The sequence below is a fragment of the Kineosporia mesophila genome (assembly GCF_021129235.1).
GTDB lineage: Bacteria > Actinomycetota > Actinomycetes > Actinomycetales > Kineosporiaceae > Kineosporia > Kineosporia mesophila.
Map to the genome: position 1 here is coordinate 1 of NZ_JAJOMA010000029.1, position 56,095 is coordinate 56,095.

Sequence of the window (56,095 nt, forward strand, 5' to 3'; positions counted from 1 at the left end):
CCACCACCCCTTCAGCCACCACCCCTTCGGCGACGGTGCTGTCGCGACCTGATGGAAGCCTCCAGGACACGGTCGTAGGAATCAGCACGCTCACGATGTGTACACCTGGTACATCAGGTACCGGGTGTACCAGGTGTACACATTGCTCGGGGGCCCTGGGTAGATCGCGGGAGGAAGATGACCAACACCCGTCCGGCAAGCCGACGCCCAACCCGTAAGCCCGACGCCCGTCAGGCCGGCCCACACCCGTCAGGTCGACCCCACCCGGCATGTTGGAATGCACCCACCAGGTCGAGCCGCACCCACCAGGTCAGCACGCACCACCAGGTCAGCACGCACCCGCCCGCCAGGTCGACCCCACACCCGCCAGGTCAGCCGATCTTGTCCAGCTCGGCCAGGTCGTCGGCGGTGAGCGAGAGCCCGGCGCCGGCGATGTTCTCGCGCAGGTGGGTCACCGACTTGGTGCCGGGGATGAGCAGGATGTTCGGCGAGCGCTGCAGCAGCCAGGCCAGGGCGACGGACATCGGGGTGGCGTTCAGGCGGGTGGCCACGGCCGAGAGGGCTTCGGACTGCAGGGGGCTGAAGCCGCCGAGCGGGAAGAAGGGCACGTAGGCGATGTTCTCGGCGGCGAGGCGGTCGATCAGTTCGTCGTCCTGGCGGTAGGCGAGGTTGTACATGTTCTGCACGCAGACGATGGGGGCGATCGACTGGGCTTGCGCCACCTGCTCGGGCTGAGCGTTACTGATGCCGAGGTGCCGGATCAGGCCCTGCTGCTGGAGTTCGACGAGGGTCTCGAAGGGTTCGGCGATGGAGCCGGGCAGGGGTCCTTCGGCGTTGCCGAGCCGGAGGTTGACGAGGTCGAGGGTCTCCAGGCCGAGCCGGTCGAGGTTGTCGTGCACGGCCTTGCGCAGCTGGTCGGGCCGGCGGGCCGGGGGCCAGCCGCCCTTCTCGTCGCGGTCGGCGCCGATCTTGGTGACGATGTGCAGGGAGTCGGCGTAGGGGTACAGGGCCTCGCGGATCAGGCCGTTGGTGACGTGCGGCCCGTAGGCATCGGCGGTGTCGATGTGGGTGATGCCCGCCGCGACGACCTCCCGCAGAACGGCGAGCGCGCCGTCGTGGTCGGCCGGCGGTCCCATCACCCAGGGGCCGGTGAGCTGCATGGCGCCGTAGCCGAAGCGGGTGACGGTGAGATCGCCCAGGGTCCAGGTGCCGCCGGGAAGGGAAGTGGTGGACATGTTCATACCTCTGGCTTTCGTGGTTCCCGTTGGATGCCTGCTTCACTATGGGTAGGTAGCTTCCTGTCGGGAAGTGGGCACTTGAGGGTGCGTAGGTCACCCCACGGTTCGTGAGGAGCGGTTCGATGGCCACGACGACGGCGGCCCAGAAGAAGGCGGAAGCCAAGGCCGAGTACGACGCCTTCCTGGCGACCTGCCCGAGCCAGAAGCTGCTGGACCGGATCTCCGACAAGTGGGTCACGCTGGTGCTGAGTGCGCTGGCCAACAACGGCTGGCACGACCCGGGTGACGCCTGTGCGGGCGGGGCCAAGGCCATGCGGTACTCGGAACTTTCACGCAGGCTGGCGGGTGTCAGTCAGAAGATGCTCACCCAGACGCTGCGCAATCTGGAGCGCGACGGTCTGGTGACGCGCACGGTGACGCCGACCGTGCCGGTCACGGTGTCGTACGAGCTGACCGAGCTCGGCCTGTCGTTGCAGCAGATGATCCGGGGCCTGAAGCGCTGGGCCGAGGTGCACATGGACGATGTGGTCGCCAACCGGGAGTCGTACGACCAGGCGAAGTAGCGCCCGTTCCAGGGGTTCGCATCGCTGCTGGTGGGAAGAAGCGGAACGTTCCGGCGTCTCAGGCTGGGGCCGGTTCGTGGACGGTGGGACGGGATGCGGCCGATGGTGGCACCTCCCCCACCGGAAGGACCCACCTGATGTCTGCCGAGACCACCGCGAGAGTCGCGCCGATCCGGATGAGCGAGCGCCGGCCGCAGATCCGCCCGGTCGCCGTGACCTGGTTCCGGATGCGCCGGCGCTGGCAACCGGTGGTGAGTCGCACCCCTAGGGGTGAAGGAATCCCGGTGTCTCTAGGGGATCATGGGGAACGTGCCCCTTTCCCCGTACCGCCTCCTCGCCGACCGGATCGCGGCACGCATTCTGGCGGGCCAGTACCCGCCCGGCGCCCGCCTCCCCCGCCCGATCGACCTCGAGCAGGAAGGGCACCCGATCGAGACGATCCGGGAAGCCCTTCGCTGGCTCGTCGAGTACGGCTGGGCGGAGATCGGGCCCGGCGGCGGTTACTACGTCACCGACAACGGCATGGCCAACGGCATCGATTGGGACACCCTCCAGGCGAGCGTCGAGGCGCACCTGCGCGGGTCCACGCGGTAACCGCACTACGCTGCGGGTCGTGCCGCGGACGCGTCTCGACACCGCCCGGATCCGGGCGGCCCAGCAGGTGATCGACCCGGTCTTCCTCGACACCCCGCTGTACAGCTGCGAGGCCCTGGCCGCCGAACTCGGGTGCGGGGTACGCATCAAGCTCGAAACGGCCAATCCGGTGCGGAGCTTCAAAGGGCGCGGCACCGAATGGGTGACGAGCCGACTGGCGGGCGCGGTCGTGTGCGCCAGTGCGGGGAACCTGGGTCAGGCCCTGGCCTGGTCCGGCCGCCGCCGGGGACTGCGGGTGACGGTGGTGGCCTCGCACCTGGCCTCCACCTACAAGCTCGATCGGATCCGGGCCCTGGGCGCCACGCTCGAACTGGTCGACGGTGACTTCGAGGCGGCCCGCGAACGGGCCGTAAACATCTCCCGGCGCGACGGGATCCGGCTGCTCGAAGACAGTCTGGACATCGAGACCTGCGAGGGCGCCGCCACCATCGGCCTCGAACTGGCCGACCGGGCCGACGAGTTCGACACCGTTCTGCTCGCCCTGGGTGGTGGGGCTCTGGCTACCGGGGTCGGTCACGTGCTGAAGGAGCTGGCGCCCGGGGTCGAGGTGATCTGTGTCCAGCCCTTGGGCGCGCCGGCGCTGACGCGCTCGTGGCACGAACGGCGCGTGGTCACCACCGACTCGACCGACACCATCGCCGACGGTGTCGCCGGGCGCTTCCCCATCCCCGACGTCCTGGACGACCTGCTCCTGGTGGCCGACGACGCCGTCCTGGTGCGGGAAGTGTCCATCATCGCCGGGATGCGGATGCTCCTCGATCACGCCGGTCTGGTCGCCGAGCCCTCGGCCGCGCTCGGGATCGCGGCGATTCTCGAGAACCGCGAGCGCTTCGCCGGGCGACGGGTGGCGACGGTCGTGTGCGGCAGCAACGTGGCCATGGACGCCTATCGCCGGTGGACGTCAGAAGGCCGCGTCGAACAGCGCCCGTAGTTCCGGGGAAGCGACGCCGCTGTAGCCGCACTGCCGGACCCGGCCGTCCTGCACCGCGACCAGGTAGGTCCGGCCGACCTCGAAAGAGGTTCCGCCGAGCAGGACCTCCGTGGCTCCGCTGGTCTGGGCCACGTCGAGGACGTCGACTTGGTCACCGGTCCAGACCTGGGACACGTCCAGCGTGACGACACCGTTGCTGACGCTGCGCACCGTGCCCTCCACCGCCAGATCGGCCGTTCTCAGCAGCTCGGCGGTGGGGGGTGCGCATTTGGCGGCTGCTCCGCTCGTGTCCATCGTGACCCGTTCGATCGAGGGTGGGTTGGCCGGATCTGGGCCGGAACCGTTTCCGGGGCCGTTCCCGAGGCCGGCGAAGAGACCGGCGGCGGCCGCGGCCAGGAGTGCGGCGGCGGCGACGGGCCGGGCCTTGCGGTTCCAGAAGCTCTGCTGTGGCCGGGTCTTCATGCTCTGCTCGATCCGGAGGGAGACGTCGTCATCGGGTAGCGGCGCGAGTGAGGCCGCCGGGTCGACGTCACGTAGCCGGTCCCGCAGCTGCGCCCAGGAGTCGTCGGTCACCGCTGCCCCCTTCCCTTCACTTCTTCCGCTTCTCCAGGGCCTGTTCGCTCGAGCTCGGCCCGCAACCGCTCGCGCGCCCGGTGCAGCCGGATGGTCGCGGCGTTGGCCGAGATACCCAGCACCTGGGCGATCTGCGCCGGAGCCAGCTCTTCCCAGGCCCACAGCCGCAGCAGTTCGGCGTCCGGCGGGCGCAGCTGGGCCAGCACGGCGGTCAGATCAATGGACGAGTCACTCAACTGGGCCGTCCCGGTCCCGTCGGCGGTGTCGTCCGGGCGGTCGATCGTCGCGATCCGGGCCACCAGCCGGTCCTGCCGGCGCCGCGTGCGCTCGGCGTTGGCCAGGCAGTTGCGGGCCACCCCGTAGGTCCAGGGCAGCGGCTCGCCCGGCACCTCGTCGAGCCGGCGCCAGAGGGTCAGCAACGTCTCGCCCAGCACGTCGTCGGCCGTCGCGGGATCGGTGCGCCGGGCCAGGAACCGGCGCAGCGGCTCGATCAGCCCGGGCACCAGGCTCTCGAACCGCACTGCCCGAGGCAGCCGCTCGTCACGCATCACGTCCTCCACGCCCCCACATGTCCGGCCGCGCCGGGATCCTTTCAGTTCCCGAAGGCCTCTTCGTACGAGTTCTGCAGCGAGGTGTCGTCGGCCGGCCCGCTCAGGCAGGCGGAGACGCCCCCGTCCGAGACCGCGAGCAGATACGCCCGGCCCCGGACGAAGTCACCGCTGCCGCTGAGCGTCTCCGAGTGCACCTCCCCCAGGCGCAACTGCACCTGCTCACCGGTGCTCCCCCGGTAGGTGCGACTGACCCGCAAGGTGGTCACCTCGTCCTCAATTCTGGTGACCGTGCCCGCGAAGGCGACCTCGGCGTCCTGCAGATGGCTCGGCTCGATCGGGCGGACGCACCGCGCTGCCGCACCACTCACGATGAAAGTGGTGGACGCGGGTGCCGATGTGGCGGACGGGGTCTCTTCCTGGGCACATCCGGCCAGGGCGAGGATCACGACCCCGGCGGCCAGTGGGTACGGGACGGCGGCGTGGCGCATGGCTTCCTCCTGGGTAACCCTGATGATGAGCAACGTTCGCCCTCTTCATGTCCGCCGTGCCCGCGCGTCTTTCACGAACGTCCCAAATTCCTTTCTGTCGGCTCCGTGGGGGCATCCGGTATGGACCGTGAGGAGAACAGCGAGACCGGTGAGGACGCGTGCCTGCGCCGGGCCCGGCTGGTCGAGCGGATCGGGTCCGAGCTGCTGCGCACCCCCGCCACCGACGCCTCGCGGATCCGGCTCGCCGGGTGGGAGACCATTCGTGACCTGGTCGAAGCGACTCCCGGCCTGCGGGCGGTGCGCCTGGCCAAGACGTCCGACGGCTTCGGTCTGGGCCCCTGGCTGGGCGAGTTCCCGCAGAGCCCGACCTCGGTGACCACACCTCCCGACGAGGGCTCCGACGTCCCCGCCGTCCACGACGTGCTGAGCTTCGCCGCCGGGGAACCCTGCGACTGGGCGATGATCACGTACGAGTCGGTGACGCCCGAAGTCACGATGGCGCTGGGCGCCCCGGGCCGGCTCGACCCCGAGGTGCTGGTCACGGCTCGCAGCATCCTGAACCACGTGATGCTCGCCTACCGCAACAGCCTGGTGCACGAGGAACTGCGAGAGAGCGTGCGTACCGATGCCCTGACCCGCCTGGCCACCCGGTGGGTGTTCACCGAGGTCCTCGCCGGGATCCTGGAAGTCCCCAGCCCCGGCAATCTCTCGATGCTCCTCATCGACATCGACGGCTTCATCGCGGTGAACGAGGCGTACGGCCATTCCGGGGGCGACAACCTGCTGGTCAGCGTGGCCGAGATGCTGCGCCGCGTGGTGCCGGCCAATGACGTCATCGCCCGCATGGGAGCCGACGAGTTCGCGGTACTGCTGCCCGGTGTCAACCAGTCCTCGGCCGAGAAGTTCGGCCGGCAGATCATTTCCGCCTTCTCCACCCTGCTGGTCGACACGGCGAGCCTGCAGTCGGTCAGTGCGGGGGTCGGCGTGGTCGAGATCGCACCGGACGCCGACGTGCAGACCGTGCTCGTGCGGGCCGACGTCGCCCTCAACGCGGCCAAGGCCCGCGGCAAGGGCCAGGTCGAGTCGTGGCGACCAGCGCTGCAACACGAACCCTCGGTTGCCAGATCTCGCTTCTAGATCCGGCTATGGCTGCTGACGGTTGGGATACCTCCAGCCGGTGGAGGTCCTGGACGAGGGAACGATCGACAAGGCCCGGCTGAGGTCTGACTCCTACCTCAGCGCGATCATCCCCGCGAGGATCAGGTCGACGCCGGCCAGGAACTGCTCGCGGTCGTCGTGGCCGGCCAGCTCGGGGGCGATGCGGCGGACGAACGGGAAGTCGTTCTCGTCCAGGCCGGCCCAGACGGCGGCCATGGCCCCGAGCACGTCGCCGCGATTCGTACCCGGTTCCTGCGAGCGGGCGTTCGCCGCGTTCTGCCGGGCGACACCGATGATGTAGTTCACCAGCGCCGAGACCGCGTCGAACTGGGCGGGCGCGGGCACCCCGAGGGCCTCGACCTGCCGCCCGAGCCGCTCGAAGATCTGCAGCATCCCCGACGGCGAAGCCGTGCCGGACAGCTGAGAACCGATCCAGGGATGGGCGTCGACCGCGTCGAACACCGCGCACGCGACGGCCCGGATCTCCTCATCCGGCGTGCTGTGCCGGTCGTCGGCAACCAGCACGTGGGCGAGCACCTCGTCCGTCGCCGCCCCGAGCAGCTCGTCCTTGTTCGCCACGTGCCAGTAGATGGCCCCGGCCCCGGTCTTGAGGTGGGCGCTCAGAGCCCGGAAGGTCAGCCCGCTCTCCCCCGTGGCGTCGAGCAGCTCGATGGCGGCGCCGACGATGCGCCGCCGGGACAGCGCACCCTCCCGGCGGTCCGTGGTCCGTGCCCTCGCTGCCATGTCTCCTATCTTGACATTGCTGGAACATCATTCCAATGGGTGATGCCCGGCGCTGCGGCCGATCAGGGTCCCGCGGTCGGCACCGGACCACCCAGCGCGGGCTGCGCAACCTCCGCGACCAGGGGCTCATCCTCACCGACGGCCGGCGCCCCATCATCCTCGATCCGGAGCGATCCGGGCGATCGCCCAGTATTCCCGAAACATCTTCGGAGACTCCGAAACCGGATATCCCGGCGCACTACTGGATCGTGGTCCTGGACATCGAGAACTTCAGCAGCCGGCCCGGCCCGGTGCAGGTCCGGCTGCGCGAAAGCATGTACCGCGTGGTGCGGGGGCCGTCCAGGAGGCCCGTCTCGACCGGTACGAACTCGGGGTAAAGGACGAGGGCGACGGCCTCATCCTGTTCTTCCCCTCCCAGGTGCCACCCGTGCCCACCGACGCTCCTCCCGGCCGGCCAGGCCACTGCCCGCGCACCACGCGGGGCGTCCACCCGCTGCTCACCGTGGTGCAGATGCCTCCGGCCACGGCCCGTCACGCTGAGTACGTGGGGCTGCACGTCTACGCCTGGGAGTGACTTGTCTACGGCGTTCGGGTGAACGGATTATCAAAGAATTAGCAGGTCAGGCAAGGTGTGACACCGATCTGACAAGAAAGCCTGGTGCCATGAGCCTGACCACCCCCGCCCGTCGCCGGAACGACCCGGTCATCGGGGTCGTCGTGGTGGCAATCATCGCGGCCGTCCTGTGGGCGTACCTCGCCGTCCGGCCGGTACGGGACGAGGCGGCGGAGTACCACTGGCTGGCCGTGCACGGCGTGCGCGAAGAGGTCACGGTCGCCCAGCTCGGACGGCAGGCGGCCGACGGCGCCGCCCTGACGGTCATCGTCGAGACCGAGAGCGGCGTGGACGCCTTCGTCGACCTGGAGGGCAGCAGCCAGAAGGTGACCGCGGAGGGGGCCACGGTCCCGGTCGTACTCGACCAGCGGCTCGCTCCCTCGGTGGGCAGCGGGGTGGCCACCGACCTGCTCGACCATTCGTTCACCGGCGACTACGTGAAGAAGCTCGCGCCGCCCGCGGCCCTGGCCGTGATCGCCCTGCTCGCCCTGGTCGTGATCAGGCGCCGTCGGTCATCCCGCCGCTGAACCGCAACCGGCCCGACCAGGAGCAGTCCTTGCCCTCCGGGCCCGGCCGGTACCAGGCCAGCCGGAAACGGCTTCCGGCCGCCAGGTTCGGCACGATCACGCGGGTCTGACCCGGCTCCGGGAAACAGACGGGTGGACCGGTCGGTGCCGAGTCCTCCTCCAGCAGACTCAGGCACACACCGCCGTCGCCCGTCTCGTCGAGGGTCACGGTCACGGACGTGCTCTGGGTCGTGGTCGCCACCTGACTGCCCACGGTCTGCGGCCCCCGCACACCGCCCGGCAGCGTGCCCCGTTGTGTCGAGCCCGCGACCGGATGGACCCGTTCCACCGGCGCGGCCGGCAACCGGCGCACCGGGCGGCGCTCGCCGGTGTGGGCGGCGATCAGGAGCGTCGTCGCGCTGAACCCGAACGCGGCCAGTGCGACGGCCGCGTACTGCCAGCGCACGGGAACGGCCGGCCGGCGGGTCGCCCGGCGGGGCTGGTACCAGAACTCCTCGTCCGGGGTCCAACCCGGATCGACAGGCCTGTTGCTACGGCCCATGTCTTCAGTCCCCCGTGATGTTTCGTCGGCGATCCCCTGCGACGTAGTGCAGCACAACCGGTTGCCGGCTACTGACCGGAAGGCTATGACCGGCGTGGCCGAGGCCCCGAGTTCCCCACTGCTCACCAGCACACGGTGCGGGTCGGTGGTCGTCACCGGCGGGTGCAGCCCGCGTGCCACCCGGACAAGCGCGTCACTCTGATGACGAAAGGGACAGCGGAGCAGCAAGTTTCTTCTGAGTAGCGCCGAGGGTGCCGTACTGTCCCATCAGCCTGCCCGAGCCGAGCACGAAGGTGATCAGTGTGGAGATCGAGGAACGAAGGTCGCCGGCCGCCCACGGCCGCGGCGTCGCCCTTCTCGGTGTCGCCGTCGTGGTCGCCCTGACCGGCTGGCTGGCCTGGCGTCATCTGAGCGGTGCGCCGGCCCAGGCGTCGGAGCCCACGCCCACCGTCGCGACCGTCACCCAGGGCCCGTTCTCGGTCCGGATCTCGCTGAAGGCCAGCGTCACCCGCGAGGATCCGGTGGCCGTCGACACCGGCGGCCGCGACATCGCCTGGACCGCCTTCAACGGCAAGACCGTCTACCGGGGCGGGGTGCTCGGCCGGAGCCGAATCGGTTCCCGGGCCCGCGAGCTCACCGCGAAACTGGCGGAAACGCGCCGCGACCGGGACGCCCAGCGAGACCTCGCAGTGCTCGCGCTGGCCGACGCCGATCGCGACATCCGTTCCGCCCGGCGCGCTCTGCTGCACATCGAGGGCCCCGGGCGCACCGACGCCGAGGAGGCGGTGGACGCGGCCCGCGACGCGCGGGAGAAGCTCCTGATCACGCTGAACCACCGCGATGCCGAGAGCACCGCCGGGATCCAGAGCCTGGAGAAGAAGGTGAAGTCGGCCCAGCAGCGCCACCGGGTGACCGCGCCGGCCACCGGGGTGTTCGCGATGCGCGGCCCGAAGGCCTTCATCACTGCCGACCGGTACACCCTGGCGGCCTCGCTCAGCCCCGAAGAGGCCTACCGCGCGATGCTTCTGGCGAACGGCGACGCGCTGGTCGGGGTGGCCCGGATCCCGGCCGGGCCGACGGACTTCACCTGCGACACCGTGAAGATCACCCAGGCCGTGGAAGACACCGGCCCGGCCCGGGCCGTGTGTCAGGTGCCGCGCCGGGTGCGGCTCGTGCACGACCTGGACGGCACGCTGGAGGTGACGTTGTGGCACACGGACGATGCGGTGCTGGTCGACGCCGGGGCGATTGAGAACTACGACCCCGCGAAGGGCGTCGGTTACGTGGTACTGGCGGCTTCCCGGGCCCGCAAGAAGATCGAGGCCGGGCCCAGTGACGGCCGGCAGGTCGTGGTGCTCGGCGGGCTGACGGCCGGCGACCAGGTGATGGTCGACTGAGCCACGCTCTTTTGTTCGTGATCATCGGGCCACGGCAGCCGGCGTTCTTCTCCCGGTGCCGCGCAGGGCGCCGACCTGGCCCGCGGACTCTGGGAGCGTTCGCAGGAGCTGCTGACCGGGCGTCTGACGTGACCGTGTCACACCGGTAGCTTGGCGATCATGGTCTACGAGCTGACGACCCTGGACGGATCCCTGACGAGCCTGAAAGCGCTGACCGAGGGGGCTCACGACTGGCTCCGGCACAGTTCCGGGGGCGCTCTGCTGGGCAGCTGGCGCACCGAGGTCGGGGCGCTGGGGCGCATCGTGATCCTGCGGGACTTCGAAACCCGTCACCAGCTGTCCGCGGAACGGCGCCGGGCCCTGACCAGCCACCATCCCTTCAACGGCGGCCCCGCCCTGCAGGCGCTGAGCATGGAGACCTACGAGGGATTCCCCTTCCTCCCCCAGGCCCGCCCCCGCAAACTGGGGGGTGTGTACGAGGTGCGCACCTACGTCCTCAAACCGGGTGGCCTGACGCCGACCCTCGATGCCTGGGAGAAGGCCGTCGAGCCCGCGAAGGACTACACCGATCACCTGGTGACGAACATGTTCGCCACCGACGGCCCCTCCCGCATCACGCACATCTGGGGCTTCGAGAGCATGCAGCAGCGGGCCGCCCTGCGGGAGCGGTACCAGGCCGCCGGACTGTGGCCCCCGAAGGGCGGCCCCGACCAGATCGCCACGGCGACCTCGTCGATCATGCTCCCGAACCCGGGCTCTCCGTTGTCCTGACCCGCAGCGCCCGGAGGAGCCGTTCCACGTCTTCAGGGGTGGTGTCGAACGACGTCATCCAGCGGGCCTGGCCGGCGGAGGCGTTCCAGTCGTAGAAGTGGAACTGCTCGTGCAGCCGGGCGAGCACGGGCGCGGGCAGTTCCACGAACACGGCGTTCGCCTGCACCGGGTAGCTCACCCGCACGTCCGGCATCTCGCTCAGACCCTGCCGCAGCGCAGCGGCCATGGCATTGGCGTGCGCGGCGTTCCGCAGCCACAGGTCGCCCTCCAGCAGAGCGAGGAACTGGGCCGAGACGAAGCGCAGTTTGGAGGCCAGCTGCATGGACGACTTGCGCAGACGGTCCAGGCCCCGGTCGGTTTCCGGGTTCAGCGTCACCACCATCTCGCCCAGCAGCATCCCGTTCTTGGTGCCGCCGAACGACAGGACGTCGACGCCGAGGTCACTGGTCAGCGCCCGCAACGGCAGGCCGAGGTGGGCCGCGGCATTCGCCAGCCGGGCGCCGTCCACGTGTACCCGCAGGCCCCGCCCGTGCGCGAACTCCACGATCCCGGCGATCTCGGCCGGCGTGTAGACCGTGCCCAGCTCGGTGGCCTGGGTGAGTGACACCACCTGCGGCTGGGCCCGGTGCTCGTCGTCGAATCCCCAGGCCTCCCGGCTGATCGCGCCCACGGTGAGCTTGCCCTCCGGCGCCGGGACGGTGAGCAGCTTGAGGCCACCCACCTTCTCCGGGGCGCCGCCCTCGTCCACCTGGATGTGGGCGGTGCCGGCGCAGATCACCGAACCCCAGCGGTCGCAGGCCGCCTGCAGGGCGATCACGTTCGCACCGGTGCCGGTCAGAACCGGGTAGGCCCGCGCGGATTCACCGAAGTGCTCACGCACCACCTCCCGCAGTCGCCCGGTGTAGACGTCACCGCCGTAACTGGGCTGGTGACCGCCGTTGGAGGCGACGACGGCGGTCAGGATCTCAGGATGGATGCCGGAGTAGTTGTCGCTGGCGAAGCCCCGGATGTCGATGTCATGCACGGCATCGATCCTGCGCCCCGGCCGACCGCACCGAAAGCCGCTGCTCGCGATGCTGAGCTTAAGATTTCCCGATGCTCGATTCCTACCGCCTGCGCCTGCTCGTGGCCGTCGCCGACACCGGCTCGATCGCCGGGGCCGCGGCCGCCCTGGGGTGCAGCCCGGCGGCGGCCTCCCAGCAGCTGGCCGTTCTGGAACGGGAGGCGGAGGCTCAGCTGCTGGAGCGCTCGGCCCGCAGCGTGCGCCTGAGCAGCGCGGGCCGGATCCTGGTGGATCACGCGCGGCCGATCGTCGCCGGCCTGGACCGCGCCGGCCGCGCCGTGGCGGCGGCCGGGACGGTGGACGGTGGACGCATCCGTGTCGCCTCCTTCGCCACGGCGTCCCGTCGCCTGGTCGCCCCCGCGATGGCGAGCCTGCGCCGCCGGCATCCGCAGCTCGACCAGACCTTCACCGAACTCGAACCCGAAGATGCCGTTCCCGCGGTGCGGGAGGGGCGTGTCGACCTCGCAGTGACCCATCAGTACGCCGGTTTTCCCGCCCCGGACGCCCGGGGCCTGCACCCGGAACACCTCCTCACCGATCCGCTGTCGCTCGTCGTGCCGGTGTCGGATCCGCACGCCGGGGACGGACAGGTGCGTCTGGAGGATTTCGCCGCGGCCGGCTGGATCTCCGGCCGGAGCACCCAGGGGTTCCAGGCCATGACCGAGATGGCCGCCCGGCTGGCCGGATTCGAGCCCCGCATCACCTCCCGGGCCGACAGCTACGGCGTGGTGCTGAATCTCGTCGGCGCCGGGCTCGGGGTGGCTCTGGTGCCCCGTTCAACCTTTGTGGCCCGGCCCGGCATCGTCCTGCTGAACGTCACGACCCCGGCCCGTCTGGCGCGCACGGTGCATGTGGTCACCCGCGACAGCGATCACTCCCCCGCGGTACGGGCACTGCGTGACGCGCTGATCAAGAAGGCCGCGACGCTCCGGTAGGAAACCCTTTTCAGCTTTCCTGCGGAATCCATGGATGTAACCGCCAGTAGCGCATAACGTTTTCTGGTAGTCACCAGAACTGCCCACCCAGACCCGGCCGGGGCCGGACCAGCTCTCCCCGTCGCGATCCGGCCCCGGCCGGCTTCTCGCTACGCGACAGGCCCAGGTGGGTGAACGAGTATCTCTTTGCTTGCGCTCGTCACGGATTGTCACTCAATCTGAACGGATGGCGAGTACCACCCACCTCATCGAACGCAAGGAGCAGTGGGGCACCGTGCTATCCGGCTCCCCCCTGCAGGCCTCGGCCTGGCTGGCCGGAGCGCAGGGGCCGGGCCTGCCGGGCAACGAGAGCGCCGTGACGCACTCCCCCGCCACCACGTCGATGCCCGGCACCATCACCGGCTCGCGGGCACGGATCGGCCTGGACGTCGGCGGTTTCCTCATCGGTCGCACCCTGCTGCCGATGAGCCGGTCGGTCACCGACCTCCTGCCCTCGACGGTCGCCGGTGCGCCCGACGTCGAGGCGATCGGGTCCGCCTACGCCGACATCACGGCCGACGACCTGGAGATCGGCTGGCCCTACCTCCCCAACCATCACGGTGGGATTCAGCTTTCACCGATCGGCGTGCATCTGGAGGGCCTGGAGGTGATCGCGGTGGGGCGTCCGGGCCGGCCCGTCCGGTTCGGCCTGACGCTGACGCGGGGATTCGTGAGCATCGAGGGCGTACCGTTCGCCGAGTTGCCGCACGTCGTGCCCCCGAACTACGAGGTGCACGTGCCCATCGACCCGGCCCAGGGGCTCGCGGCCCTCATCGTGTTCAACGAGCAGGTCACCACCGATCACGAAGGACGCCCCACGCAGGTCCCCGAGTCGGGTCGCCCCTATGTTTTCGATCCCGACGCCGTCAGCGGATACGTCAACGCCGCGCACCTGATGCTGCCGGGATCCTCGCCGGTGGACATCACCGTCGGGCACGCGGCCGTGCTCCAGCCGTGATCGCCTGTTCGATGAAGGTTTTCATGGGTCACCTCATTCTTTCGGACGAGACTCGAGGGTAAGGATCAGCGCCTTCCCGGTAGCGCCTAGGTTTCCCCTGACTGAAGAACAGTCAACCCATAGGTAGCTCCCAGGGGGAACCATGAAAATCCGATCAACCCTTCTGTCAATGACTTTCGCATGGGCACTGGCCACCGGCGCCGTGCTCGGATCGACCCAGAGTGCCGTCGCCGCGGCCGCCGACGCGCCCAAGGAGCTCCAGGCCGTCCCGCTGACCACGGCCCGGGCCGCCAGCACCAGCTACTTCCTGATGAACCAGCAGACCGGGCGTTTCCTGGACAGCAACTTCCAGGGCAGCGTGTACACGCTTCCTTACAACGGCGGCAATTTCCAGAAGTGGAACTTCATCTCCTCGACGATCCGCGACCTGGCGACCAGCCGCTGCCTCGACAGCAACTACCAGGGCAGCACCTACACCCTGGGCTGCAACGGGGGGAACTACCAGAACTGGACCCGGTACAGCGACGGCACGATCCGCAACAATCAGACGGGCCGCTGCCTCGACAGCAACGCGGACGGGTCCGTGTACACACTCGGCTGCAACGGGGGCAATTACCAGAAGTGGACGCTCTACGTCTGACCGGACGGCGGGGCCGGTCTTCGTCGAGGGCCGGCCCTTCCACCCGAAGAGCGCAATGACGTTCGTCGTTTTGCGTTATCTCAGGGTGAATGCGTAGCGAAGATCGGCCGGAATCGGTCAAAAGTCAACCCGCACGCACCTTATGATCGCAGGATGCTGAAGACCCGCGCTGCCGCGCTGATCTTTGCCGTCCTGATGACGGCCGTGGTGGCGTGCAACGCGTCGGCCCCGGCATCACCGGTCGCGAGTTCCGCGCCCGCCTCGTCGGCTGCATCGGCGCAGGCCGGCAAGCCGAACATCGTCTTCGTGCTGACCGACGACCTCTCGATGAACCTGGTGCCGTACATGTCCGAGGTCGGGAAGATGCAGACCGAGGGCGTGACGTTCGACCAGTACATCGTGGCGAACTCGCTGTGCTGCCCCTCGCGCGCGAACATCTTCACCGGCCGCTACCCGCACAACACCGGCATCAAGACAAACACCGCGGATACGGGCGGTGGCTATCAGGTGTTCAAAAAGCTGGGCCTGGACCAGGACACGTTCGCGACCGACCTTCAGGACGCCGGATACCGCACGGCGATGATGGGCAAGTACATGAACGAGTACCAGCCCGGCAGCCCGAAGAAGCCGACGACGAACAACCCGGCCGGCTGGGACGAGTGGGCGCTCGCGGCGAGCGGTTACGCCGGGTTCAGCTACAACCTGAACATCAACGGCCAGGTCCGGCACTACGGCAGGAACGATGCGGACTACCTGACCGACGTGCTGTCGGGCCTCGGGCAGGACTTCATCGGGCGGTCGGCGGCCGAGGGCGAGCCGTTCATGCTGGAGCTCTCCACCTTCACGCCGCACAAGCCGTACATCCCCGCGCCGCGTCACGCCGATACCTACCCGGGGCTGAAGGCGCCGCGGACGGCGGGCTCCTACGACCGGAAGAACACGAACCCGCCGCGGTGGCTGGCCTCGCAGAAGCTGACGCCGTCACGGAAAGCGAAGATGGATCAGCAGTTCCGGCAGCGGGTGCAGGCGGTGCAGTCGATCAACGACATGATCCGCTCCGTGCGGGCCCAGCTCGAGAAGAGCGGCATCGCCGACAACACCTACATCGTGTTCAGCTCCGACAACGGCTATCACATGGGTGAGCACTCGCTGATCAGCGGCAAGATGACGGCCTTCGACACCGACGTGAACGTGCCGATGATCGTGGTCGGACCGGACGTGCCGGCCGGCAGCACCGTCAGCGCCCCGGCGTCCACCGTCGACCTGCGCTCGACGTTCGGCGAGATCGCGGGGGCGACGGTACCCACCACCGTCGACGGCCAGAGCCTGGTGCCGCTGTGGAAGGGCGGGGTCACCGACCGGCTCTACTCACTGATCGAGCACACCGGCATGGAGCTCGACCGGATGGACCCGGACAACGGCATCTTCCGCAGCCCCATCCCCCCGAACTACACGGCCCTGCGCAGCCGGAAGTGGCTCTACGTCGAGTACGACAACGGCGACCGCGAGTACTACGACCTGGCCACCGACCCACTCGAGATGCACAACGTCTACCGGGACGTGTCGAGGAGGAGCCGTGCGGAACTGCACCGCAGGGTCATCCGGGCGAAGAAGTGCAGCGGCCAGACCTCCTGCGCCACAGCCCTGACCCCCTAACCCCCTTTTTTCTTCGTGATCATGCAAAACCTCCCCGGACTTCTAGAACTCTCGCCGCGAGAGTTCTAGAACGCCGGGGAGGTTTTGCATGATCACGGAAGGGTTGGGGGGCCTTGGCTCTCGTAGCGTTCTAGCCAGGTGGTCAGCAGGGCTTCCAGGGTTTGGCGTTCCTCGGGGGTGAAGTGGGCCAGGAGTTCTTTCTCGTTGGCCATGTGGGCATCGAAGGCGCGGTCGATCACCTCGACGCCGTGAGGCGTCAGCGCGACCACGCGTCCTCGTCCATCAATTTCGCTGGCCCGACGGGTGACCAGACCGGCCCCGCACAGCCGGTCGAGGCGTTTGGTCATGGCGCCGGTAGTGACCATGGTGAAGTTCGCCAGCTCGCCCGGGGCCCGCTCGTAGGGTGCGCCGGCCCGCCTCAGCGCGGCCAGCACGTCGAACTCGCCCTCACTGAGCCCATGTTCGCGGTAGACGCGGGTCAGTTGCGGGGTGAGGGCGTTGGCCAGGCGGTGCAGCCGGCCGATCACGCGGATCGGGCCGACATCCAATTGTGGACGCTCGCGGGCCCACTCCTGTTCTACGCGGGCTACGTGATCGGTCATGGTGGTGAGTTTATAGCTTCCCGGGAAGCTATATTAGCTTCCATGGAAGCTAATATGCGGTGGGTGATGATCACGGCCGTCGCCCCGATCTCCTGGGGTGCGACGTACTTCGTCACGCGGCAGAGCCTGCCCGCCGACTACCCGTTCTACGGCGGGGCCCTGCGCGCCCTGCCGGCCGGGATCCTGCTGCTGCTCATCACCCGGGAGCTGCCGAAAGGCTCGTGGTGGTGGCGGTCGCTGCTGCTGGGGGCCGTGAACTTCGGGGCGTTCTTCACCCTGATCTACGCCACGGCCCAGCTGCTGCCGGCGAGCATCGCGTCGACCCTGATGGCCACCTCGTCGGTGATGCTCATGCTGCTGGCCTGGCCTCTTCTGGCCGAGCGGCCCCAGGTGCCCGCGGTGGCCGGGGCCGTGATCGGGATCGGCGGGGTGGCCCTGATGCTGCTGGGCGAACCGGGTTCGGTCGACTACCGCGGGGTGCTGACCTCGCTCGCCGCCATGACCCTGTCGTGCGTCGGGGCGATCCTGACCAAACGCTGGAGCCCGGACGTGAACCTCCTGGCCCTGACCTCGTGGCAGCTGATCGCGGGTGGACTGCTGATCCTGCCCGTGGCCGGGCTCATCGAGGGTGCTCCCCCGGCCCTGACTCCCGAGCGGGTGGTGGCCTACGGCTACGTGACGTTCGTGGCCACGGCGCTGGGGTTCACGGTCTGGTTCGAGGGCATGCGGCGTCTGAACGCCGCGACAGTGGGGCTGATCGGGCTGCTGAACCCGGTGGCGGGCGTGCTGCTCGGGGTGCTGGTCGGGTCGGAGGCGTTCGGGGTCAAGCAGCTGGCCGGGCTGCTGCTCGTGCTCGGCGGGATCCTGCTGGGCCAGCCCCTGGTCAGGCGGCGGATGGCTGCCGCTTCTCAGGTTTGGCCTTCATCGCCTGCACGTAGACGACCCGCTCCCGACGGGACGAGAGATCACCTCTGACCTATTATCGGGCGATATGAGGTTGCTGTGGATGCGGCTGGCCCCGGTCGTCGTCGTGCTCGCGCTGACCGGCTGTTCCGCGGGCGATCCGGGCTCCGGACCGGAGGAATCCCCGGCCACGAGTGAGCTGGAACAGGATCTGAACGGCGCGGTGGGCTCGATCGAGAACTACTGGGCGACGTTCTTCGCCTCGCAAGGTGGGCAGTTCCAGCCGGTCGAGGCGGTCATCCCCTACGCCGGGCCGGACGACGGCACCTGCGGCGGTGAGCCCTTCGCGCAGAACAATGCCTTCTTCTGCCCGAGCGAGAACTTCATCGCCTACGACGCGAACTTCATCAAGGAGCAGTACGAGTCGATCGGCGACGCGTTCGTCTTCTACGTGATCGGCCACGAGTACGCCCACGCCGTGCAGGATTCGCTGGGCATCTCGCATCGTCTGACCATCGAGCACGAGCTCCAGGCCGACTGCCTGGCCGGGGCCTATCTCGGCGACTCGGTGCGGGAGAACAAGCTCACGCTGGAAGACGGCGACCTGGACGAGCTGCTGAACTCCCTGGAGGCGGTCGGCGACCAGCCCGGCATCCCCTGGTTCGCCGAGGGCGCGCACGGCACGGGGCGTCAGCGCACCGAAGCGTTCACCACCGGCAGTGCCGGCACCGCCGACGGGTCGTCCTCGGTGGGCAACTGCCTCTGACGGCACACTCGCTGTCGTCCGAACCCGTACAGGGCGTTGACCATTCACTGAAAGGTGCACTCCCGCACGGGTGTTTCTTGGGAACGCCTTGATACTCCCCCGACATCCGGCTAGGCCGGATGACGATTGCGTGGCTGATCGTCATCCGCCGGCGGCCGGTCCGCCGGCGCCGAACCCTGAACTCGGAGGACGACGCATGGCACGACCCGTACGGGGTAACCGCAAGCGGTTGCTCTACTCCACCGGCACGGCGGCCGCGGTGCTCGGGGTCGGTGTGGCGCTGGTCGCGTCACCGGCTCTGGCCGTGCGGCCCTGGGCCGCCAAGACCACCGCCGCGAGCCCCCCGGCCGAGAAGGCGACCAACCTGGCCCTGAACAAGAAGGTCACCGGCTCGGCCGCCTGCACGACCAGCGAGACCCCGGCTCAGGCCGTGAACGGCACGGTGGACGGCGGGCGTTCGGACAAGTGGTGCTCCGGTGCGCGCACGCCCCGCCTGACGATCGACCTCGGTCGCTCGTACGACCTGACCTCGGTGACCGTCCAGCACGCGCAGGCCGGGGGTGAGGACGCGTCGCTCAACACGCGGGCCTTCACGGTGCGGGTGTCGGCGGACGGCAAGAAGTACACGACCGTGACGCGGGTGCGGAACAACCACGCGGCGCAGACCACCCGGACGGTCACGACCGCGGGCCGGTACGTGCAGCTCCTGGTGAGCACCCCCGAACAGAAGCGCCACCAGGGCGCCGCCGCACGGATCTACGAGGTCGCGGTGACCGGGGCCAACGGAACGACCACCCCGCCCACGGCCACCCCGCCCACGGCCACCACCGCTCCGCCGAAGCCGACCGCCGCGCCGACACCGACGTCCACAGTTACCCAGAAACCCACCACCACGACGACTTCGGACCCGAAGCCGACCACCGCCGATTGCCACACCGACGCCCCGGCGACCCTCACCGACTACGTGGCCGAGCACACCGACAAGCTCACGCGGGTCGGCTGCAACGGCGACGTGGCCGTGTACTACAACGACCAGCTCAAAGCCCTGCCCGCGGCGCAGACCGCCTGGGTGACACCGTTCGCGACGGACGTGTGGAAGTACCTGAAGAAGTCGTACGGCGCGTGCGACGCCCCGCGCACCCTGACGGCGAAGGTCGGCACGGCGTGCGAGCAATGGGGCGCGCCGAAACCCGCGCTGTTCTTCCTGCACAAGGACACGGTGAGCGGCGGCACGGTCTCTGGCCGGTTCGACGCCAAGTCCAGCTTCCGCACCACGAACGACATCGGCTACGGCAACTGGAAGGAGGACGACACCCAGCTACACGACATCATCGTGCACGAGGCCTGCCACCAGGTGGAGGGTGCGAGCCAGGGCACGCACGGCTCGCCGGCCTTCCCGATCTGGGGTGACTCGAAGTGGGCCGAGTTCTGCCTGTACGACTTCTACGCCAGCACCGGCCGTACCGCCGACGCCGAGCGGGTTCTCGCCAGTTTCTCGAAGGGCAGCGACAACCTGCCGGCCGGGGCGAGGAACGCCGCCTGGTTCAAGGGCTGGTTCCTGCCGCTGTGGCAGGAGGGCGGTAAGAGCCCCGAGGTGATGGAGAAGTTCTTCGGGCTCACGGCGCAGTACTTCCCGACGCGCATGGAGAACGACGGCGCCGACCCGGCGTACACCCGGTCGATGAATGTCGGCGAGTACGTGCTGTTCACCAGCGCGGCCGCCGGTAAGGACCTGAGCGGCCGGGCCGCGACGGTGTTCAACTCGGGCTGGAAGCAGGCTGAGTTCGATCAGGCGCGCAAGGATTTCCCCGCCCTGAAGTTCTGATTCGTTCGTGATCAGGCAAAGTGTCCCCGGGACACTTTGCCTGATCACGGGGACGTTATTGTTCCAGGCAGAACTCGTCGATCGGGTAGCCGACGTGCCGCGAGGCGGTGGGCAGGTAGCCCCAGACCCGGTCGCCCGGCGTCAGTTCGGTGCTGTTGAGCACTGCGTCACCCGGGCCGAGAACTCGCACGTGCCAGTCGTCTTGAAGGATCAGGTTGACCCGGGTGCCGTCGGGGGCCTCGGCCGTGACCGAGAGCAGGGGACGGGTCTCGATCTTCACCCGGCCGACCGTGACCGCACGGGTCTGGCCCCGCGCGTCGACGGCGAGAACCTGACTGCCCGAGCGCAGTTCGCTGAGGTAGTTGGTGCGCTCGTTGACCGACAGGGTGTACGAGTGGATCGCCCCGGCGTTGACCCGGAACGGGCGGGTCGGCATGTACGGCAGCGGGTGGGTCTCGCTGACGCAGAGAATCATGCCGGTGGAGTGCGACCCGACGAGAATGCCCTCGTCCTGCCGGAAGTACGTGCAGGTGTCCACGCAGGCGCGCTCGCCCATGCCGACGTGCGCCACCTCCTTGACCACCAGCTCCACCAGTTTCAGTTCGGGCGTGACCGTCTGCGCCGCCTCAGCCAGGCGCGCGGCGTCACCCACCACCTGCGGCGCGAGTAGTACCCCGTCGGAACCCCGCTCCAGCACGCCGAAGACGATGCCGGCCTCCTCCACGTCGGCGACCTCGGTGATGATGCTGCCCTGGGCCCGGTCGGCCGCGGCGAGCACGATCTCCAACGGGATCTTGGTGGGGTCGCGGAACCTCAGCAGGCTCCACTTCTGCGTGGCGGCGGCGCGGCAGGCGTTCTCCAGCGAGGGCGCGTCGACGATCTCGACGAACGGCCCCACCTCCACGTCGGGGTATTTCAGGGCCAGGACCGCCGGGTCCCCGTGGCGGGCCGGATCGGCGATCACCACGTCGACACCGGGCAGTTCGTCGGGCAAGTCGTTGCTCTCCCGCAGGAACAGCACCCGGGTGACGCTCGGCGGAACACTCCCCAGCGTGCCCAGATCATCGGTCAGAATGCCGTCGATACCGTGGTGCAGGGCCTCTTCGATGATCGCTTCCCGCGACCCGTTGCTTGTGGTGACGTCCAGCCAGCAGAGCTTCATCTACGTTCTCCTTGGGTTGGGAGGCGCTACGGGTTCAGCTGCGGGTCAGCGGGCGAGGATCTCGACCGGGCGCACGGGCGCGCGCGTACCCGAGACCTCTGGCGCCCGGCGCACGGCCCGGACCACCGAGCGGGTGACCGTGGCCGGGTCACCGGACTGAAAGATGCTGCGGCCCATGGCAACGCCGGCCGCCCCGGTGCTCATCACGGCATCCACGTGCTCGATCAGCTCGGAGGTGTCGGCGATGCGCACACCACCGGCTGTGAGCAGGGGGATCGGGCAGGTCCGCACCACGTCGCGCATGGCGGCCACGTCACCGCAGTACGGCGTCTTCACCAGATCGGCCCCGAGCTCGGCGGCGAGCAGGGCGGCGTGGGCGATCAGCTCGGGCGACCGCGGATCGCTGACGCGGGGGCCACGCGGGTACACCATGGCCAGCAACGGAAGGTTCCAGCGGTCGCAGGCCTCGGCCACCGCGGCCAGGTCGGCCACCTGCCGGCGCTCGTCGAGCGAGCCGAGATTCACGTGCACGCTCACCGCGTCGGCCCCGGCCCGCAGCGCCTCCTCCACGGTCGCGACCAGGTATTTGGCATCCGGGTCGGGGGCCTGGGCGGTGCTCGCGCTGAGGTGCACGATGAGGCTGAGGTCGGCGAACCGGTACGGCTCGACGCGGCGCAGCGCTCCTTTGTGCAGGACGACAGCATCGGCTCCGCCCTCGGCCACCGCGGCGACCAGGTCGTCGAGGGCGGTGCCGGGCATGATCGGGCCGTCGCTGATCGGATGGTCGAGCGGCACGACGACGAATCTGTCGTCGCCGGAACGGGAGAGCCGGCGTAACCGCAGCCCTCTCGCGAACGCGGTGGTGGACATGGTCGATCCCCTCAGTCGGAAGGAGCTCTCGCGGAGATCGGCACGATCAGGGCGCGGGCCGGGCCCAGGGCCTCGGCTCGTGTCGGTCCCCCGCCACGCGGTGCGCTGAACCGCAGCGGCTCGGCCACCATAAACCGCCTGAACCACGCCCGTAGGGCGTATCGGCGGATTTCGCCGACTTCGCGGTGGACCACTGCGACAATGGTTTTCACTCGGAACCGGACTGCACCAGGCGCACCGGCGCCAGCCATCGTTGTCGGCACTGCCCCCGGGCTGAACCCGCGATCCAGCGGGGGTTGACGCGACCCCCAACTCCTCCGTGATCATGCAAAACCTCCCCGGAGTTCTAGAACTTTCAGCGCAAGAGTTCTAGAACTCTGGGGAGGTTTTGCATGATCGCGGAAGGTTTGAGGGGGCCTCGGCGGCGGGCGGCCGGGCTCCAGGAGGGTGGCTCCTATCGGGGATTGCGGCGCCTGCACGACCTGTTCGAGGGCGGCAGCGTTTCACGACCAGCGCCCCGGCCCACGTCGTCTCGGCGATCATCGACAGCGTCGACGTCACACCCACACCCCGGCGCCTGCCCCTCGACAGTGACTCCGGGACCGCGATGACGATCTCGCTCCAGGCCCCCGGCCGGATGACCTGCTCACGCGGAAGGATCTCGCGGGATCCACCGACATCTGATGCGGTGGGCGCCTTCTCGGTCCGGGTAGGAGAAATGATTGAGGACGAGGTCGAGCCCCGGCGCGCAGAGGTCACCTTCCCGGTGACCGGCGAGACACCGGCCGAGAGCAGGGTCTACACCTGCGCCCGGTCGTAGAGGAGTTCTCGCACAGCGATTTCCGGGGCGGAGCCGCCGATCGGCCGGCGCATCCGGGGAGCCTGCCGGGTCAGCAGGCGCATCGGTCGGGGGCGAACATCCGCGGCGTTGCGGTCGCGACCCGGACCGGCCATCGCCTCAGCTCGCGCTCACTCAGGTCGGCCCCCGCGGTGCCGGCGTAGACCAGCGAGTACGGCCTGTCGATCACGCCGCGTCGATGTCTTCGACACCGTTGCGGCGACGGCCGGTGACCTTCGCATACTCGGCCGGGACGTCCCAGCTGCTGCCGTCGCGCGGGCGGTGGAAACGGACGGTGAGGCCGATGGGACCCACCGTAATGACCTCGTACCAGACCGAGAGATAGCGCACACGGTCGCCGGGCTCGAAGTCGTTCGGGCCCCAGCGGCGGGTGCGGCCCTGCTCGATCATCTGGTCCAGAGCGTCGTTCTCCGCAGCGATGTGCTCGCTGAGTGTGCGCACGGCCGCCTGGGTTTCGGCGCGGCGCACGGGGTCGCTGACATCGGTCAGCACGCGGCGCAGGCGGCGGAGGTTGCCGGCGTCGCGGGCGATGCGCTGCTTCACGACCATCGGGCGGTCGAGGGCGCCGGGCTGGTCGAAGGCCTGCGACATGAGCATCGCCAGGGCCATCTCCGAGCCCGGTTCGATCTCCGGCTCCGGAGCGGCCGCGTGGCGACCCTGGCGCACCAGGCGCAGCGTGGTGGTGGGGGCCGTCGAAGGTGATCTGCTCGTCATCTGGATCTGCCTTACGGGAAAGCGGCTGGGGAAGACCCGGGCCCGTGCTCGTAGGAGACGGCACCGGATCGGTGCGGGCCCCACGCTCTGCTCGAGGGCCGGCGACCGGGTTGCCGGAAACGTTGGGGACATCCGGCTGGGTCCGGGCAGAGTGAGCCTGATCCACTCGCCCACGGAAGCCGATGTATTGATCATATTCACAGCTCAGACCCCGGAACGCAACCTGCCCTTTCCGTACATGGACCAACACTCATCCAAATACCGCTCCGAAACGGGCAATTCCGCCGGGCACACAGCGTCAGCGACCCACACACGTCCGTAAATCCGCGACTGGCAACCCACTTCGGCCGCACCCGACCAGAATCGCCAGTTTCCTCGTCCCTCATTGGATTTCGGCCACCGACCACCGACCGGGGCACCTTTTCGCGGGCCGACCGCACCGCGGCGCCATCGGGCGGCCCGGGGAACCAGCCACGGGCGACCAGGTCCCGGAAGACCCGGCGAACCCGTTCCGATGAACAGTGACGCTGTGTATTCCCGGGCCGGGCCCGAAGGGGCGACGGAACGCCCACCCCGGGCCGCTCGTCGTCATGACATGTCAGTAACCGACACGAGCAGGGGTGGCCCCGCAGGAAGCGGATGTGAAATTCCGTGTCAGGATGGCAGACGGCCTCGGCCCGGAGACAGAGACGTCAGGTCCGGACCTTCACTACCCACAGTCGCCAAGGTGAGAGAGTCTTGATCAATTCTGCGGTGGTCAGTACCGGACATGCGATTCCGGACGGCGTGGTCACGTCCGCCGAGATCGAAGACGCCGTTACTGCCCGCAGTCGGGGCTTCACCATGCCCGGCGGACTGGTCCAGCGTCTGACCGGTGTGGGCGAGCGGCGTCACGCGGTGCCGGGCACGACCTCCTCCGACCTGGCCTCCCAGGCCGGGCTGGCGGCCCTGCGCAACGCCGACGTCGACCCGCTGTCGGTCGACCTGCTGATCTACTCCTCGGCGTCCCACGACGTCTCCGAGCCGGCCACCTCGGCCATCGTGCAGCACAAGATGGGCGCTCGGAACGCCACGTTCGCCGACATCAAGAACGCCTGCAACAGCTTCCTGAACGGCCTGGACTTCGCCGCCGCGTCGATCGCGACCGGCCGGGCCCGCCGGGTGCTGGTGGTGGCCGGTGAGGTGCTCTCCCCCACGATCAACTGGGAGATCCTGAGCTCCATCGAGCTGCGCACCAAGCTCGCGGCGCTGACCCTGGGCGACGCCGGGGCCGCGGTGCTGCTGGAGGCCACCGAGGAGGAGAACACCGGTCTGCTGCCCGGGCGGTTCGTCTCCGACGGCTCGCAGTGGGAGCTCTCCACGGTGCTCTACGGCGGCAACCTGATGGTGCGCGACAACTCCCGCTCGTACTTCGAGTGCGACAGCTCGACGCTGCAGAAGCTGGCCATCGAGCACATCCCGCCGCTGATCGAGAAGACGATCGCCGAGGTGGGCTGGCAGACCGACGAGATCCGCATGATCGTTCCGCACCAGGTCTCCAAGAGCGTCACCGAGGCCCTCTGCGCGGCGATCGACTACCCGCGCGACCGGGTCGCGGTCACCCTCGACCGGTTCGGCAACAACGCCGCGGCCAGCATCCCGCTCGCGCTGAGCCTGGCCTCCGAGCAGGGGCAGCTGGCCAAGGGCGACAAGGTCCTGCTGGTCTGCGGCGCGGCGGGCTTCACGGCGGGCGTCCTGCCCGTGATCTGGTGACCCAGCCGATGACACTGAAGATCGCGGAGGGCGTGGACCCCCGGTGGGTGCGCTCGGTGGCTACGGCCGAGGGCACCTGGCACGTGCTGGACAACCAGGCCGTGCTCGACCGCGAACCCGTCGGCACGCTGCTGTGCGTGCACGGCAACCCCACCTCGTCGTACCTGTGGCGGCACGTCATCGCCGAGCTGTCGACCGGCGACCGCCCGTGGCGCGTGATCGCGATGGACCAGCTGAACATGGGCTGGTCGTCGCGCACGGGCCGGCGGCGCCTGGGTCAGCGGCTCGACGACCTGGGGGCCCTGACCGACGAGCTCGGTATCCAGGGCCCCGTCGTCACCCTGGGGCACGACTGGGGTGGCTGCATCTCCCTGGGCTGGGCCGTGAACCACCGCGCCGGCCTGGCCGGCGTGGCCTTGCTCAACACGGCCGTGCACCAGCCCCCCGGCTCGGCGCTGCCGTTCCTGATCGCCGCGGCCCGGCTGCCCGGCCTGCGGCGCCTGGTCACCGCGACCACCCCGATCTTCCTGCAGGGCACGCTGGCGATCGCCCACCCGCGGCTGACCCCGCAGGTGCGCGCCGGCTATCTCGACCCCTACCGCGGCGCCTCGCGGCGTGGCGGGATCGACGAGTTCGTCGAGGACATCCCGGTGAACGCCGAGCACCCGAGCTGGCCCGCGCTGCAGGGCATCGTCGACGGGCTGCCGGGCCTTTCCGACCGGCCCGCCCTGATGCTCTGGGGCCCCCGCGACCCGGTGTTCACCGATCTCTACCTGCGTGACCTGCGCTCGCGCCTGCCGCACGCGAAGGTGCACCGGTTCGAGAAGGCCGGCCACCTGGTGGCCGAAGACGCCGAGGTGGCCCGCGCGGTACGACAGTGGCTTGAGGACGACGTGGAGCCCCGGCTGCCCGGGTCACCGGCGGTGCCGTCCCACCGCACCACCGATGGCCTCCCCGAGGTGATCCAGCGGTTCCTCCCCGATGAGGCCCGCCGGTCACTGTGGGCTCCGCTCGAGACCCGCGCGCAAGACCTCTCACCCGCCCTGGTCGAGCCGACCGGGCACGGGAGTGGGCAGATCGGCAGCTGGCGCACGACCACCTGGATGCAGCTCTCGGGTGATGTTCATCGCGTCGCCGCCGGGCTGACCGCCAGTGGGGTGAAGCCCGGCGACCGGGTCGCGCTGCTCGTCCCGCCCGGCGCCGACCTCACCGTCGCGCTCTACGCCTGCCTGCGCATCGGTGCCGTCGCGGTGATCGCCGACGCCGGTCTGGGCCTGCCCGGCCTGCACCGGGCCATCCGGGGCTCGGCGGTGAAGCACGTCATCGGGATCGACCGGGGGCTGCTGGCCGCCCGGGCGCTGCGCTGGCCGGGGCAGAAGATCTCGGTCGGCATCGCCGCCGGCTCGGCCCGGGCGAAGGCCCTGGGCGCCGGCCTGGCGCTGGAAGACCTGAAGAAGGTCACGCTGATCGACCTTCCGCCCGCCCCGGCCGAAAATGCCGAGGCGATGGTCATCTTCACCTCGGGTTCGACCGGACCGGCCAAGGGCGTGGTCTACACCCACCGTCAGCTCGAGGGCGTGCGCGATGCCCTCCGGTCGGCCTACAAGCTCCGCACAGGCAGCGAGAACCCTTACGACGACGACCGTTTCGTCGCCGCGTTCGCCCCGTTCGCCCTCTTCGGCCCGGGGCTGGGCGTGCCCTCGGTGGTGCCGGCGATGGATGTCACCGCGCCGCGCACCCTGACCGCGAGTGCCCTGGCCCAGGCCGCGCGGGCGCTCGACGCCACGGTGGTGTTCGCCTCCCCCGCCGCGCTGGCCAACGTGCTCGCGACCTCGTCCGCACTGACTGCTGACGACCGCTCGGCGCTGACCGGGGTGCGGCTGCTGCTGTCGGCCGGGGCCCCGGTGCCGGCCGAGCTGCTCACCACGTTGCAGGGTCTGCTGCCGCAGGCGGAGCTGCACACGCCGTACGGCATGACCGAGGCCCTGCTGCTGACCGACGTCGACCTGCCCGAGCTGGTGGCGGCCGGTCCGGGCAACGGTGTGCTGGTCGGCCGGCCGATGCCGGGGGTGGAGATCCGGATCAGCCCGCTGGACGCGGACGGCCGGGCGAGCCGGACGGAGACGACCGCCAAGACCGCCGTCACCGGCGAGATCCTGGTGCGGGCGCCGCATCTCAAGGAGCGCTACGACCAGCTGTGGCTGACCCAGCGGGAGACGTCGACGACCGACGGCTGGCACCGCACGGGTGACGTCGGGCATTTCGACGCCGACGGCCGGCTCTGGGTCGAGGGGCGACTGATCCACGTGATCCGTCCCGCGGGTGGTTTCGTCACGCCGTACGGCGTGGAGCAGCGGATCCAGACCGTGCCCGGGGTGCGGCGCGCGGCGCTGGTCGGGATCGGCCGGGCCGGGGCGCACCAGCTGGTGGCCGTGGTCGAGGCTCCCGACGCCGAACTCGGGGTCGCGCCGCTGGAACTGGCCGCCGCCGTGCGGGCCGCGGCCGGGCTGGAACTGGTCGCGGTGCTCGTCACCGATGCCCTGAAGACCGACATCCGCCACAACTCCAAGATCGACCGGGACGAGGTGGGCCGCCGGGCAGCGGCTCTGCTCGCCGGCTCGCGCTCTTCGTGAAGATCCTCGTCACCGGCGCCGGCGGGATGCTCGGCGGCGGGGTGGCCCGGAAACTGGCCGAACGGGGCGACGACGTGACGGTGCTCCAGCGCCGTCCGTCGTCGCTGGCCGGTGTCGCCGGTATTCAGGAGATCAACGGCGACATCACCGACTCGTCCACTCTTCTGCGGGCCGTCGAGGGTATGGACGCGGTGGTGCACCTGGCCGCGAAGGTGAACGTGATCGGTCCGTGGGCCGAGTACGAGGCCGTGAATGTCGACGGGGTGCGCCATCTCGTCGCCGCGATGCAGCGGGCGGGCGCGTCCCGCCTGGTGCACGTGTCGTCGCCGTCGGTCGCCCACGGCGGTGTGGCGCTGATCGGTGACGGTGCGGGGCCCGCCGATCCGGAGCACGCGCGGGGCAACTACGCGCGCAGCAAGGCCGCGGGCGAGCTGATCGCCCTGGCGGCCGACTCGTCCGCACTGGCCGTCGTCGCCGTGCGCCCCCACCTGGTCTGGGGTCCGGGCGACACCCAGCTGGTCGGCCGGATCGTGCAGCGGGCCCGCGAGGGTCGTCTGCCGCTCATCGGTTCCGGGGCGGCGCTCATCGACACGACCTATGTGGACAACGCCGTCGACGCCACCGTCGCGGCCCTCGACCGGATCGACGTGGCCCACGGCCGCGCCCTGGTCGTCACGAACGGCGAGCCCCGGCCGGTGGCCGATCTTTTCGCCCGGCTCTGCGATGCCGCCGGGGTGCCGGCCCCGACCCGGCGCATTCCCTTCCCCGTGGCCTGGGCCGCGGGGGCCGCGGTCGAGGGGGTCTGGGCCCTGGGCCGGCGTCGCGACGACCCGCCCCTGACCCGTTTCCTGGCCGAACAGCTCGCCACCGCGCACTGGTTCGACCAGAGCACCACCCGGGCCACGCTCGGCTGGACCCCGGCGGTGAGCCTGGAAGAGGGTTTCGGGCGTCTGGCGCAGTGGTACGCGCGTCCGTAGTTCAGAACGACAGGGCGGTGCCTCCGAGCACGGCCGAGACGAAGGCCACCAGCAGAAGGGCCCAGCCCCCGGTCAGCCGGCGGTTGAGATTCTTCGGGGCGGGGACGAGCGGGGTGGGCCCGGCGAGGGTCAGGAACAGCGGCGGGGCGACCGGCGCCAGGAAGCACCACACCCAGAACCATGCCCAGCGGGTGGCCCGCCAGGGCTGCGGTCCCGCGATGATCCGCAGCAGGGTGCCGAAGTACACCACCGCGTAGAGGATCCCGAGCGCCGGACTCATATTGCCGAAGCCGTAGAAGTCGCTGGTGGCCTGTCGCTCGCCGACCGACCTCACGGTGACGCCGGGGTACTGCTGCTGCAGATAGGTGACGGCGTTCGGGGCCTGGACGATCGTGCCGTGGAACCCCGGCCTCTCCCCGCCGGAGTAGGTCATGATCACGTCGGTACGGCGGAACAGGCCGTCCCGCCAGTGGACCGTCTGCTCGGACTGCTGTTCGCCAGGCATCTCCCCGCTGACCGACACCTCGGTCACCTTGCCGGCAGCGAGATCTTTTTCGAGGTCGCCGAAACGCCCCTCCCGCTCACCGAGCAGAACGGTGAACACTACGAGGACGATCCAGGCGGCGAGCAGAACCCATCGCACCCAGTTACCGTCTCTGCGCAGAGCGCGCGGAGATTCAACGATTGTCACCGCTGAAACATACGCGACGCTCCACCCCTCCGTGATCATGCAAAACCTCCCCGGCGTTCTAGAACTCTCCGGCCGACAGTTCTAGAACTCTGGGGAGGTTTTGCATGATCACGGAAGGTTTTAGCGGTCAGGGTCTGGCCTCTTCTCGGGGCATCATGCAGGGATGAGCGGAACCTCGGAGCGGCTGCTGTCCTTGCTCTCGCTGTTGCAGGCGCGGCGGGACTGGCCGGGGCAGGTGCTGGCGGAGCGTCTGGACGTCAGCCCCCGCACCGTGCGGCGCGACGTGGACCGGCTGCGGGAGCTGGGGTATCCGATCGCCGCGTTCAAGGGGCCCGACGGGGGGTACCGGCTCGAGGCCGGGGCGGATCTGCCGCCGCTGCTGTTCGACGACGAGCAGGCCGTGGCCCTCGCCGTGGCCTTGAGACTGGCCACGGTCAGCGGGGCCGGGGTGTCCGAGGCGGCGAACCGGGCCCTGGCAACCGTGCGGCAGGTCATGCCGTCGCGGCTGCGGCACCGCATCGACGCGCTGGAGGTGACGGCCGTCGGCAGCCCCGTCGACGCCGACCCCCAGGTGCTGATGGCCCTGGCCGATGCGGTGCGGGGCCAGGAGACCGTGCGTTTCGACTACGGCACCGATCCCGACCGGCCGCCCCGCCGGGCGCAGCCGCATCACCTCGTCAGCCGTCACGGCCGCTGGTACCTGCTGGCCTGGGACACCGACAAGGACGACTGGCGCACCTTCCGCGCCGACCGGATGTCACTGCGCACGCCCAACGGTCCCCGATTCACCCGCCGGGAGATCCCGGGCGGCGATCCCGCCACGTTCGTCACCGGGCTGTTCCGCGGGTCCCGCGAAGGCGACCCACAATGGCCCTGTCAGGGAACCGTCGTCCTGAACACCGACGCGTCCACCGTCGCGCCCCACATCGGCGACGGAACGCTTGAGCCGCTGAGCCCCGGAACCTGCCGGCTGACGCTGGGTTCCTGGTCGTGGGCCGGGCTGGCTGCCTCGATCGCCCGGTTCGACGCCGATTTCACGGTCGAGGGACCACCCGAACTACTGGCAGCAGTGGACGAGCTGGGTCGCCGGTTCGGGGCGGCCGCCGCGGGCGTCCGGGAATCCTGACGACCGGAACGGGTGATCGCCGTCAGGTCGGGCGGTGCCACGGCCTGGGCCACGCCCGCGCCCAGGAGCAGCACCGTGACCAGGCACCAGCCCACGACCGTCGAGACCGACCATTCCTCCCCGGGCATCCCGGCACTCCCTCTCATCCAGTTGCTGCTCCGGACAAGTGAGATGCGCGGGCCGGCCGAAAAGTTCGGATCAGGCCGGCACCATGACCGGGCCGACCGCGTCGAGGTACGCGTCCAGGCCCTGCGGCTCACCGGGATTGTCCGCGACCAGCCGGAAAACCGCCGCCCGCAGCATCGCCGAGCGGGCCGGGCCCGACGTCCACTCACGCAGCACCTCGACCGGCGCGCCCTGCCACATCACGCTGTCGAGCACGCACACCGCGTCGGCCCACAGCACCGGCCGCCACGCCGGGGACACGTCGATCACGACCGGGGCGCCCCCGGCGTCGAGCAGGACGTTCCCGGCCAGGTCACGGTGCACCAGCTGATCGGGCCCCAGAGGTGACCCGTCGATCGACGCCCGGATGCGCGTCACCCAGTGCGCGACCGCCGGCCGCAACGGCGGCACCGGAGCTTCCCAGAACGCCACCCGCTCGGCCACCGACCAGCGATCGGTACGGCCCTCCAGGCCGGCCGGCTGCTCGCGCACCAGCGACGCGAACCGGGCGTGCAGCACGTGCCCGGCGGCAATCGTCACGTCGAGGTTCCGGCAGGTGACGGTGCCGGGTTCGTAACGGCTGGCACCCCACCCGTCCACCACCCACGACCCGTCGCGCGCGGGCACCGGCATCGCGACGCGCAGATCCTGCGGATGCCGGGCCGGGTCCACGTCGAGGCGGACGGCGAACCGCGCCAGCAGCGGGCTCAGCCAGTCCTGGGTGACGGGGTCGCGATCGGGACTGAGCACCAGGTCACCGGCCCGCACGGTGAACCCCTGGCCACCCGGCAGGGGCTGCGGGTCTTCCGGCACCGCGAACAGGTCGAGCACGTGGGGGGAAGGACGCACCCGAAAAGCCTAAGCGGTCACGGTGGCTGCGTACGACGCCAGGAGACGGAACTTGTCCTGACTTTCCTGGGTGTGGTCGGGGTAGTAGATCACCAGCAGCAGACCGTCCACCGGAAGCTTCTCCCGGTGCAGGCGCAGTTCACCGACCAGCGGGTGGTTCACGCACGACAGGCCGCCCTCCAGCGCCCGCACGTCGTGCCGGGCCCACAGGCTGCGGAAGCGCTCGCTGGCCAGGGAGAGTTCACCGACCAGCTCGATCAGGCGGGGGTTGTCCACATCGTCGCCGATCGACTCGCGGAACGCGGCCACGAAACCGGCGGCGGCCGCGGGCCAGTCCGGCTGGAACGCCTGCTCCTGCGGATCCAGCATGAGTGAGCGCAGCCGGTTCTCCCCCGGCCGCAGGCGCGGCGAGAACACCCGGGCCAGCTCGTTCGAGGCGAGCACGTCGAACGCCCGCCCCTCGACGAACGCCGGGACCCCGATCGTCGCGAGCAGGGCGTGCAGACGCTGCGGTACCCGTTCCGGGGCGGGGCGGCGCCGCGGCTTCGGCCGGGAGGCGGTGAGGCCGAGCAGGTACTGCTCCTCGACGTCGTCCAGGCCCAGCACCCGGGCGAGGGCCTGGAGCACCTGCGGCGAGGGGTTACGGTCGCGACCGCGCTCCAGCCGCAGGTAGTAGTCGGCACTGATCCCGGCCAGCAGCGCGACCTCCTCGCGCCGCAGGCCACTGACCCGGCGGTTGCTCCCGCCCGGCAGGCCGGCCTGCTCGGGGGTGACGAGCCCCCGCCGTGCGCGCAGGTACTCGCCGAGCTGGTTCTCGCTCATGACCAGCACGTTAGCTGTCGCGGCGACGGTGAGGCAGGGTCCTGTCACTCCCCCGCAGGCAGCCGATGAAGGACGATCGGGCCCGGCTTCCGCCGGTCAGGCCCGGGCCGGCACCGGCACCACCTGCAGGTCCTGGGCCACCACCACGTCCGGGTGCACCGACGAGGCCTCCTTCCGATGTGCGTCGAGGTTCTCGTACCGGGAGGAGAAGTGCGTCAGCACCAGGCGCCGCACCCCGGCCTCCATCGCGATCTGCGCCGCCTGCCGGGCGGTGAGGTGCAGATTCTCGGCCGCGAGCGGTGCCTCGGAGTCGGCGTAGGTGGCTTCGGAGACCAGGACGTCGCAGCCCCGGGCCAGTTCGAGGGCACCGTCGCACCGCGCGGTGTCCATGATGACGGCGATGCGCTGACCCGGCCGGTGCACGCTCACCTCCTCGAGCGTGACGCCGCGAACCGTCTCACCCCGCTGGACGCGGCCCAGATCCGTTCCGTGCAGGCCCTTCTCGGCCGCCCGGGAGGGAATGACGCGGCGGGTGTCGTCTTCGGTGAACTGGTACCCGACCGTCGGAACCCGGTGGTGCAGCGGCGCCGACCGCACGGTCCAGGCGCCCAGGCGCATCAGCTCGGCCCCGGGGGTGGCCGGTGCGGGGATCCACCGGTGCAGCGGTTCCGGGCCGTTCGTCGCGAAAGCGGTCAGCAGGTCGAGGCGTTCGAGGGCGGCGGCGGGCGCGGCCACCGGCAACGGCTGGGTGGAACCGTCGACCCGGCGGCGGTTGAGCAGGCCCGGCACGCCGAAGGTGTGGTCGCCGTGCTCGTGGGTCAGGAACATCGCGTCGATCTGCGAGCTGCGCACACCGGCCCGCAGCATCTGGCGCTGGGTGCCCTCACCGCAGTCGACCAGCACGGCCGCATCGCCCAGGCGCACGAACGTGGCCACGTGGTTGCGGTCCCGCGTGGGGATCTGGCACGAGGTACCGAGGGTCACGATCTCGCGGGCACTCATGCGGTCAGGGCCCCGGCCGCGGTGACGGCCAGCTCGAAGGACCGGATGCGGTCGGCCGCGTCGTACAGCGGCACGAACAACATCAGCTCGTCGGCGCCGGTCTGCCCGACGATCTGCGCGAACCGCCGCGCGGCCGTCTCCACCCCGCCCCGCACCTGCGTGCCCGTATGCCCCAGGATCAGCGGCAGAACGTCTTGCGGAATCGCCCGCGTCGCGGCCTCGGCGGGTGACAGCAGTGCGGCCTCGCCCCGGCCGGCGAGGAGACCGACCTTGGCCTGGTCGATCGGCACCGCGAGCTCGGCGGCCCGCTCGTCGGTCGCGGCCACCAATGCCTCGACGCAGAGCATCACGTAGGGCTCCTGGCGCCAGCGCGAGGCGGTGAACTGCTCCCGGTAGACGCTCAGCGCCGCTGCCGTGTGGTCGGGGCGAATGTGGTGGGCGAAGGCCAGCGGAAGACCGAGTTCCGCCGCGAGCCGGGCCCCCGCGGGGCTGGACGAGAGCAGCCAGGGCTCGACGTCGACCGGCTCCAGCGGCCCGGAGATCAGGCGCTCCTCACCGGAGACCAGGCGCAGCAGGGCCGCCACGTCGGACCGGTAGTCGGCGTCCGTGGCCGGTTCCGCGCCCCGCCGCAGATCCTGCACGATGCCCCGGTCGTGGGTGCCCGGCCCCCGGCCGATCCCGAGGTCGATCCGGCCCGGGTGCAGCACCCCGAGGGTGGCGAACTGCTCGGCCACGGCCCGCGGGGCGTGGTTGGGGGCCATCACGCCGCCCGACCCCAGCCGGATGCGCGAGGTCAGCGCCGCGAAGTGCGCGGTCAGCACGGCCGGCACCACGCTCGTGGCCCATTCCGACCCGTGATGCTCCGCGAACCAGAGGCGCTGGTAACCCAGCTCGTCGAGCCGGGGCACCAGCTCACCGACGGCGCGCAGCGCGTCGGCGGCGGTGCGCCCCTTCTCCGCGGCGGCCACTTCCAGCGCTGACAGCGTGATCCCCATGCCTCACACCATAGGCACGTCGATCAAGCCGTTTGTATCCTCTTCACGATGTCCTGGGCCAGGTCCCGCAGTTTCACGTTGCGGCCCATCGACGCCTTGCGCAGGATCTCGAAGGCCCGGTCGGGCCCGCACCGGTTCTGCGCCATGATCACGCCCTTGGCCTGCTCGATCACGGCCCGGCTGGCCATCGCCGTCTGCATCTCCGCGGCGAACCGGGCGGCGTCGTCGTAGGTGACGGCATTACCGATGGCCACCGCGATGTGCCCGGCGATCTCGATGCCGGCCCCCACCGTCTCCTCCGGCACACCGGGCTCGCGCCCGTACCAGTTGAGGGCGCCGATCAGGTCGATCTGCAAGGGCAGGGGTACCGAGACCGCGCTGAGAATTCCTTCTCCGACCACGGATTCGGCATAGCCCGGCCAGCGCGTCTCCGCGCGCATATCCTCGACCCGCAGCACCTCACCGGACGATCCGGCGTCGAGGCAGGGACCGTACCCGAACCCGTACTGCAGTTCGTCGGCGGCCAGCGCCAGGTCACTGGTGTAGCTGGCGGTGAAAGGACGGTCGTTACGCATCAGCGTCACCGAGACATCGTCCATGCCTCGCACGCCTGCCTGGGCGATCTCGAGGTAGCGCCGCAGGAGCTCTTCCAGCGAGGCACCCTCGAACCTGATGCCCAGCAGCTCGGTCAGGACGGCTGTCGGCAGTGTGGACATGTCACCGACGCTACCCCGGTCGACGGCTTCGGTCCTGATGACGTGCCGACCGGCATCCCACGCGAGCTACCCGAAGTCGCGTACCGCGGAGGACGCGCCGGACCAGGGCCGATCCGGCCGAGCGCCGCGGGGAGCACCCTGAGCACGGCCTTCAGCCGGGAGACGGGCACGTCACCCCGTGAGTACCGCCGCCGGACCGCTCCGTCCGTTCGCGCGTCCTGCGTCTAAACCATACTGACCCGGTGACCGAACCGGACTTCCTGAGCGCGACCCGCGCCACCTACGAGACCGTGGCGCAGACCTACACGAACGCGCAGAGCCAGGGGCTGGAGGGGCGGCCGTACGACCGGGCCCTCCTGAATCTGTTTGCCGAGCTGCTGGGGGAATTCGGCGGGACGCGAGTGGCGGACGTGGGGTGCGGGCCCGGTCACATCACGGCCCTTCTACGGGATCTGGGGCTGGACGCGTTCGGTATCGATCTGTCCCCGGCCATGCTCGACCAGGCCCGTCAGCTGTATCCGGAGCTGGAGTTCCACGAGGCGTCGCTGCTCGATCTGCGGGTCACGGACGGCAGCCTCGACGGGATCGTGGCCCTGTATTCATTCAACACCGTTCCGGCGGAGCATCTTTCCCAGGCGTTCGAGGGTTTCCGGCGGGCGCTGCGGCCCGGCGGCGTGCTGCTGCTGTGCTTCAGCGTGCGCGACGAGCCCACCGACATGACCACCTGGCTGGATCATCCGGTGACGTTGCCGTTGCAGCGCCTGATGCCCGACGAGGTGGCGCGGGCCCTCACCGGGGCCGGGCTGCACGTGCAGTCCCAGCTGGTGCGCGACCCGCGCCCGCCGTACGAGACCCGGCCCTACGCCGCGATCGTCGCGGCCCGGCCGGCGTCGTAGATCAGTCTTTGACGCCCTGGTACGGATACACCTTGACCGTGCGCACGCCACCCACCTTTCCCCCGATCCTGACCTTGCGCAGGGCCGCGTTGTTGTCGTAGTTCGACTCGGTCAGCTTGCGGTCGGGGTTGGCGATGGTCTGGATGAAGTACGTACCGCTCGGCACCCGGGTGATGTTGAACGACTGGCCGGGCAGGTACTGGCCGTAGGTGTCGCCCCAGCCGCTCTCGAGCACCTCGCGGATGCTCAGCAGATTCTTGTTGCCCTGGCCGCAGGCGGTGTACAGATCAGTGGACGCGGGTTGCCACTGCGCGCCGGGGGCGGCCAGGTCGATCGCGTCGGTCGGGGCAAGGCAGAACGCCTCCTTGCCGCTGATGATCGCCTTCTCCTGGGTCTGGTCGAGCAGCCGGTAGGAGGCGAAGGCCTTGAAGTGCCAGTGGTTGTGACCGTCGCGCGGGTCCCACTGCATCTGCCCGGCCGAGGTGTACCCGACCTGGTTCCCGGCCTGGTCGAAGAAGTACTGGTAGGCGTCCAGCACGTCGTGACCCGGCTGACGGAACCCGTCGACGACCAGCGGCGACGGACCCGCGTTCCAGACCGTGGCACTGAAGTTGAGGTAGGTCTTGCGCGGCGTGCCGGCCTTTCCCCTTACCTCGCGGGCGATCTCGTAAGCGGGCCGCGAGCGCAGGTCGACCCCGGGTCCGGCCGGGGCCGCGAGCCGGTTCGCGGCGCCGGAGGGTGGGCCCGACGCGGGTACGCTGGGCTCGCCCAGTGCCCGCTGCCGCCCGGCCTCCATCGCCGCCATCTGCGGGGACAGGTCGCCGGAGTGGTTCATGCCGTGCTGCGTGTGGCTCATGGCCGAGGCCTGCTGCGTGCTCTCCTTCACCGTCTTGACCTTGACCTTGAGCTGCTGGGTGGACCGGGCCAGGGTCAGCCCGAGCGCCTTGCGCCAGGCCTGGGTGACCACGAACCTCACCGTGTAGGTGCCGTCGGGCCCCTTGAAGCTCGTCGGGCTGTCCCACTCGCCGAGCACGGGGGTGGACCAGCCCCCGGTGACGCCGAGCACGTTGCTGATGGTGAAGGGGTGGTAGCCGCAACCTTCCGGGTACGGCGAGGTGGCCGGGGCGTCGGGCCGGACCCGATTGCGGTCCCAGGAGTTCGGGCAGAAGTCGAGCGCGGTGCTCTTCACCTTTTTCCCGGCCGAGTTGGTCACCTTGACATCGAAGAAGTGCGTCAGGGTGTTCGGCGAGGTGGTGATGCCGGCGGGCAGGGCCCGGGCCGGGGCGTCGCCCACCTTCAGCGTGGTACGCACCGGGTCCGCGTAGGTCCTGCCCTTGTGGGTGCGGAACTCCAGGGTGTCCCGGGCCACGGCGTAGAAGCCGAGCCCGTAGAAGTAGACGGCCTCCCCCTTGGCTCTCTGCACGGTCTGGGTCTTGTTCAGCAGCTCGAAGCTGATCACCGGGGCGGTGGCCGAGGCCGCGGGTTCGGCCGATCTCACCGCGGCGACCGTGCCGGCGGCGAGTACCACCGCCAGCACGGGTGTCAGCCGGATCAGGGCTCGATGCAGTTTCATGGCTCCCCCTTGGCTACGGGGAGACCGCGTCTACCCCGAAATGCCATGGTGCGGGGGAAACCCGTCCTTGCGGATGTCTGAGCCCGATAACCGCCCCAAAGGGCGCTACCTAGGCGTAGATCCCGGAATTCTCAGGGTGCCCGAAAAGCCCTGGGAGACCACCGGTGTGCAGCAGCACCGTGCGTTCATCGGGCCGGATACTGCCGTCCTCGACCGCGGCGATCAGTCCCGCGGCCGCCCGGCCGGTGTAGACCGGATCGAGCACCACGCCCTCCGTACGGGCGACCAGCTGCAGGGCCTGCCTGACCTCCGTTGTCAGCCGCCCGTACTCGCTGGTCGCGCGGCGGATGCGCAAAGACGGCGAGCCGCGGACCAGACCCAGCACCGCCGCCCCGGGATCGTCCACGGCCCCGACGTCCACGCCGAGCACCCTGTCCGCCCCCAGCGCGTTCACCAGCCCCGCCATCGTCCCGCCCGACCCGAGCGCCACGACCACCGTGTCGAGATCCGGTATCTGCCGCAGCAGTTCGGCTCCCGCCTCCTCGTACCCGCGGGCGCCGAGAACGCTCGACCCGCCGAACGGGATCACCTCCACCCGTTCCCCACCGGCCCGCCGGCGCTCCGCCTCGGCCGCCACCCGCGTTCCCAGTTCAGCCGGCCTGACCTCTCCCGCCCAGATGATCTCCGCCCCGAAAAGACGATTCAGCAAAAGGTTTCCGGTCACCGCAGGTGGCTCGTGCCCCTCCAGCACCAGCACGGCCCGCAACCCCAGCCGGGCCGCACCGGCCGCGGTCAGGCGGGCGTGGTTGCTCTGGGCCGCACCGCTGGTGACGACCAGGTCGGCCCGGTGCGCCCGGGCCGCCGCCAGCGTGTACTCCAGCTTGCGGACCTTGTTGCCGCCACCGCCCAGACCGATGAGGTCGTCCCGCTTGATCCACAGCTGATCCAGCCCGAGCGCCGCGGCCAGGCGCGGGGCGGGTTCGAGCGGCGTCGGGTAGGTGCCCATTCTCGCTGCGCTGAGAGGTGCTTCCGGCGAGGTCATGACCAGAAGACTACGATCGCCCCGATGACCGACCCGACCCCGGCACTCGCGTCCGAACGACTGCTGTTCCCCGTCGGCCGCTCCGGCCCGCCCGGCAAGACCCTGCTGGTCCGGTCCACCCGGGAGCCCTGGCCGGCCCTCCGGCGGCTACGGCTGAACCCCCTCACCGACTGGGCCCACTACGAACAGCTGCGGATCGAGGTGGAGGCCGGGTTCGGCGTCGGGCCGGAGCAGGCCCGGGGCCTGGTCGCCGCCCTGCGCGAGCGCGCCGCCCGGCTGCGCCTGACCATGCTGATCGCCGACGACGACATCGGTGCCCTCGGCTGGTTCCCCCTGGCCGACCCGGGCTGGGCCCGGTTGCAGGAGGTCGACGTGTTCCCCGGGCATCGCGGCCAGGGCTTCGGCGACGCACTCCTGGCAGCCGCCCTGGACCACCTGGCGGAGCGCGGGGTGCACACCGCGATCATCGGCGCGGACGAGGACGACTGGCCCCTGGACTGGTACCGGCGCCGGGGTTTCACCGCCGTCGCGCGGGTACCCCTGAGCCGGTGATCCTTCAGTAGGAGTTGTGGGCCTGGCTGAAGTTCCAGGCGCCGCAGGGGGTGCCGTAGCGCTCGGCGATGTAGTCGAGGCCCCAGCGGATCTGCGTGACGGGGTTGGTCTGCCAGTCCGAGCCGGCCGAGGCCATCTTTGAGCCGGGCAGCGACTGCGGGATGCCGTAGGCGCCCGAACTGGAGTTGGTGGCCTGGTAGTTCCAGTTGCTCTCCTTGTTCCAGAGCGAGTCCAGGCAGCTGAACTCAGCACTCGACCAGCCGCGGTCGGCGACCAGCAGGCGCGCTGCGGACCGGGGGTCGCGCTGGGCGTTGCGCAGGGCCTGCTCGCGGCGTTCGGCCGCGGCCTTGACCCGGGCGGCGGCCAGCTGGGCCTGCCGGTACTGGCGGAAGGCCGCCTTCGCCTTGGACGGTGAGGTCTCACGCTGGGTCTGGCGCCGGGCCGCATCGGCCCGGGCCTGCTCGGCCTGAGCCGATGCCTCTTCCAGTTCGGCGGCGCGGAGCTGCTTCTCCTCGTCCGTCAGCACGAGGGCGGAGGCCGCCAGGTCGGAGTTCGTGGCGTCCGGGCCACCGAACGTGTGCTCGGCCAGGTACGACGCACCCGCACCCTGCGCACCGACCACCAGCGCCATGACGAGCAGCCGGGCCGCGCCGGCCTTTCCCTTGCCCAGCCGGGGGACGGTGGGCCGGAACGGGTCCCGCGAGACCGGCAACGGCACGTCCACACCGGCGGGCCGCCACGCACTGGCCTGCGGGAGCGGGAGGGACGCGGGGGTCGGGGCGAGGGTGTCCGGCATCAGGGAGTACGGATTGAGCGGAGGACGACGAACCGCCTCGGCACTGCGCGACGCCGTCGGCGGCGTGGGCGGGCGGTGCCCACCGGCCGGGCCCGACGGACGCCCGCCCGCGGGGCGGCTCGGGTGGCTCGAACGCCGGGTGGCGGCCCGGGCCTCGGCCCGCCGCAGCTCGGAGCGTTTGGGATAACTCCGGGGCTCCTCCAGGAGAGGTCCCGGTCCTTCCGTCACAGCCAGGCCACCATTGTCACGAGGACAACGGTGGCCTGGCCGACAGCTGTGCACAAGTACCTCGATCAACAATCACCGAGGGCTACGGCGTCGGGTCACGGGGTGATGCGGACCGAGCCGATGACGAAACCACCGCCCCTCCTACCGGGGCAGCGCACCCTGCCCGTCAGCGGCACTGCCCGTCAGCGGCACTGCCCGTCAGCGTCCACCGGCCCGGCGACCAGGTCCACGTCCGGATGAGCCGATCGGAGGGGTACTTCTCAGGTGCCGACGGGCAGTTCCTGGGTGCGGTCGAGCTTGCGGTGCCGACGCGAGGCCCAGCGTCGCCAGATGCTCACCATCGCCCAGACCATGAGGACGAGGACCACCAGGATCACGACCGGTGCGAAGATCGCCAGCACGCTGACGACCACGGAGATCACGTCTTCCACGGTCGAGATCACCGGCGCCCCGAAACCGGCTGTGCTGACGTTCACCACCGGGCGCACCGCGGATTTCGTCGCGTGGGTGAGCCCGGCGACCGCCACCCCGATGACCGCTCCGGCCCAGGGGTTGTCACGCATCCACTGGCTGTTGTCCAGGTTCTGCGCGCTGAACGTGGCGCTGGAGATCAGGCCACCGATCGTGGGGCGCACCAGGGTCTGCACCACGTCGTTCATGTGGTCGACCACCGGCACCTTGTCCAGCACCAGCTCGGCGACCAGCAGCAGGGCCCCGATCCCGATGGCCCAGTTCGAGGTCACCCAGTCGTACTCGGTGGGCAGCGCGATCACCTCGGTGAGCCGCGCCACCATGGCGACCAGTACGAACGGGATCCACGCGTTCAGACCGGCGGCTGCGGCCAGCCCGGAACCGGTAAGAGCAGCGATCACGACAATCCTCCGACGTCACGGGCCATGTCCGGGATTGTGCCGGATCGGCAGCCCGGCGCGACCTCATCCACACCATGGCAACAGGTGTGACGAAGAGTGTCAAAGGCAACCAAATCACGTCGTCCACACGCAACGAAACCGAAGGGCGCCGCGTCCTGCTCCAGATCTGCGGGAGCCCTCGGAGATGAAGGACGACGGAGAGACTCGAGTCTCTCCGTCGTCCTTCGTCTCAGAGATCGTCGAGAGAGACCAGACCGTCCTGGATCGCCCGTGCCACCAGCGTGGCCTTGGTCGAGGCGGGCCGCCCGGTGTTCGCGTACTTGATCCGCACCCGGTCGATGTAGGTGGACACCGTGCGCGCCGAGATGCCCAGCTTCTGCCCGACGAGATCCTTGCTCTCGCACCGGAACCACTCGAGCAGCACGTCGACCTCGCGGGGGGCCAGCTCGGGGCGGATCCGGCGCTGGTCCACGCCCATCGCGCCGGCGAGCGACGGCGACACGTACGGCCGCGACTCGTGGGCGGCCCGCACCGCGTCGACCAGGTGGGCCTGCCCCTCGGCCTTGGTGAGATAGGTGAAGGCACCGATCTCCAGGCAGGTGAGCGCGGTGTCGCTGTCCTCGCGCATGGAGTAGACCACCACCTGCCGGCCGTGCTCGACCAGGCGGGACAGATCGGCGTAGGCGGGGGCCCCACCCAGTTGCAGGTCCATCACCACCACGGGCACCGAGCGGCCCGGCTCCAGCCAGGCCACCGACAGGTCCGACCCGGCGGCGACCACCTCCACCGCGGGGCTGGCCATCACCATCCAGGCGTGCACCCCGGCCAGGATCGCCGGGTGGTCGTCCACCAGCACCACTTTCACGCCGACGTCGTCAGCCTGGTCCGGGACGGCCTGATCGGCTGCGCTGTCCACGTCACCTCCACCCGAAGTCGGCGCCGGAGTCGGTGGTCACCGACAGCCGGTTCGCCCGTTCACGCCCCACCACACCGAGCCGCCCGGACGGCGATTGATACGCCTGGGGCGGTTCTGTGACAGGGACGACGGGCCCGGGCGCAGAACGTCTGCGCCCGACGGCCTTGGGCAGGCTCGGGCGAGGCCACGCGCGATGCACCGGGAGTAACGACACCGGGGCATTATGGCAGCAGGGCATGCCAAAAGGGACTTTTGTCACCTCTCGGTAACGAGCCCTCACGCCCGGTCAGAAAATCGACCGGGCGTCCCTGACGTCGAGTCGGGCTCGGCACCCGCCCCTCCCCGGGTGCCGAGCAACCCCATCCCCACCTTGATCAGGTGGAAGAGGCCGACGCTCTTGACGCGTTAAGAAGTCTGTTTCATCACCGGGGGCGGTGGTGTCCGTCAAACAGCCCACATTTGGCGACAGAGTGTGGCGACCCTGCACATCACCTTCCGTTATGCCTGCTTTGAGCGGTATTCCGGTCGGCGACGAACGGCCGGTGCGAACCCGGGCGGCCCACCGGTCGACACCTGTCTGATACTCCGACTTCGGGAGGATGGCCCCCCGCACCCAGGACGATCCGTCTCATACCGCAGGCTGATTCGGCCCCGCGGAAGCAACCGTACTGTTCGTGACAAGCGTCATGGAGGTGACGCCATCGCAGATCCTTTGAGGGGACCCCCGTGAACCCGAACCAACGCCGCGCCCGTCCGCGAATCGCACCCACCGCCGCCGTAGCCGGTGTCACCCTGACCGCCGTGCTGGCCGGCTCCGTGGTCACCGCCGCGGGGGTCAAGGCCGCCGAGCGGGTCTCCGGCAGCCCCACCGCCGCGGCCACCGCCTCACCGGTGCTCGACCTGGTCGTGCCGGTGAAGACCCAGACCGTGGCGCGGTACAAGGGAGAATCGATCGGCCTGTACGGCCTCGGCTTCTACGCCGTCGCCCCCAAGACCGTCGAGATCCGCACCCAGCGCGGCACGTCGTACAAGGACCCGATCGCCACCACCCTGATGGTGGGCGAGGGCGCCGAGCAGACCACGACGAAGCTGCCCGCCGGCATCACCGCCAACCCGTCCACGTTCACCAAGTTCCTCGACGTCCGGGTGACGAACCCGGCGGGCAAGTCGGTGTACTCGTCGAAGGTCGACTTCTGCCTGAACTCCTACGAGCAGAACCGGGTCTCGGCCGACGCGGTGGCCGAGACGCCGTACCCGCAGCAGTGCGGCAACCACCCCTACGCGCTCGGCGGCGTCTTCGGCCTGCCCGCGGGCTGGGCCACCCCCGTCCTCGGCGACTACAGCTCGACGCCCAGCTTCGCGGGCAAGGACGGCACTTACACGCTCAAGGCCACCGTGAACAAGCAGTGGCGCAAGGCCCTCAAGATCTCCGACGCGGACGCCACCTCGACGATCAAGGTGAAGGTCAAGACGGTCAAGGAGGGCTCGGGCTACGGGGCCGGCGCGACCCACGACATGAACCACAACCACGGCGTGACGATGGCCGGCATGGACATGAACGCCAAGGAGCTGTCCCCGCAGCACGCCGCCCGGGAGGCCGCCCGCAAGGCCGCCCTGGGCGCGCCGAACACCCCGGCGGCGACGAAACCCAGCTCCAGCCGGATCTCCTCGGCCGCGGCCGCCGACCTGCCGAAGCCCGACCTGCGCTCGCTGCCCGCCTACCAGATCGCGCTCGACACCACGAGCCGCAAGAAGAAGACCTACCTGTCCTTCGGCGCCACGGTCTGGAACGCGGGCCCGTCACCGCTGGTGGTGGACGGCTTCCGGCAGAACGGCAAGAGCGTGCTGGACGCCTACCAGTACTTCTTCGACAAAGACGGCAAGCAGGTCGGCTACACCCCCGCCGGCTCGATGCAGTGGGACCCGCGCACGGGCCACAACCACTGGCACTTCAAGGACTTCGCCTCCTACCGGCTGCTCGACTCGACCAAGAAGAAGGCCATCATCAGCGGCAAGGAGGCCTTCTGCCTGGCCCCGACCGACGCTGTCGACCTGAACGTGGACGGTGCGCAGTGGCAGCCGGCCTCGACCGACCTGTACACCGCCTGCGGCCAGGGCAACGCGAATCTGCTGAGCATCCGCGAGGTCCTGAACACCGGCTGGGGTGACACCTACGGCCAGTACCTGCCGGGCCAGTCGTTCAACATCACGAACGTGAAGAACGGCGTCTACTACATCCAGACGATCGCGAACCCGAGCAAGAAGCTCGCCGAGTCGAACTACGCCAACAACTCGGCGCTGCGCAAGGTCAAGATCGGCGGGAAGCCGGGCGGCAAGCGCACGATCAAGATCTACCCCTACCAGGGCATCGGCGGCTGAGCCGGATCTGAACCGCCCGTACATCGCCGGCGCCCTGGGACACCCCCTGTCCCCGGGCGCCGGCCGGTTTCGACCTGCCCCGATACCGGGCGCGACGTAGCGTGCCGACCATGACCACCGTGGCCGACATGATCATCGACAGCCTGCACCGACTCGGCGTCCGCACGGTCTGGGGCGTCGTCGGTGACGCCCTGAACCCGCTCACCGACGCCATTCGGCGCAACCCCGACATGCGCTGGATCGGCGTGCGGCACGAGGAGGCCGGGGCCTTCGCCGCCGGCGCCCAGGCCCAGGTCTCCGGCACGCTCGGGGTGTGCATGGGCACGGTCGGTCCCGGCTCGATCCACCTGCTCAACGGTCTCTACGACGCGAAGAAGTCGCAGGCCCCGGTGCTCGCCATCTGCGGTCAGGTGCCGACGCCCGAGATCGGCAGCGACTACTTCCAGGAAATCGACAACGACCTGCTCTTCACCGACGTGGCCGGCTTCCGGGCCACGGTGACCTCGGCCGCGCAGATGCCCCGGCTGCTGTCGCAGGCCGTGAACGCGGCCTACGCCGGGCCCGGTGTCGCCGTGCTCACCCTGCCCGGCGACGTCGGTGAGATGGAGATGCCCGCCGATGCGGGTCGTCCTCAATTCGTCACCGCCCGCCCGGTGCCCCACCCCGACCCCCAGGTGCTCGAGGACGCGGTCACTCTCCTCGAGGAGGCCTCGAACGTCACGATCCTGGCGGGCATCGGGGCCGCGGCGGCCAAGGACGAACTGCTCGCCCTGGCCGGGAAGCTCTCGGCCCCGATGGTCCTCACGATCAAGGGCAAGGGCCTGGAGGAGAACAACCCGTTCGAGGTGGGCCAGAGCGGCCTGATCGGGAATCCCGCCAGCAAGACCGCTTTCGACGGCGCCGACGTACTGCTGATGGTGGGCACGGACTTCCCGTACCCGGAGTGGCTGCCGAAGGTGCCGACGATCCAGATCGACGTGAAGGCCGAGCACATCGGCCGCCGCACCCCGGTGCAGGTGGGCCTGGTCGCCGACGCCGCCGTCGGCGTCCGTTCCCTGACCGCCCGGGTGACCGCCAAGCCCGGCACCGGCCACCTCGACAAGGCGCGCGAGCACTACGCGGACTGGCGCGAACGGCAGCAGGCCCTGCTCGGCGGGGGTAAGGGCTCGCTGCCGGGCCGGATCCTGGCCAGGGCGCGGCGCCCCTTCGAGAACCCCTCCGGCCGGATCCGCCCCGAACTGCTGGCCGACGTCGTCGACCGGGTGGCGGCGCCCGACGCCGTGATCACCACCGACACCGGAATGTCGACGGTCTGGGCCTCACGGTTCCTGCGGATGCGCGGAAACCGGCAGCTGGTGGGCTCATTCGGTCTGGGTTCGATGGCCAACGCGATGCCCCAGGCCCTCGGCATCCAAGCGCTCGACACCGGGCGCGAGGTGGTGTCGCTGTCCGGCGACGGCGGCCTGACCATGCTGCTGGGCGACCTGATCACCGCCGTCGTCGAGCAGTTGCCGGTGCGAGTGGTGGTTTTCAACAACGGACGCCTGGGCATGGTGAAGCTCGAACAGGAGCAGGTGGGCCTGCCGGAGTTCGGCACGGTGCTGACCAACCCCGACCTGGCGGCCGTGGCCCGCAGCCTCGGCTGGAGCAGCTGGCGCGTCGAGAAGGCCGAAGACCTGGAGGAGATCACCCGCAAGGCCTTCGCCACGCCGGGCCCGGTGCTGCTCGATGTACTCACGAACCCGGACGAGATCTCCCTTCCGCCCCAGGTCACGTCGGACAAGGCCTGGGGCTTCGCGATCGCCAAGGTGAAGGAGACGCTGGAGAGCCCAGCGTAAGAGGGGGATAAATCGTGACAACGAGAACATCACGAATTCATCCGTGCTCCTGCTTAATTCATCTTCAGATGTCAGACTGATCCGATTCGCACGGCGGACAGTCCGCGGGGGGCTTGCGACGATCAGGAAGACGAGGCGTAAGTCTCACGAGGTATGTCCCCGTGCAATCGCTGAAGACTCTGCTGACCGCGCCGGGCGCGCGCCGTCGCAGCCTGCTGGTCATCGTCGGTTCCGTCTGCGTCTTCCTGGGCGTGATCGTCGCGGCCGTCAGCCTCATCCGGCCCGGCGGCGACGAGCCCGGGAAGGCCAACACCTCGGCCGCTTCCTACGTGCAGCCCCAGATCCCGACCGGCAGCACCACCACGCGGGCATCGGTGTCGCCCGCCCCGACCAGGACCACCCAGGCACCCCGGCACACCGCACGGGACCAGGGCGGCCAGGCCGGCCAGGGTTCGCAGTCGACCCGGACGATGACCCGGACCGTCACGCAGACCCAGGACGCCCCGGACGACGACTCCGACACCCCGGCGAAGAAGAAGCCGAAGGCCACGAAGACCGTCACGCAGACGATCGTCCGGATCGCCGGCACCGATGCCGTGCTGACCGGGCCCTCGCAGATCCGGAACCAGAGCACCGGCCTCTGCCTGGACCTCGGCGGCTACGAGGCGGTGGATCCGGCCACCCACACCGCGCAGTTCACCTGCAACGCCGGCGACGCCGACAACCAGGAGTACGAGCGGCTCAAGGTCGGCGGCCAGTACCTGCTGCGCAACGTGAAGAGCGACCTGTGCGTGGACGTTCCCAACTACGGCTCCGAGCCGGCCGGGAGCGACCTGAACGTCTTCGACTGCACGCCCGGTGACGCCGACAACCAGATGTTCCGGTTCCAGGCCAGCGGCTCCGGTTACCAGATCATCAACGGCAAGAGCAATCTGTGCGTGGACGTCTCCACCGCGAACGGCCGGGTCAGCGAGCTCGACCAGCCGCTCACCATGGCGGAGTGCGGTTCCACCAGCACCCAGGTGTGGACGTTCGCCTGACGTTCCCGAACGAAGAACGGCGCCGGGCCTCAGGGCCCGGCGCCGTTCTGGTTCGACAGACAGATCAGGAAGCGGTCTCCAGCGAACGGCTCCCGGCGGGGACCCGCTCCAGACCGGCGACACCGCGTGCGAGGCGCGGCGAGATCACCCGGTCGAGGCTGATCCGGCCGGCGCCGACGCCCGCGAGCAGCAGCGAGAACGCGGCGAGGATCAGCACGTACTCGTAGCCACCGTTCTGCGAGAACAGCCCGGCGTCGCGGTGGGCGAACCAGAGGGCACCGAGCATGTTGCCCACCTGAAGGATGCCGGCCAGGGGCACCAGCAAGCCCGCGATCATCAGAATTCCGCCGACGAGTTCGACGATCATGGCGAACCATGCCGCGGCCGTGGCCGCCGGGATCCCCATGGCGTCGAAACCTGCTGCCGTAGCGTCCATTCCGTTCGTGCTGAACTTCTGCCAACCGTGGGCGATGAAGACCACCCCGAAAGCGACACGGGCGATGAGGATGATGACGTCACGCAGCAAAAGGGAATTCACAAGGGTCCTTTCGACCAGGAGGGGGCGCTGGACCCAACTCTGGGCAGCACCAGGCACGCACCGTCGCGAGCCGGTGTCCGCCCTCGCACACCGGCCGCCAGAATCGGCGTACTCCCGTTCTAAGGCTTTTTCTCCTATTAAAAGTTGAAGCGACAATCATCGCTACCTCAACCCTGCGCTTAACAGTGGTCACACTGAGAGATTGCCGTGTACCACCTGAGCCCCGCCGGGACAGCAGGAACGGCGCCGGGGAGGTCCCGGCGCCGTTTGCCCGCCCTGCTCAGGCGCCAATTCCCCCGGCCCACTTCGGGGCCACCAGCCGGTCGAGGCTGAAGCGGCCGGCACCGACCGCGGCCAGCAGCAGCGAGACCATGCCGAGCGTGAGCACGAGCTCGTAACCGCCCTTGTCGACGAACACACCGCTGTCCATGTGCACGGTGGCGAAGGCGCCGAGCATGTCGACGAAGAGCAGCAGGGCGGCCACCGGCAGGGCGAGACCGGCGATCAGCAGGGCACCGCCGACCAGCTCGACGATGGCGGCGAACCACGCGCTCAGCGTCGGTGCGGGCACGCCCATCATGTCGAAAGCACCAGCGGTGGCGTCAATTCCGTTCGTACTGATCTTCTGCCAGCCGTGGGCGACGAAGACCACTCCGACAGCGGTCCGGGCAGCGAGCACGACCAGATCGCGCAGCATGGCGTTGTTCACGACAGTCCTTATCAACGGGTCATAGCGGTCGCGGCCGATGAGGCGCCCCGTCGCATCCCTCACCGCCGACCACGCAGGGCCGTGAACCACCCTCGTCCATCAGGAAACTTGAAGCAACAAATATTTAGCGTTCAACTATGAGGTCTTCGTCACTGACTGATGCTGTGGTCGCCCGGGAACTTGTCCCGACCACCGGGCAGGTCGTAGGAATCGACCGGCAGATGCGACCGCTCCAGCAGCCGCAGCAGATGGGTGTTCATCTGCCGCACCACGGGCACCGCGTTGTTGCCGTTGAGCGTCCCGATCCGCAGGCGGGCCGCCCCACCCGCGTAGATCCCGGCGCGCGAGGGGTACCGCATCTCGTGCAGCGTGACCAGGTTGTCCTTCGCGTCCTGGCCGAGAAGATCCACCGCACTGAGCAGTTCGCTGTACGACATCTCGATGCCCGCGGTGCCGCGCACCGTCAGCAGCTGATCGTGCAGCTGGGCCGTCCGGATCGCCACGCGCTTCAGGTCGGCCACCTCCGGGCTCAGGTCGGGCAGCCGCGGGTAGGCCGGGTAATCCAGGTCGGGGCAGCGGTTGTGGCAGCCCCGCAGTCGGGCGGCGTGGGCCCGGCTGATCTCGTCGATCTCCTGCTCGACCGCGGCCAGCCGGAGGTTGTAGGTCCGGATCGCCGCCCGGATGCGCCTCATCGCCGGCAGGTAGCGCCGCTCCCCCGAGAAGAACGCGGCCCGGGCGTCCATCAGCACCTCGAGCTGGGGCAGCAGCTCGGCCTGGCTCCGTTCCAGCTCGGCGGTCCGCTGCTGGGCCGGCGTCAGGTCGGCCCCCAGCGCACCGGTCAGCCGGAGTCCGCCCAGACCCAGGCCGATCACCACGACCAGCCCGATCACGGCAGCCCACACTCCCCGGCGCCGCGTGCCCCCACGTCCGTCACGGCCCGCGGTCTTCGGCGCCAGGATCTCCTGGATGTGCACCTGACGCGGAAATGACACCTGGGACATCGGTCGCTGCGGGGGCAGCCGGCGCACCGGCGGCGGGTCACCCGGCCGGGAAACCCGGGCGCCGCACGCCTCGCAGAAATTGAGCCGGTCCAGCGGTCGGGAACACGCCGGACAGGTCAGGGTCGTCACACCCACGGAAGGCCCCCGTACGCGCAGAAGAGGTCGGTCCAGATCTCTTCGGCAGGTGGGGACGATGGATCAAGCGCGGGGCGGCACGGGAACGAGGCGATCGATCGGGACCACCGGGGTGGGCCGCCGATGATGCTCTCGGTGGCGATGCGGGTCGCCTGGTCGCCTGGTCGCCTGGTCGCCTGGTCGCCTGGTCGCCTGGTCGCCTGGTCGCCCAGCATGACCAGCAGCGGGTGCCTGTTGCCGTAGTGCTCGGGGTGGTCGCCGTCCCCGGTGAGACCGGCGACGAACTGGTCGATGAGCTGCTTCGCCGGCTGGTCGCGCAGACGGTGGAGGAGATCGGCCCGGCCCCCGAGCAGCGCCGGGGCCAGGAGAAGCATCCCGAACACGGACCAGACATCTATGGATCCCAAAATAATTATCTCACAGAAGATCTCGACCGCAATGGCCTGAGAACCGTTCTCCAACAGACATTCTCCCGATCCAGCGAAGTAAGACGTGACTCTACCACCACCCCCTGGATCGCCGAGGTCCCTCACCGCGCCCGAACGGGTCTCCCAGCAGGGGAATCACCGGCTGGTTCTCTCAGAGTCCCTGCCGGTCAGAAGGTATCGATCACACGCCGGGTCGACCCACCGTGATCGCCTCCGAGCGCTCCGGAGCCGCGATCGGGCATGATGACACCGTGCGCACCGTCACCGATGCCGAACGCCGGGCCCGCCTGGCCGTCCGGCACGCCCTGGCCCCCGGCTTCCAGGTCGGCTCCCCCGAGGCGGTCACCGAGGCCGTCACCGTGCTGCACGCCACCGAGCCCCCGTCGCCCTACCTGTCCTGCCGGGCCCGGATGCTCTCGCCGGAGATCGCCGACCTCGACCGGGCCCTCTACGACGACCGCACGCTGATGAAGCAACTGGCCATGCGCCGCACCCTGTTCGTGTTCCCGCGTGACCTGCTCCCGGCGGCGTGGCCGAGCGTCTCGGCGCGGGTGGCGGCCACCGAGCGCGCCCGGATGACGCGTGACGTGGTGCGGGCCGGGCTGACCGACGACGGTGACGCCTGGCTCGACACCGCCCGCGCGCAGGTGCTCGCCGCGCTCGCGTCCGCTCCGGAAGGCCTACAGGCGGCCCAGATCCGTGAGGCCGTGCCCCACCTCGCGGTGAAGGTGACGACGCCGGCGGGCGAGATGTGGTCGGGGCCCCGGGTGCTCACCCAGCTCGGGGCGAGCGGGGAGATCGTGCGGGGCCGCAACGCCGGCCGCTGGGCCACGTCACGGCCGCTGTGGACACTGACCGGGCACTGGCTGGGCGAGGCCGCACCGGCGATGAGCCCGGCGGAGGGGTACCGGCACCTGGTGCGCCGGTGGCTCTTCTCGTTCGGGCCGGGCACCGAGGCCGACCTGGTCTGGTGGCTGGGCTCGACCAAGACGGTGGTGCGCAAGGCCCTGCTCGATCTCGGGGCGGTGTCGGTGGCCCTGGAAGACGGCTCACCGGCCTGGCTCCTGCCCGACGACCTAGACGAGGTGCCCGATCCCGGCCCCTGGACCGCGCTGCTGCCGGTGCTCGACCCGACCGTGATGGGCTGGCAAACCCGTGACTTCTACCTCGGCGCGCACAAGGAGCGGCTCTTCGACAACCGCGGCAACGCCGGCACGAGCGCCTGGGTGAACGGCCGGACGGTCGGCTGCTGGGTCCAGGACGAGTCCGGCCGGGTCGAGGTGCGGCTGGTGGAAGACGTTCCGCCGGCGGCGAGAACGGCGCTCGACGCCGAGGCATCCCGGCTGACCGCCTGGATGGACGGCGTGCAGATCCGCACCGTGTACAAGTCGCCGGCGATGAAGTGACCGGATCGCGGCGGGGCCGGGCGGAACGATCCGCGTGACCCCGATGCTCCGGGCCGTGACCGCGCCCACTCCGGGCCGGCACACGACGCGTCGGTCAACGTCATCACTTCATGCAGCCACGGACCCCCTCGACCGCGAGGAGCGATTCCGGCTCGCAGGTTCCGGTGATCGTCACCGCCGGCGCACCCGGCACGGCCTTGACCACGCCCGCGCTGAAGCCGGTCACCGCCAGGGCGCCCAGGCCCAGCCCGGCCACCGCGGTCCCCACTCGCCTGCCCACAGAAGTACTCACGTAAGGATGAGATGCACGCAAGGGCAGAATGGATCGCCCGGGTCCACGTGACCCCGATCACAGATTGATGTTTCCGTCAGCGACGAGGGCTAATCGAACACTAATTCTGCGATGGGGGCCGTAGCCCCGCCCGGCGCCGACGTAGCTGTATACAGTGCTTCCGCAGGGCGACACCGGACCGTTAAGCCACGCCGCGGATTCGGACAGCTGTTCAGGAATTGCCAGGTCAAAGCGCCTTTTTGCGCTGTTAGTGTCACCGCCGTGAAACCCGGTGCCCAGAAATCCCCGAAAACCGCCCGTCGCCGGACCGCAGCCGTAGCCGGCGCGACGGCTGTGCTGGTGGTCGGCGCCTCGGCGAGCGCCGTGTACGCCTGGCCCCACCGAGGCGAGCGGCACGCACCGGGAAGAACGTCGGCCACCACGACGGCGACCGCAACGGCGACCGCAACGGCGACCGCGTCGTCCTCTGCCACCGCCGCGGCCACGGCGGCTCCTGCGCAGACCACCACCGGCACGGCGACCTCGACCGCGACGGCAACCACGTCGTCCTCGGCCACCCCGAAGACGTCGGGCGACGCGATCGCCAACCTCTTCGAGTGGAACTGGACCTCGGTGACCAAGGAGTGCACCACGGTGCTCGGCCCGAACGGGTACGGCGGCGTGCAGGTGGCTCCCCCGCAGGACTCGCTCAAGCTGAACAGCGGTACGCACTCCTGGTGGGAGGTGTACCAGCCGGCCGGTTACGACCTGAACAGCCGGATGGGCAGCGAGGCCCAGTTCAAGAGCATGGTGAAGGCCTGCCGTGACGCCGGCGTCAAGGTGTACGTCGACGCGGTCATCAACCACATGTCCGGTCACGACATGACCAGCGCGAAGTCGTACAGCGGCAACTCGTACACGTCCACGAACTACCCGGGTCTGTACCGGGCCGACGACTTCCACAAGGCCGGCGACTGCCCCACTGCTTCCGGCACCGTCGAGGACTACGACAACGCCACGCAGGTGCACTTCTGCCGGCTGTCGAACCTGGAAGACCTGAAGACCGAGAGCACCTACGTGCGCGGCGCGATCGACACCTACCTGAATAAGCTGCTCGGGTACGGGGTCTCGGGCTTCCGGGTGGACGCGGCCAAGCACATCCCGCTGACCGACATGAAGGCGATCATCGACGGGCTGGACCAGACGGTCGACGGCACCGACCCGTACGTGGCGCTCGAGGTGTTCGGCGGCAAGGGTGAGCTGTCGCAGGCCTCCTACGCGGAGCTCGGCAGCGTGCTCGGCCTGGACGCCTCGGTTCAGCTGAAGAAGGCCTTCGCCGGGAACATCTCGACGCTGAAAACCTTCGGCGACCACCTGATCCCCTCGAGCAGGTCGCTGACGTTCGTGATGAACCACGACACCGACCGCAGCGGTGACTCGATCAGCTACAAGGACGCCAAGACCGCCCGTCTGGCCACGCAGTTCATCCTGGCCGACGACTACGGCACGGCGCAGGTGTACTCCTCGTTCGCCTGGTCGGCCAAGGACGACGCTCCTCCGTCGAGCAGCAACGGCATGGTGACCGACACCGACTGCAGCAGCTCGGCCTGGAACTGCCTGGACCGTGACCAGGGCGTGCTCGGCATGGTCGCCTTCCGCAACACCGTGGGCAGCGCCGCGGTGACGAACTGGTCGGACGACGGCGCCGGCCTGATCTCCTTCAGCCGGGGCGCCAAGGGCTGGACCGCCCTGAACAACGGCACGTCGGCCAAGACCCAGACCTTCCGGACCGGTCTGGCCGCCGGCACCTACACCGACCTGATCACCGACGGCACCACCGTCAAGGTCGGCTCGGACGGCCAGGCGTCGGTGTCGGTGCCCGCCCGGGGTGCGGTTGCCATCACCGTGAATACCCTCAGCTGACAGAGTAATTCCAGACTCCGCCCCTGGCCGCCCCAGGGTCGGACCACTTCACCGCCCGTCCGTCCTCCCTCCGGTGGACAGGCGGGCGGTGAATGTTTCCGCCGAATCTCAATGGTGGACGTCCGCACTGGTAGTTCCCGCGCCGGTCCACCTTTCGTACGCCTCGAGCCAGCCGGCCGGTGAGGTCCCGGCCCAGGCCACGTAGCCGTCCGGGCGGACGAGCACGGCCGGCCCGTCGTCGTCGCGACGCACCGGGATGACGTGCGGGACCGACTCGGGTGCCTCGTCCTCTGCTCGAAGGATCAGCACCCACCGCCCGTTTCGCTGGACCCGGGTGAGGCGCTCACCCACCAGCGGGATCCCGGCGGCACGGGTGCCGACCAGCCGGCCACCACCGCGGCCCCGGGCGTACCGCAGACCGGTGCCGGCGAAGCTCCCGGCGATCAGGTCGCGGACGAACGGGATCGAAAGAGCGCGAGGGACCACTGAATTACGGACGAGACGCGCAGGTTTGGGGTGGAGGGTCGCCGCCCGGAGCATCGCCCCGGACTGGAAGAGCACCCGGCGGCCGATGGGGTGCCGCTCGGACTGGTAGGTGTCGAGCACGGCGTCGGGGGCTCCGGACAGCACGGCGTCGATCTTCCAGGCCAGGTTGGCCGCGTCCTGCACCCCGGTGTTCAGCCCTTGCCCGCCGATCGGCGAGTGCACGTGGGCGGCGTCACCGGCGAGGAACACCCGACCCACTCGATAGGAGGGCACCTGCCGTTCCTCGCTGTGGAAGCGCGAGTTCCAGCCGATCTCGACAATGCCGACGTCGCGACCCATCTCGCGGTTCAGCACCCGTTCCACCTCGCCCTCGCCGACCGGGACGGTGTCGTCGACCTGATGGCCGCGGTCCCAGGTCATCGCGCGGAACCAGCTGCCGTCGGCGTCGTGCCGACCGTAGGGCGCGAGGAAGGCGAAACCCGTGGCGCTGCTGCCCAGTTGCAGACCTCCGTCGGAGGGGCCGCGGCTCAGCTTCACATCGGCCAGCACGACCGAGCTCAGCACCGGGCGACCGGGGAAGGGCAGGTCGAGCAGACGCCGCACGGTGCTGTGCGCACCGTCGGCCGCGATCACGTAGCGGGCCCGGAGAACCTGCTCGTGCGAGGGGTTCTCGTCGTTCTTGGGACGGGCGTTCACGGTCACGCCGTCGGCCTCCGCCCGCAGGCCCACCACCTCGATGCCCCGCCGGACATCGGCCCCCTGGTCGACGGCGTAGCGCCCGAGCGCCGCGTCGACGTTCGTCTGCGGGGTGATCAGCGCGAACGGATACCGCGAGGGAAGTTTCGACAGGTCGAGCCGGGACCGGCCGAAGATGTCCACACCCGGGGTGGTGGTGCCGAGCTCCAGCAGGCCGTCGGCCAGGCCGCGACCGTCCAGCACCTCCAGCGTGCGGGCCATCACGGCGAAGGCCCGGCTGGAGGGATTGACCTGCGGCCAGCGTTCCAGCACGGCCACGGTGCGGCCGAGGCGGGCGAGGTCGCCGGCGGCGGTCAGGCCGACGGGACCGCCACCGATGACCAGGACGTCGAAGTCCGGTGGGGACATGAGCTCCTCCAGTCGTTCAACAAGCGTTGAATTGACCATAGACCTCGCGCCGCAGATGTCAACAGGTGTTGAATGCAGGAGTGAACTCAGTACGCCCCCGGGACGCCGAGGGGACGAAGGCGGTCATCCTCGGTGCGGCCCGTCTCCAGTTCGGGCAGCACGGTTTCGACCGCACCACGATCCGGTCGGTCGCCGCGGCGGCGGGTGTCGACCCGGCGCTGGTCATGCACTACTTCCGCACGAAGAACGGGCTGTTCGAGGCGGCGGCCACGCTCGACGTCCAGCTGCCCGACCTGACCGGCGTGCCGCCCGGCCGGGTCGCGGCGGTACTGGTGCCGGTGTTCGTGAAGCTGTGGGGGCCCGACGGGCCGTTGCTACCGCTGCTGCGGGCCGCCACGTCGAACCCGGCCGCGCGCGACATGCTGATCGCGATCTTCAGCGAGAAGGTGGCACCGGCCCTGGGCCCCCTGACACCGGACCGCGCGCAGGAACG

At 69.9% G+C, this 56,095-nt stretch carries 57 protein-coding genes (1 of these 57 cut by a window edge); 28 read left to right on the plus strand and 29 right to left on the minus strand.

The genetic code is table 11. The annotated features are described in order from the left end of the window. Nucleotides 1–371: 371 nt before the first annotated feature. Nucleotides 372–1,235, minus strand: a complete 864-nt coding sequence (locus LR393_RS29675; RefSeq protein ID WP_231488336.1) for an aldo/keto reductase family oxidoreductase — start codon at nucleotides 1,233–1,235, stop codon at nucleotides 372–374. Nucleotides 1,236–1,360: 125 nt separating this feature from the next. Between LR393_RS29675 and LR393_RS29680 the strand changes: the two genes are divergently transcribed. The 3 genes from LR393_RS29680 (at nucleotide 1,361) to LR393_RS29690 (ending at nucleotide 3,386) form a co-directional block, all read left to right on the plus strand. Next, complete coding sequence (locus tag LR393_RS29680; RefSeq protein WP_231488338.1) at nucleotides 1,361–1,801, plus strand: winged helix-turn-helix transcriptional regulator; 441 nt, start codon at nucleotides 1,361–1,363, stop codon at nucleotides 1,799–1,801. A gap of 309 nt (nucleotides 1,802–2,110) precedes the next feature. Then, nucleotides 2,111–2,395 (plus strand): GntR family transcriptional regulator, encoded by a 285-nt coding sequence (locus tag LR393_RS29685; protein WP_231488340.1) that lies wholly within the window; start codon nucleotides 2,111–2,113, stop codon nucleotides 2,393–2,395. 19 nt (nucleotides 2,396–2,414) lie between these two features. After that, nucleotides 2,415–3,386: a threonine ammonia-lyase gene (locus LR393_RS29690; RefSeq protein WP_231488342.1), complete on the plus strand. Its 972-nt coding sequence runs from the start codon at nucleotides 2,415–2,417 to the stop codon at nucleotides 3,384–3,386. On the opposite strand, the gene LR393_RS29695 is transcribed toward LR393_RS29690, so the two are convergent. From LR393_RS29695 to LR393_RS29705, 3 genes are read right to left on the minus strand one after another with little or no spacing between them, the layout of a single operon-like run. Further along, complete coding sequence (locus tag LR393_RS29695) at nucleotides 3,357–3,959, minus strand: hypothetical protein (protein WP_231488343.1); 603 nt, start codon at nucleotides 3,957–3,959, stop codon at nucleotides 3,357–3,359. The two genes, LR393_RS29690 and LR393_RS29695, sit on opposite strands and share 30 nt — an antisense overlap. Further along, a complete protein-coding gene (locus LR393_RS29700) occupies nucleotides 3,956–4,519 on the minus strand; it encodes an RNA polymerase sigma factor (RefSeq protein ID WP_231488345.1) in 564 nt (187 codons plus the stop codon). Before LR393_RS29700 ends, LR393_RS29695 begins: the two co-directional genes overlap by 4 nt. A gap of 32 nt (nucleotides 4,520–4,551) precedes the next feature. Continuing rightward, on the minus strand, nucleotides 4,552–4,998 hold the full coding sequence (locus LR393_RS29705) for a hypothetical protein (RefSeq protein ID WP_231488346.1): 447 nt from the start codon (nucleotides 4,996–4,998) through the stop codon (nucleotides 4,552–4,554). Nucleotides 4,999–5,103: 105 nt separating this feature from the next. On the opposite strand from LR393_RS29705, the gene LR393_RS36745 reads away from it, so the two are divergent. Next, the gene (locus LR393_RS36745; protein WP_231488348.1) at nucleotides 5,104–6,135 is read left to right on the plus strand and encodes a GGDEF domain-containing protein; all 1,032 of its coding nucleotides are present in this window, start codon (nucleotides 5,104–5,106) and stop codon (nucleotides 6,133–6,135) included. Nucleotides 6,136–6,228: 93 nt separating this feature from the next. On the opposite strand, the gene LR393_RS29715 is transcribed toward LR393_RS36745, so the two are convergent. Next, entirely contained in the window at nucleotides 6,229–6,900 is a 672-nt protein-coding gene (locus tag LR393_RS29715) for a TetR/AcrR family transcriptional regulator (protein ID WP_231488350.1), read from the minus strand. Nucleotides 6,901–6,935: 35 nt separating this feature from the next. On the opposite strand from LR393_RS29715, the gene LR393_RS29720 reads away from it, so the two are divergent. From LR393_RS29720 to LR393_RS29730, 3 genes are all read left to right on the plus strand, one after another. Continuing rightward, complete coding sequence (locus LR393_RS29720) at nucleotides 6,936–7,277, plus strand: hypothetical protein (protein ID WP_231488352.1); 342 nt, start codon at nucleotides 6,936–6,938, stop codon at nucleotides 7,275–7,277. A 50-nt stretch (nucleotides 7,278–7,327) separates the two neighbouring features. Then, entirely contained in the window at nucleotides 7,328–7,474 is a 147-nt protein-coding gene (locus LR393_RS29725) for a hypothetical protein (protein WP_231488354.1), read from the plus strand. A gap of 89 nt (nucleotides 7,475–7,563) precedes the next feature. Beyond that, nucleotides 7,564–8,040: a hypothetical protein gene (locus LR393_RS29730; RefSeq protein ID WP_231488355.1), complete on the plus strand. Its 477-nt coding sequence runs from the start codon at nucleotides 7,564–7,566 to the stop codon at nucleotides 8,038–8,040. On the opposite strand, the gene LR393_RS29735 is transcribed toward LR393_RS29730, so the two are convergent. Then, entirely contained in the window at nucleotides 8,012–8,581 is a 570-nt protein-coding gene (locus LR393_RS29735; protein ID WP_231488357.1) for a hypothetical protein, read from the minus strand. The genes LR393_RS29730 and LR393_RS29735 overlap by 29 nt on opposite strands. A 302-nt stretch (nucleotides 8,582–8,883) precedes the next feature. Between LR393_RS29735 and LR393_RS29740 the strand changes: the two genes are divergently transcribed. After that, nucleotides 8,884–9,978 (plus strand): efflux RND transporter periplasmic adaptor subunit, encoded by a 1,095-nt coding sequence (locus LR393_RS29740; RefSeq protein ID WP_231488358.1) that lies wholly within the window; start codon nucleotides 8,884–8,886, stop codon nucleotides 9,976–9,978. Between the two features lie 159 nt (nucleotides 9,979–10,137). Then, nucleotides 10,138–10,749, plus strand: coding sequence for an NIPSNAP family protein (locus tag LR393_RS29745; protein WP_231488359.1), 612 nt, complete (start codon nucleotides 10,138–10,140; stop codon nucleotides 10,747–10,749). Here the strand turns inward: LR393_RS29745 and LR393_RS29750 are convergent. Beyond that, a complete protein-coding gene (locus LR393_RS29750; protein WP_231488361.1) occupies nucleotides 10,715–11,773 on the minus strand; it encodes a threonine aldolase family protein in 1,059 nt (352 codons plus the stop codon). The two genes, LR393_RS29745 and LR393_RS29750, sit on opposite strands and share 35 nt — an antisense overlap. Nucleotides 11,774–11,844: 71 nt before the next feature. Here LR393_RS29750 and LR393_RS29755 point away from each other — a divergent pair, with 71 nt between their 5' ends. The 4 genes from LR393_RS29755 (at nucleotide 11,845) to LR393_RS29770 (ending at nucleotide 16,040) form a co-directional block, all read left to right on the plus strand. Continuing rightward, the gene (locus tag LR393_RS29755) at nucleotides 11,845–12,747 is read left to right on the plus strand and encodes a LysR family transcriptional regulator (RefSeq protein ID WP_231488362.1); all 903 of its coding nucleotides are present in this window, start codon (nucleotides 11,845–11,847) and stop codon (nucleotides 12,745–12,747) included. Nucleotides 12,748–12,973: 226 nt separating this feature from the next. Next, a complete protein-coding gene (locus tag LR393_RS29760) occupies nucleotides 12,974–13,744 on the plus strand; it encodes a hypothetical protein (RefSeq protein WP_231488364.1) in 771 nt (256 codons plus the stop codon). A 169-nt stretch (nucleotides 13,745–13,913) separates the two neighbouring features. Further along, nucleotides 13,914–14,384, plus strand: a complete 471-nt coding sequence (locus LR393_RS29765; RefSeq protein WP_231488365.1) for an RICIN domain-containing protein — start codon at nucleotides 13,914–13,916, stop codon at nucleotides 14,382–14,384. 153 nt (nucleotides 14,385–14,537) lie between these two features. Next, nucleotides 14,538–16,040, plus strand: coding sequence for a sulfatase family protein (locus tag LR393_RS29770; protein ID WP_231488366.1), 1,503 nt, complete (start codon nucleotides 14,538–14,540; stop codon nucleotides 16,038–16,040). A 92-nt stretch (nucleotides 16,041–16,132) separates the two neighbouring features. Here the strand turns inward: LR393_RS29770 and LR393_RS29775 are convergent, their stop codons facing one another. Further along, a complete protein-coding gene (locus tag LR393_RS29775; RefSeq protein ID WP_231488368.1) occupies nucleotides 16,133–16,642 on the minus strand; it encodes a MarR family winged helix-turn-helix transcriptional regulator in 510 nt (169 codons plus the stop codon). A gap of 42 nt (nucleotides 16,643–16,684) precedes the next feature. Between LR393_RS29775 and LR393_RS29780 the strand changes: the two genes are divergently transcribed. The 3 genes from LR393_RS29780 to LR393_RS29790 all read left to right on the plus strand — a co-directional run bounded on the left by LR393_RS29780 (nucleotide 16,685) and on the right by LR393_RS29790 (nucleotide 20,136). Beyond that, complete coding sequence (locus LR393_RS29780) at nucleotides 16,685–17,617, plus strand: DMT family transporter (RefSeq protein ID WP_231488369.1); 933 nt, start codon at nucleotides 16,685–16,687, stop codon at nucleotides 17,615–17,617. Between the two features lie 16 nt (nucleotides 17,618–17,633). Continuing rightward, nucleotides 17,634–18,311, plus strand: coding sequence for a neutral zinc metallopeptidase (locus tag LR393_RS29785; protein WP_231488370.1), 678 nt, complete (start codon nucleotides 17,634–17,636; stop codon nucleotides 18,309–18,311). 196 nt (nucleotides 18,312–18,507) lie between these two features. Continuing rightward, nucleotides 18,508–20,136, plus strand: a complete 1,629-nt coding sequence (locus LR393_RS29790; RefSeq protein ID WP_231488371.1) for a discoidin domain-containing protein — start codon at nucleotides 18,508–18,510, stop codon at nucleotides 20,134–20,136. 55 nt (nucleotides 20,137–20,191) lie between these two features. Here the strand turns inward: LR393_RS29790 and LR393_RS29795 are convergent, their stop codons facing one another. The 4 genes from LR393_RS29795 to LR393_RS29810 all read right to left on the minus strand — a co-directional run bounded on the left by LR393_RS29795 (nucleotide 20,192) and on the right by LR393_RS29810 (nucleotide 23,741). After that, entirely contained in the window at nucleotides 20,192–21,298 is a 1,107-nt protein-coding gene (locus LR393_RS29795) for a 3-dehydroquinate synthase II family protein (RefSeq protein ID WP_269328099.1), read from the minus strand. Nucleotides 21,299–21,343: 45 nt separating this feature from the next. After that, entirely contained in the window at nucleotides 21,344–22,168 is an 825-nt protein-coding gene (locus LR393_RS29800) for a 2-amino-3,7-dideoxy-D-threo-hept-6-ulosonate synthase (protein ID WP_231488372.1), read from the minus strand. A gap of 890 nt (nucleotides 22,169–23,058) precedes the next feature. Further along, on the minus strand, nucleotides 23,059–23,196 hold the full coding sequence (locus tag LR393_RS29805; protein ID WP_231488373.1) for a hypothetical protein: 138 nt from the start codon (nucleotides 23,194–23,196) through the stop codon (nucleotides 23,059–23,061). After that, nucleotides 23,193–23,741, minus strand: a complete 549-nt coding sequence (locus LR393_RS29810; RefSeq protein WP_231488375.1) for a hypothetical protein — start codon at nucleotides 23,739–23,741, stop codon at nucleotides 23,193–23,195. Before LR393_RS29810 ends, LR393_RS29805 begins: the two co-directional genes overlap by 4 nt. 738 nt (nucleotides 23,742–24,479) lie before the next feature. On the opposite strand from LR393_RS29810, the gene LR393_RS29815 reads away from it, so the two are divergent. Genes LR393_RS29815 through LR393_RS29825 form a run of 3 tightly spaced genes read left to right on the plus strand, consistent with a single transcriptional unit; the run spans nucleotide 24,480 to nucleotide 29,103 of the window. After that, nucleotides 24,480–25,493, plus strand: a complete 1,014-nt coding sequence (locus LR393_RS29815; RefSeq protein WP_231488376.1) for a 3-oxoacyl-ACP synthase III family protein — start codon at nucleotides 24,480–24,482, stop codon at nucleotides 25,491–25,493. Nucleotides 25,494–25,501: 8 nt separating this feature from the next. After that, the gene (locus LR393_RS29820) at nucleotides 25,502–28,126 is read left to right on the plus strand and encodes an alpha/beta fold hydrolase (protein ID WP_231488378.1); all 2,625 of its coding nucleotides are present in this window, start codon (nucleotides 25,502–25,504) and stop codon (nucleotides 28,124–28,126) included. After that, nucleotides 28,123–29,103 carry an NAD-dependent epimerase/dehydratase family protein gene (locus LR393_RS29825; protein WP_231488380.1) on the plus strand — a complete coding sequence of 327 codons (981 nt, stop codon included), beginning with the start codon at nucleotides 28,123–28,125 and terminating at the stop codon, nucleotides 29,101–29,103. Before LR393_RS29820 ends, LR393_RS29825 begins: the two co-directional genes overlap by 4 nt. Nucleotide 29,104: 1 nt before the next feature. Here LR393_RS29825 and LR393_RS29830 read toward each other — a convergent pair whose 3' ends face one another. Beyond that, nucleotides 29,105–29,746 carry a hypothetical protein gene (locus LR393_RS29830; RefSeq protein WP_231488381.1) on the minus strand — a complete coding sequence of 214 codons (642 nt, stop codon included), beginning with the start codon at nucleotides 29,744–29,746 and terminating at the stop codon, nucleotides 29,105–29,107. 211 nt (nucleotides 29,747–29,957) lie between these two features. Here LR393_RS29830 and LR393_RS29835 point away from each other — a divergent pair, with 211 nt between their 5' ends. Further along, nucleotides 29,958–30,920 carry a helix-turn-helix transcriptional regulator gene (locus tag LR393_RS29835; RefSeq protein ID WP_231488383.1) on the plus strand — a complete coding sequence of 321 codons (963 nt, stop codon included), beginning with the start codon at nucleotides 29,958–29,960 and terminating at the stop codon, nucleotides 30,918–30,920. A gap of 198 nt (nucleotides 30,921–31,118) precedes the next feature. On the opposite strand, the gene LR393_RS29840 is transcribed toward LR393_RS29835, so the two are convergent. The 5 genes from LR393_RS29840 to LR393_RS29860 all read right to left on the minus strand — a co-directional run bounded on the left by LR393_RS29840 (nucleotide 31,119) and on the right by LR393_RS29860 (nucleotide 35,469). Next, the gene (locus LR393_RS29840; RefSeq protein WP_231488385.1) at nucleotides 31,119–31,934 is read right to left on the minus strand and encodes an aminoglycoside phosphotransferase/kinase family protein; all 816 of its coding nucleotides are present in this window, start codon (nucleotides 31,932–31,934) and stop codon (nucleotides 31,119–31,121) included. Between the two features lie 9 nt (nucleotides 31,935–31,943). Next, entirely contained in the window at nucleotides 31,944–32,756 is an 813-nt protein-coding gene (locus LR393_RS29845) for a helix-turn-helix domain-containing protein (RefSeq protein ID WP_231488387.1), read from the minus strand. A 96-nt stretch (nucleotides 32,757–32,852) separates the two neighbouring features. Beyond that, the gene (locus LR393_RS29850) at nucleotides 32,853–33,758 is read right to left on the minus strand and encodes a ribonuclease Z (RefSeq protein WP_231488389.1); all 906 of its coding nucleotides are present in this window, start codon (nucleotides 33,756–33,758) and stop codon (nucleotides 32,853–32,855) included. Further along, entirely contained in the window at nucleotides 33,755–34,753 is a 999-nt protein-coding gene (locus tag LR393_RS29855) for an MsnO8 family LLM class oxidoreductase (RefSeq protein WP_231488391.1), read from the minus strand. Before LR393_RS29855 ends, LR393_RS29850 begins: the two co-directional genes overlap by 4 nt. Nucleotides 34,754–34,776: 23 nt before the next feature. Then, nucleotides 34,777–35,469, minus strand: a complete 693-nt coding sequence (locus tag LR393_RS29860) for a GAF and ANTAR domain-containing protein (protein WP_231488392.1) — start codon at nucleotides 35,467–35,469, stop codon at nucleotides 34,777–34,779. 242 nt (nucleotides 35,470–35,711) lie between these two features. Here LR393_RS29860 and LR393_RS29865 point away from each other — a divergent pair, with 242 nt between their 5' ends. After that, nucleotides 35,712–36,365 (plus strand): class I SAM-dependent DNA methyltransferase, encoded by a 654-nt coding sequence (locus LR393_RS29865; RefSeq protein ID WP_231488394.1) that lies wholly within the window; start codon nucleotides 35,712–35,714, stop codon nucleotides 36,363–36,365. A gap of 1 nt (nucleotide 36,366) precedes the next feature. On the opposite strand, the gene LR393_RS29870 is transcribed toward LR393_RS29865, so the two are convergent. Both LR393_RS29870 and LR393_RS29875 read right to left on the minus strand, forming a co-directional pair. Then, the gene (locus LR393_RS29870) at nucleotides 36,367–37,938 is read right to left on the minus strand and encodes a lysyl oxidase family protein (protein ID WP_231488395.1); all 1,572 of its coding nucleotides are present in this window, start codon (nucleotides 37,936–37,938) and stop codon (nucleotides 36,367–36,369) included. Between the two features lie 109 nt (nucleotides 37,939–38,047). Further along, nucleotides 38,048–38,980 (minus strand): D-cysteine desulfhydrase family protein, encoded by a 933-nt coding sequence (locus LR393_RS29875; protein ID WP_231488397.1) that lies wholly within the window; start codon nucleotides 38,978–38,980, stop codon nucleotides 38,048–38,050. 24 nt (nucleotides 38,981–39,004) lie between these two features. On the opposite strand from LR393_RS29875, the gene LR393_RS29880 reads away from it, so the two are divergent. Further along, nucleotides 39,005–39,532 (plus strand): GNAT family N-acetyltransferase, encoded by a 528-nt coding sequence (locus tag LR393_RS29880; RefSeq protein ID WP_231488399.1) that lies wholly within the window; start codon nucleotides 39,005–39,007, stop codon nucleotides 39,530–39,532. Nucleotides 39,533–39,536: 4 nt separating this feature from the next. On the opposite strand, the gene LR393_RS29885 is transcribed toward LR393_RS29880, so the two are convergent. The 3 genes from LR393_RS29885 to LR393_RS29895 form a co-directional block, all read right to left on the minus strand. After that, the gene (locus LR393_RS29885; RefSeq protein WP_231488401.1) at nucleotides 39,537–40,556 is read right to left on the minus strand and encodes an aggregation-promoting factor C-terminal-like domain-containing protein; all 1,020 of its coding nucleotides are present in this window, start codon (nucleotides 40,554–40,556) and stop codon (nucleotides 39,537–39,539) included. A 260-nt stretch (nucleotides 40,557–40,816) separates the two neighbouring features. Continuing rightward, entirely contained in the window at nucleotides 40,817–41,428 is a 612-nt protein-coding gene (locus LR393_RS29890; protein ID WP_231488403.1) for a DUF4126 domain-containing protein, read from the minus strand. A 229-nt stretch (nucleotides 41,429–41,657) separates the two neighbouring features. After that, on the minus strand, nucleotides 41,658–42,344 hold the full coding sequence (locus LR393_RS29895; RefSeq protein WP_231488404.1) for a response regulator transcription factor: 687 nt from the start codon (nucleotides 42,342–42,344) through the stop codon (nucleotides 41,658–41,660). A 726-nt stretch (nucleotides 42,345–43,070) separates the two neighbouring features. Here LR393_RS29895 and LR393_RS36750 point away from each other — a divergent pair. The 3 genes from LR393_RS36750 (at nucleotide 43,071) to LR393_RS29910 (ending at nucleotide 47,601) form a co-directional block, all read left to right on the plus strand. After that, nucleotides 43,071–44,723 carry a lysyl oxidase family protein gene (locus tag LR393_RS36750; protein ID WP_231488405.1) on the plus strand — a complete coding sequence of 551 codons (1,653 nt, stop codon included), beginning with the start codon at nucleotides 43,071–43,073 and terminating at the stop codon, nucleotides 44,721–44,723. Between the two features lie 110 nt (nucleotides 44,724–44,833). Continuing rightward, nucleotides 44,834–46,561, plus strand: a complete 1,728-nt coding sequence (locus LR393_RS29905; RefSeq protein WP_231488407.1) for a thiamine pyrophosphate-dependent enzyme — start codon at nucleotides 44,834–44,836, stop codon at nucleotides 46,559–46,561. A gap of 161 nt (nucleotides 46,562–46,722) precedes the next feature. Further along, nucleotides 46,723–47,601 (plus strand): RICIN domain-containing protein, encoded by an 879-nt coding sequence (locus LR393_RS29910; protein WP_231488409.1) that lies wholly within the window; start codon nucleotides 46,723–46,725, stop codon nucleotides 47,599–47,601. Between the two features lie 64 nt (nucleotides 47,602–47,665). Here LR393_RS29910 and LR393_RS29915 read toward each other — a convergent pair whose 3' ends face one another. From LR393_RS29915 to LR393_RS29930, 4 genes are all read right to left on the minus strand, one after another. Then, on the minus strand, nucleotides 47,666–48,139 hold the full coding sequence (locus tag LR393_RS29915) for a DoxX family protein (protein ID WP_231488411.1): 474 nt from the start codon (nucleotides 48,137–48,139) through the stop codon (nucleotides 47,666–47,668). 280 nt (nucleotides 48,140–48,419) lie between these two features. Continuing rightward, entirely contained in the window at nucleotides 48,420–48,848 is a 429-nt protein-coding gene (locus tag LR393_RS29920) for a DoxX family protein (protein WP_231488413.1), read from the minus strand. A 149-nt stretch (nucleotides 48,849–48,997) separates the two neighbouring features. Further along, nucleotides 48,998–49,840, minus strand: a complete 843-nt coding sequence (locus LR393_RS29925) for a hypothetical protein (RefSeq protein ID WP_231488415.1) — start codon at nucleotides 49,838–49,840, stop codon at nucleotides 48,998–49,000. Nucleotides 49,841–49,974: 134 nt separating this feature from the next. Continuing rightward, nucleotides 49,975–50,445, minus strand: a complete 471-nt coding sequence (locus tag LR393_RS29930; protein ID WP_231488416.1) for a hypothetical protein — start codon at nucleotides 50,443–50,445, stop codon at nucleotides 49,975–49,977. A gap of 218 nt (nucleotides 50,446–50,663) precedes the next feature. On the opposite strand from LR393_RS29930, the gene LR393_RS29935 reads away from it, so the two are divergent. Then, a complete protein-coding gene (locus LR393_RS29935; protein WP_231488418.1) occupies nucleotides 50,664–51,818 on the plus strand; it encodes a winged helix DNA-binding domain-containing protein in 1,155 nt (384 codons plus the stop codon). Nucleotides 51,819–51,921: 103 nt separating this feature from the next. Here LR393_RS29935 and LR393_RS29940 read toward each other — a convergent pair whose 3' ends face one another. Then, entirely contained in the window at nucleotides 51,922–52,110 is a 189-nt protein-coding gene (locus tag LR393_RS29940; protein ID WP_231488419.1) for a hypothetical protein, read from the minus strand. 261 nt (nucleotides 52,111–52,371) lie between these two features. On the opposite strand from LR393_RS29940, the gene LR393_RS29945 reads away from it, so the two are divergent. Beyond that, entirely contained in the window at nucleotides 52,372–54,012 is a 1,641-nt protein-coding gene (locus LR393_RS29945; RefSeq protein WP_231488421.1) for an alpha-amylase, read from the plus strand. 108 nt (nucleotides 54,013–54,120) lie between these two features. Here LR393_RS29945 and LR393_RS29950 read toward each other — a convergent pair whose 3' ends face one another. After that, nucleotides 54,121–55,602, minus strand: a complete 1,482-nt coding sequence (locus LR393_RS29950) for an FAD-dependent oxidoreductase (RefSeq protein WP_231488423.1) — start codon at nucleotides 55,600–55,602, stop codon at nucleotides 54,121–54,123. Between the two features lie 80 nt (nucleotides 55,603–55,682). Between LR393_RS29950 and LR393_RS29955 the strand changes: the two genes are divergently transcribed. Beyond that, nucleotides 55,683–56,095, plus strand: partial view of a TetR/AcrR family transcriptional regulator gene (locus LR393_RS29955; protein ID WP_231488425.1) — the 5' portion only. Its footprint extends 151 nt past the window's final position; the window shows 413 of its 564 coding nt (coding positions 1–413); its start codon is at nucleotides 55,683–55,685; its stop codon lies beyond the right edge, outside the window.

Coding starts and splice junctions, on each gene's coding strand:
- LR393_RS29675 (WP_231488336.1), bottom strand. CDS start 1,235: ATGTCCACCACTTCCCTTCCCGGCGGCACCTGGACCCTGGGCGATCTC.
- LR393_RS29680 (WP_231488338.1), top strand. CDS start 1,361: ATGGCCACGACGACGGCGGCCCAGAAGAAGGCGGAAGCCAAGGCCGAG.
- LR393_RS29705 (WP_231488346.1), bottom strand. CDS start 4,998: ATGCGCCACGCCGCCGTCCCGTACCCACTGGCCGCCGGGGTCGTGATC.
- LR393_RS29715 (WP_231488350.1), bottom strand. CDS start 6,900: ATGGCAGCGAGGGCACGGACCACGGACCGCCGGGAGGGTGCGCTGTCC.
- LR393_RS29720 (WP_231488352.1), top strand. CDS start 6,936: ATGGGTGATGCCCGGCGCTGCGGCCGATCAGGGTCCCGCGGTCGGCAC.
- LR393_RS29730 (WP_231488355.1), top strand. CDS start 7,564: ATGAGCCTGACCACCCCCGCCCGTCGCCGGAACGACCCGGTCATCGGG.
- LR393_RS29735 (WP_231488357.1), bottom strand. CDS start 8,581: ATGGGCCGTAGCAACAGGCCTGTCGATCCGGGTTGGACCCCGGACGAG.
- LR393_RS29745 (WP_231488359.1), top strand. CDS start 10,138: ATGGTCTACGAGCTGACGACCCTGGACGGATCCCTGACGAGCCTGAAA.
- LR393_RS29755 (WP_231488362.1), top strand. CDS start 11,845: ATGCTCGATTCCTACCGCCTGCGCCTGCTCGTGGCCGTCGCCGACACC.
- LR393_RS29760 (WP_231488364.1), top strand. CDS start 12,974: ATGGCGAGTACCACCCACCTCATCGAACGCAAGGAGCAGTGGGGCACC.
- LR393_RS29765 (WP_231488365.1), top strand. CDS start 13,914: ATGACTTTCGCATGGGCACTGGCCACCGGCGCCGTGCTCGGATCGACC.
- LR393_RS29770 (WP_231488366.1), top strand. CDS start 14,538: ATGCTGAAGACCCGCGCTGCCGCGCTGATCTTTGCCGTCCTGATGACG.
- LR393_RS29775 (WP_231488368.1), bottom strand. CDS start 16,642: ATGACCGATCACGTAGCCCGCGTAGAACAGGAGTGGGCCCGCGAGCGT.
- LR393_RS29780 (WP_231488369.1), top strand. CDS start 16,685: ATGGAAGCTAATATGCGGTGGGTGATGATCACGGCCGTCGCCCCGATC.
- LR393_RS29785 (WP_231488370.1), top strand. CDS start 17,634: ATGAGGTTGCTGTGGATGCGGCTGGCCCCGGTCGTCGTCGTGCTCGCG.
- LR393_RS29790 (WP_231488371.1), top strand. CDS start 18,508: ATGGCACGACCCGTACGGGGTAACCGCAAGCGGTTGCTCTACTCCACC.
- LR393_RS29795 (WP_269328099.1), bottom strand. CDS start 21,298: ATGAAGCTCTGCTGGCTGGACGTCACCACAAGCAACGGGTCGCGGGAA.
- LR393_RS29800 (WP_231488372.1), bottom strand. CDS start 22,168: ATGTCCACCACCGCGTTCGCGAGAGGGCTGCGGTTACGCCGGCTCTCC.
- LR393_RS29810 (WP_231488375.1), bottom strand. CDS start 23,741: ATGACGAGCAGATCACCTTCGACGGCCCCCACCACCACGCTGCGCCTG.
- LR393_RS29820 (WP_231488378.1), top strand. CDS start 25,502: ATGACACTGAAGATCGCGGAGGGCGTGGACCCCCGGTGGGTGCGCTCG.
- LR393_RS29835 (WP_231488383.1), top strand. CDS start 29,958: ATGAGCGGAACCTCGGAGCGGCTGCTGTCCTTGCTCTCGCTGTTGCAG.
- LR393_RS29845 (WP_231488387.1), bottom strand. CDS start 32,756: ATGAGCGAGAACCAGCTCGGCGAGTACCTGCGCGCACGGCGGGGGCTC.
- LR393_RS29850 (WP_231488389.1), bottom strand. CDS start 33,758: ATGAGTGCCCGCGAGATCGTGACCCTCGGTACCTCGTGCCAGATCCCC.
- LR393_RS29855 (WP_231488391.1), bottom strand. CDS start 34,753: ATGGGGATCACGCTGTCAGCGCTGGAAGTGGCCGCCGCGGAGAAGGGG.
- LR393_RS29860 (WP_231488392.1), bottom strand. CDS start 35,469: ATGTCCACACTGCCGACAGCCGTCCTGACCGAGCTGCTGGGCATCAGG.
- LR393_RS29870 (WP_231488395.1), bottom strand. CDS start 37,938: ATGAAACTGCATCGAGCCCTGATCCGGCTGACACCCGTGCTGGCGGTG.
- LR393_RS29875 (WP_231488397.1), bottom strand. CDS start 38,980: ATGACCTCGCCGGAAGCACCTCTCAGCGCAGCGAGAATGGGCACCTAC.
- LR393_RS29880 (WP_231488399.1), top strand. CDS start 39,005: ATGACCGACCCGACCCCGGCACTCGCGTCCGAACGACTGCTGTTCCCC.
- LR393_RS29905 (WP_231488407.1), top strand. CDS start 44,834: ATGACCACCGTGGCCGACATGATCATCGACAGCCTGCACCGACTCGGC.
- LR393_RS29950 (WP_231488423.1), bottom strand. CDS start 55,602: ATGTCCCCACCGGACTTCGACGTCCTGGTCATCGGTGGCGGTCCCGTC.